This is a genomic window from Paenibacillus sp. (assembly GCF_035645195.1).
GTDB lineage: Bacteria > Bacillota > Bacilli > Paenibacillales > YIM-B00363 > Paenibacillus_AE.
Genome location: NZ_DASQNA010000013.1, coordinates 111,730 through 168,544 on the forward strand (window position 1 = coordinate 111,730; position 56,815 = coordinate 168,544).

Consider the following 56,815-nt stretch of genomic DNA (forward strand, 5'->3'; position numbering starts at 1 on the left):
ACGCGGCAGCCCGGCTCCTTCAGATGAAGGCAGCCGCGGAATTTGCACCCTTCGGCGAGGCGGACGAATTCCGGGAACGCCGCGGCCACATCTTCGGGCCCGATCTCCTCCGGAAATTCCAGCGACGAAAAGCCCGGCGTATCCGCGAGAAGACCGCTCTCCCCGACGCGGAACAGCTCGACGTGCCGCGTCGTATGCTTGCCTCGACCGAGCTTCTCGCTGATTTCGTTCGTCTCGAGCGACAGCCCCGGCGCGAGCCGGTTGAGCAGCGACGACTTCCCGACCCCGGACTGTCCGGCGACGACGGCGATGCGGCCCTGCAGCGCGACCCGCAGCTCGTCCGCTCCCGTCCCGGCCCGCGCGCTCGTGAAAAACACGCGGTAGCCGATCGCTTCGTACGTCTTCCGCAGCTCCTCGATGCGCCCGCGCAGCGCCGCGGCGTCCTCCCCGGCGCCGTCGAGCAGATCGGCCTTCGTCAGGCACAGGATCGACTCCAGACCGGCCAATTCGGCGAGCACCAGAAATTTATCGAGCAGCGTCCTGTTCAGCTCGGGCCGCGCTACGGCGAACACGATCAGCGCCGTGTCGCAGTTGGCGATCGGCGGCCGGACGAGCTCCGTCGAGCGCGGCATCAGTTCGATGACCGTGCCTTCGCCGGAGCCGTCGTCCTTCGCCTCGAACCGCACCCGGTCCCCGACGAGCGGCGATACGCCTTGTTTTTTGAACAGCCCGCGGGCCCGGCAGGCGACGACGTCGCCGCCGCCCTCCGGCTGCACGTAATAAAATCCGCTCAACGCTTTGACAATCAACCCGTCCTGCATGCGTTCCGTTCGGCCTCCTGATTCGTTGCGTTCCTGTACCTTCCCTCGACTACAATCCGTCTACCGCCTGCTCTTCCCCGTCCGCCTCGCCTTGCGGTTCGGACGAATCGCCGTCCGCGGGCACCGCCGGCTCTTCCTCGGCCGGCGGCTCCGGCTCTTCCGACGACCGCGCCGGCGCCGACGCCGATCCGCCGCTGTCCGACGCCTGCGCGTACGTCCACGTATACTGCTCGACTTTGCCGTCGTCCTGGAACACTTCGATGACGGCGTTCTTGCTCGGGCTCGTCACGACGTCGAACGTGAACGATTGGTCGGACGTCACCGTCTGGTTGACCGCTTCGACGCGGTCGCCCATCGCGTCGGTGACGACGATCCGAATCGCGCTCGAGCCCCCTTGCTCTTTCGGTCCGATCATGACCGTATATCTCGTGACGCGCGCTTCGTTCGGCAGCCCGTCGCTGACGTAAATTTGGATCCCTTCGCCCGGCGGCTTGACGCCTTCCCCGGGCTGATACGGAAATTGGTTAAACACGCGGCCTTTCTCGAAGTACGCTTTTTCGCGGATGACGTTCGCCTGCTTCAGTTCCAGCCCTGCCTTCTGCAGCAGCGCCTCCGCCTCCGCGACCGTCCGGCCGACCAAGTCCGGCATCGCGACGTCTTCGGGCCCTCGGCTCACGACGATCCGGATCGGCGTCTCCAGCGGATCGACCTGCTGCGCCGCCTGCGGGAACTGCTCGACGACGCTGCCAGCCTTCTTGGGGCTGTGCTCCCGGGCGATCGTCACGTTCTCCTTCGCCACGCCGGCTTCGGTCAGCGCCGCCAGCGCCTCCTCTTCCGTCATATCCGCGAGGTCCGGCATTTGGAGCAGCTCGATGCCTTTGCTGACGTACAGCCGAATCGGCGTTCCGGGCTTGACCTCTTCTTCTTTCTCCGTCTGCGAAATGACGTAATCGGCCGGCGTTTCGCGGCTGAATTCGAAGATCGGCTCCTCGACGACGAGCCCCGCCGCTTCGAGCTGGGCTTTCGCCATGTCGAGCCGGAGCCCCTCGACGTTCGGCACGACGACGGTCGGAATGACGAAAATTTCCTGCACCTTCTTCACCCCGTACCACGCGCCGCCGAGCAGCACGAGCAGCACGCCGAACCAAATGAGCGGCTTCACCCACGGATTACCTCCGCGCGCTTTCTCGTCCTCGTCCTCGTAATTGCCGTCCCGCCAAACCGGGGCGCCGTCCGCCCCTCCCGGCGAACCGTCCTTATCCTGCGCGTTCGATGCCGGACTCGGCACCATGTCGGGGCGAATAGCCGGCACGACCCGCGTCGCCTCCTCGTCCGGCTCGAAATCGCTCGCGTACGTCCACTTCTTCTCGTCGCGGCGTTCCGGGGACAGGCAGGTTTCTAAGTCTCTCAGCATTTCGCCGGCGGACGCATACCGCTCCTCCGGACGTTTGCGCAGCGATTTTAGGATGACGTTCTCGACGCTCTGCGGAATCATCGGATTGACGACCCGCGGCTCTTCGACGGGCTCCTGCAGATGCTTCAAGGCGACGCTGATCGGGCTTTCCCCGATGAACGGGAGCCGGGCGGTCAGCATTTGGTAAAGAACGATGCCAAGCGAATATAAATCCGATTTTTCCCCCGCCGAGACGCCTTTCGCGTGCTCGGGCGAAAAATAATGCACCGAGCCGATAACCGAGCCCGTCTGCGTAATGGTCGACGTCGTGATCGCCCGGGCGATGCCGAAGTCGGTCACCTTGACGCGGCCGTTCTTGCCGATCAAAATGTTGTGCGGTTTAATGTCGCGATGAATGATGCCGTTCGCGTGCGCATGCTCCAGCGCGTCGCAAATTTGCGTGGCGATATGTACCGCTTCCGCCGGCTGCAGCGGCGCCTGCGCTTTGATGATATCGTTCAAATTCGATCCTTCGATATACTCCATGACGATGAAATGCGTATCCCCGTCCTGCCCGACGTCGTAAATGCTGACGACGTTCGGATGCGACAACGAAGCGGCCGATTGGGCCTCCCTGCGGAAGCGACGGATGAACTCTTCGTCATGTACGTATTGCTGTCTCAGTACTTTTACGGCCACATGCCGGTGCAGCAGCGTATCTTTCGCTTTGTAAACCAGCGCCATGCCGCCGCCCCCGACGCGTTCGATCAGCTCGTAACGTCCCGATAAGGTTGTTCCGTTCACCCGAGGCTCCCCCCTTTCCGTTCGGCTCTATGGTACATTAGCGATCAGCACCACCGTAATATTGTCGTCCCCGCCGGCGTTCAATGCGTATTCCACGAGCCGGTCCACCTTCTCGCCGAGCGTCCCCTCGCCGCGAACCGTTCGCGTCAGCTCTTCCTCGGGCACGAGATTTGAGAGGCCGTCGCTGCACAGCAGCAGCATGTCGCCCGGCTTCCACTGCACGTACGACAGGTCGACGTCCACGTCGGCCTCGGTGCCGAGCGCCCTAGTGATGACGTTCCGCCGCGGATGCACCGCCGCCTCGTCCGGGGTCAACTGGCCGGTTTTGACCAATTCGTTGACGAGCGTATGGTCTTCGGTGATTTGCGCAAACTGCTCATGATTAATGTAATAGGCCCGCGAATCGCCGATGTGCCCGATCAGCACCCGGGATTCGTTCGCAAGCGCCACCGTCACCGTCGTCCCCATCCCCCGGTAATGCTCCTTGCCCGACGCGACCTCGAACACCTTCGCGTTCGCCTCGCGGATCGCTTCGACGAGCCGCGCTTCGCGCTCCGCCTCGTCCGGTTCGCCTTCGATGCGGCTTAACGCCTCCTCGACGAGCTCGATCGTAATTTGGCTCGCCGTGTCCCCGGCTTGATGCCCGCCCATGCCGTCGGCGACGATGGCGAGCGTGCAGCCCGCCACCCCGTCTCTTACGACGACCCGATCCTCGTTCACGGCGCGGACGCGGCCCACGTCGGATTTATATGCAGCTTTCAGCATGTCATTCACCTCGCGGTCGACTCCATATGTTTCGCGCGCAGCTGGCCGCAAGCCGCGGCGATGTCGTGGCCCTGCTCCCTGCGAATCGTCGTGTTCACTTGCTTCGATTCGAGGATGCGCTTGAAATCGAAAATGCGCTCCTTCGGCGTGCGCACGTAGTCGCGTTCCGGCACGTAGTTCACCGGAATGAGGTTGACGTGGCACAGCATCCCTTTCAGCAGCGTGCCGAGCTCCTCGGCGTGCTCGGGCTGGTCGTTGACCCCGTTGATCAGCGCGTACTCGAACGTGATGCGCCTTCCCGTTTTCTCGATATAATACCGGCAGGCGTCCATGACGTCCGCGAACGGGAAGCGCCGATTGACCGGCATCAGCTTCGAGCGGAGCGCGTCGTTCGGGGCGTGGATCGATATCGCCAGGTTGATCTGCGTGTTCCAATCCGCGAATTCGCGGATTTGCGGCACGATGCCGCTCGTCGACACGGTGATGTGGCGCTGGCCGATTTTCATTCCTTTGTCGTGCATCATGAGCGTCAGGAACGCTTTCGTAGCTTCATAGTTTTCGAAAGGCTCTCCGGAGCCCATGACGACGATGGAGCTGATCCGCTCGTTCGTCGCGTCCAAGAGGCGCTGCGCGTAGACGACCTGCGCCACGATTTCGCCGGCGTACAGGTTGCGCTTAAGACCGCCGAGCGTCGACGCGCAGAACGTGCAGCCGATGCGGCAGCCGACCTGCGTCGTGACGCAAATGCTGATGCCGTAATTGTGGCGCATGACGACCGTCTCGATCGCGTGGTTGTCGTAGAGGCCGAACAAAAACTTGATCGTGCCGTCCTTCGATTCCAGCTTCGTGATTTCGTTCAGCGTCACGAATTGATAATGCTCCGCGAGCTTGTCGCGCAGCCCCTTCGACAAATTCGTCATCTCCTCGAAAGAGACGACCCGTTTGGCGTACAGCCATTCGAAAATTTGGCCGGCGCGGAACGCGGGCTCCCCTTGTTCCTTCAGCCAGTCCTGCAGCGCCTCCAAAGTCAGATCGTATATGAACGGCTTCTCCGGAAGCTGAATGTCTTTCTTCATGCGTATGATCCCCGCCTTCTTAGGTCCCCCGGACTCGGAACGACATGCTCGTCCCGGACCGCCGAAACTCTTCTTTCTATTGTAAACGTTCGTCCGCTATTTTAACACAAGCTTCACGGCGCCGCATGGGGCGACCGAACGAGCCTCGCCATGAAAAAGCCGTCGGAGCCGAATTGCTCCGGCGTTACCCGCAGCATGCCGGGGCCGGCCGCGCACGCCTCCGCCACCTTCGGCGGAATGCCTGAGGGCAGCCGCGGATCCGGCGCGAATTCGGGATGCTCCGCGAGGAACGCGGCGATCTGCTCCTCGTTCTCCTTCGGCTCGAGCGTGCACGTGCTGTATACGAGCGCCCCGCCGGGCTTCACGAGCTTCGCGGCGGAGCGGAGAATCGCCTTCTGCGTCTCCGCGATGGCGTCGACGTCGCCCCTCGTCTTCGTCCATTTGATGTCCGGCTTGCGGCGGATGACGCCGAAGCCGGAGCACGGCGCGTCGAGCAGGACGCGGTCGAACGAGCCCGCCTCGAACCGCTCATGCAGCTTCGCGGCGTCGATGACGACCGTCTCGACGCTGCGAAGGCCGAGCCGTCGCGCCGCGGCGTCGATCAGCTCCCGCTTGTGCGGGTGGATGTCGCAGGCGATTATCTCGCCCTCGTCCTCCATCCGCTCCGCCAGGTGCGTCGATTTCCCGCCGGGCGCGGCGCAGCAGTCGAGCACGCGCATGCCCGGCTCCGGGTCGACGAGCGCGGCGACGAGCATCGAGCTTTCGTCCTGCACGGTGCACAGGCCTTGCGCGTACGCGTCGCCGTGCGCCGCGTTGCCGCCGCTCGTCACGACGACGCCGTCGTAGCTGACCGCGGACGGCTCCGCCGCGACGCCGCTCGCCGCGAGCCGCTCGATCAGCTCGGCGCGGGTCAGCTTCAGCCGGTTGACGCGGACGCTCGCCTTCGGCGGCTCGTTGTTCGCGGCGGCGATTCTCCCGGCGCGCTCCGCGCCGAACGCGCGCACCCATTCCCGGATCAGCCATTCCGGGTGGGATTCCTCGAACGCGATGCGCGCCGCGTCATCGAGACCGGCCGGCGCCGCAGGCCGCCCCGGATTCGCGGCGAGCTTCCGCAGCACCGCGTTCACGAGGCCGGAGACGCCGGCATGGCCGCGCCGCCTCGCGATCGACACCGCTTCGCTGACGGCGGCGTGCGCCGGCACCCTATCGAGGTACAGCAGCTGGTAGGCGCTGAGCCGCAGCAGGCTGCGCACCCACGGCTGGAGCTTCGATACGCCTTTGGCGAGATGCGCCCCCAGCACCGCGTCGATCGTCTGCAGCCGCTGGATCGTGCCGTACACGAGCTCCGTCGCGAGGCCCGCCTCCCGCGGCTCGGGCTTATGGCGCGTCAGGGCGGCGTTCAACGCTAGGTTGCTGTACGCGCCCTCCTGCTCGACGGCCGTCAGCGCTTCGAGCGCGATCTCCCGCGCGCCGAGCGGCTTCTTCGGCGGCCGCTGCCCCGGCTTGCCCGCGGGCTTGCCTCCGGGCTTGTTCGCAGCCGACTGATTCGGAGCGGACTTCTTCGGAGCGGGCTTCTTCGGCGGCTTTGGCGTCGGTCCGCTCATCGCGTCTCCTCCGCCGCCGCGCCGAGCGCGTCGCCTTTCTTCATTTGGCCGCCCTTCACGAATTCGGCGACGGGCAGCGCCTTCTTGCCGGCCGGCTGCACCTCGGTCGCGACGAACACGCCGTCGCCGGTCGCGACGGCGAGGCCTTCCGGTCCGATATCAAGCACGGTGCCCGGCGCCGCGGAGACGGCCCGTCCCGGCTCCGGCCGCTTCGCCTTCCATATTTTGAACACGTCGCCGTTCCAGAACGTGAACGCTCCCGGTCTCGGAGACAGACCGCGCAGCTGGTTGTAGATGTCCGCCGCGCTCCGCGACCAATCGATCCGCTCGTCGTCGCGCGTAAGGTTCGGCGAATACGTCGCTTCCGCCTCGTTCTGCGGCGTGCGCGGCGCCGTCCCGTCCAAAATAGACGGCACCGTCTCGAGCAGCAGCTTCGCCCCGACCTCGCTCAGCCGCTCGAACACGACGCCGGCGTCGTCGTCCGGGCCGATGGCGAGCTCCGCCTTCGCGATCATATCGCCGGTGTCTAACCCCTCGGCCATGTACATGATCGTCACGCCGGTGACCGATTCGCCGTTCATGATCGCCCGCTGGATCGGCGCGCCGCCGCGATATTTCGGCAGCAGCGAGCCGTGGACGTTAATGCAGCCGTATTTCGGCAGCTCGAGCACCGATTTCGGCAAAATTTGTCCGTACGCCGCCGTCACGATGAGATCCGGCTCATACGCCGCAAGCGCCGCGACCGCATCGCTCGCGCGCAGCTTCGGCGGCTGCAGCACCGGCAGCCCGAGCCGCAGCGCCTCCTCCTTCACGGGCGTCGGCGTGAGCGTCTTCTTGCGGCCGGTCGGGCGGTCCGGCTGCGTCACGACGGCCGTCACCCGGTAGCCGGCGTCCATCAACGCACGAAGGGACGGCACGGCAAAGTCCGGCGTCCCCATGAATACGATATTCGGTTCGTTCCTCATACGACGTCTTCATCCTCTTCGTCGCGGCTCGGCTCATAGACGCGGTCGGCGATGTCGATGAACAGGATGCCGTTCAAATGATCGATTTCGTGCTGGAACGCCCTGGCCAGGAAGCCCGATACGTCCATGACGACTTCTTGCCCGTTGCGGTCGAGCCCTTTGACCTTCAGCTTCTCCTTGCGGCGGACGTCGCCCTGCAGCCCGGGGATGCTCAGGCACCCCTCCGGCCCGAATTGCTCCCCGCTCGATTCCAAGATTTCCGGATTGACCATCTCGATCAAGCCGTGCTCGTCGCCGACGTCGATGACGATGACGCGCTTCGAGATGCCGATCTGCGGCGCGGCGAGCCCGACGCCCGGGGCGTCGTACATCGTCTCCGCCATATCGGTGAGCAGTTTTTGAATGTTCGGCGTAATTTTCGGCACCGGCTTCGCCACTTCCCGAAGCACCGGGTCCGGATGTTTGACGATCAAGCGAATCGCCATTGTCGGTAGCCCCTTTCGTTATCGAACGACCCCCTCCCTTCGCGGGAGGCGGGCAGATTGGATATATCATTTACATCAGCATTTGCGGATCCATATCGAGCTGAATGCTCAGCTTCGCCTTGCGGATGTCTTCGCCGAGCGCGTCCGCGGACGCGCGCAGCGCCTCCGCCACGCCGGCGTCTCCCCGATATTTTACCATGCATTGGAACCGATATCTATCTTTCAGTTTCGGGATCGGCGACGGCACGGGCCCGAGCAGCTCGGCGGCGAGGCCGTCCCCCCGGCGCTCGGCGAACCGCCGTTTCAGCTCGGTCGCGAACCGCTCGCTGCACGGCACGAGCCGCGAGATGTCCTCGTGCGACAGCGTCGCGAGCGCCAGGCGGCAGTACGGCGGGTAACCCAGCTCCCGGCGGGACAGCAGCTCGCGCCGGGCGAAGCCCCGGAAATCGTGCTTCGCCGCGAATTGGATGCTGTAATGCTCCGGCGTGTACGTCTGGACGACGACTTCGCCGGGCAGCTTGTGGCGGCCCGCGCGGCCGGCCACCTGGGTCAGCAGCTGGAACGTCCGCTCCGCCGCCCGGAAATCCGGAATGCGGAGCACCGTATCCGCGCTGATGACCCCGACGAGCGTCACGTCGGGAAAATCGAGCCCCTTCGCGACCATCTGCGTGCCCAGCAGCACGTCGGCTTGCTTATCGCGGAAGGCGGCGAGCAGCTTCTCGTGCGCCCCCTTCTGCGACGTCGTGTCGACGTCCATTCGGATGACGCGGATGCCCGGGAACAGCTTCGCGAGCTCCTCCTCGACGCGCTGCGTGCCTGCGCCGAAATGGCGGATATGCTCGCTTTGGCAGCTCGGGCACTGCGACGCTTCGCGCTCTGTGTAGCCGCAGTAGTGGCAGCGCGAGTGCCGGCTCGTCCGATGGTACGTCAGCGTAATGTCGCAGTGCGGACACTGCGCCGTATAACCGCATGAGCGGCACATGACGAACGTCGCGTAGCCGCGCCGGTTGAGCAGCAGCACCGTCTGCTCGCCGCGCTCGAGCCGCTCGCCGATCGCCTCTCGCAGCCGGTTGCTGAACATCGCCCGGTTGCCGTCGCGCAGCTCCTGCCGCATGTCGACGATCGTGACCTCGGGCAGCGGGCGTCCTTCGACGCGCTCCGTCATTTCGAGCAGCGTGAAAACGCCGCGGTGCGCGTCGAGGTACGTCTCGAGCGACGGCGTCGCCGAGCCGAGCACGACGGCGGCGCCGTGCTGCGCCCCGCGCTCGAGCGCGACGTCGCGGGCGTGATATTTCGGCGACTCTTCTTGTTTATAGGAAGATTCATGCTCTTCGTCGATAATGATAAGACCAATGTTCGTGAACGGCGCGAAAATCGCGGACCGGGCGCCGATCGCGATTTTCACCTGGCGGCGGGCGATTTTGCGCCATTCGTCGTACCGCTCGCCATGCGAGAGGCGGCTGTGCATGACGGCCACCTCGTCGCCGAACCGGCCCTTGAACGCGTTCACCGTTTGGGGCGTGAGCGAAATTTCGGGCACGAGCAGGATCGCTTCGCGCCCCGCGTCGAGGCACGCCTGCATCGCCTGCAGGTACACCTCGGTTTTGCCGCTGCCGGTCACCCCGTGCAGCAGGAACGGCGCGTAGGCGCGGCTGCGAATCGCTTCCTTCACCGGCGCGAGCGCGGCGGCCTGCGCCTCCGTCAGCGGCAGCGGCTGCGACGCGGCGAAGCGGCGGTTCGCGTACGGGTCGCGCGCCACCTCGCGCTCTTCGACGGCGACAAGCCCCTTCGCCTCGAGCGCCTTGACGGCGGACGGGCCGATGCCTTCGCGGGCGAGCTCCGCGAGCGCTTCGCCGTCGAAGCCGCCCGCGATGCCGCCCGCCTCCTCCGCCGACGCCATCCGCTCGAGCAGCTCCGCCTGCTTCGGCGCGCGCCGCCGGAGCGATTCGGCCGCTTCGCGCAGCGCTTCCGCGCCGGCGGCCGGCCGGACGAACAGCTGCGTCTTCGCGCCGAGCCGGTCCTTCACCTGCTTCGATTCGGTCAAGAGGCCGAGCCCGATCGCCAGATGCAGCTCTTCCGCCCGGTCGGCGAACGCCTGCATGAGCGCCTGCTCGGACACCGAGCCGCGCCGGGCGACGTATTCGAGCACGCCGCGCGCCGCCTCCGGCGTTCCCGGCGCGCCTGGCGGCACCGCCGCCTCGTACACCGTCTCCGTCTTCGTCTTGAGCGCGCTCGGCAGCAGCGCCGCGAGCGCCGTATATTGCGGGCACACGTATTTGCGGCTGAGCCACGAAGCGAGCTCGAGCAGCTCCGCGGTCACGACCGGAGCCGCGTCCAGCACGCCCTTCAGCGGCTTCAGCTTGGCCGGATCCATGTCGGTCGTCTCCGCCACGCCGACGACGAACCCTTGCAGCACGCGCGGGCCGAACGGCACCCCGACGCGCACGCCGGGCTTCACGAGCGGCCGAACGCGCTCCGGCACCAAATAATCGAACGGCCGGTCCGTGTCCCGGGCCGGCGCGTCGACGATCACTTTAGCGATCATGTAGAAGTCTCCCTTGCCTCGGACGCCGACGACGCTCCGGACGCCCCCGCAGACGCCCCTGTGGACGTCCCTGCGTTCGCCGCCGCGGCGCGCGCCGCGAACGCCTCGCGCCCGATCGTCAGCAGCCGATCGGCGACCGACCGCTTCGATTGCAGCGGCAGCTCCTCGACGAGCCCGTCCGCCGTAAAGACGGACACGGCGTTCGTATCGTGCCCGAAGCCGACGCCGGGCTGCGACACGTCATTCGCGACGATGAAGTCGGCGCGCTTCGAGGCCGCCTTCAGGACGGCGTATTGCGCCACATCGTGCGTCTCGGCCGCGAAGCCGATCAGCACTTGGTCCGGCCGCTTGCGCGCCCCGAGCTCCTTCAGGATGTCGGGCGTCCGTTCGAGCGTGAGCGTCATCTCGTCGGCGCTTTTCTTAAGTTTGCGGTCCGCTCGCGCGGCCGGACGGTAATCGGCGACCGCCGCCGCCTTCACGACGATGTCCGTCTCGGGAAAGCGCGCCAGCACGGCGTCGTACATGTCCTGCGCCGACTCCACGCGCACGAGCTCTACGCCGGCGGGCGGCTGGGCGTCGGCGCGCCCGGCGACGAGCGTCACCCTCGCGCCTCGCGCCCGCGCCGCCTCCGCGACGGCGAAGCCCATTTTGCCCGACGAATCGTTCGTTAAATACCGGACCGGATCGATCCGCTCCACGGTCGCGCCCGCCGTCACGAGCACGCGGACGCCGTCGAGATCGCGGGGCGCCGCGAGCAGCGCCGACAGCTTGTCCGCGATTTGCTCCGGCTCCGCCATCCGGCCTTTGCCCGTATAGCCGCAAGCGAGAAACCCTTCGCCCGGCTCGACGAAATGGACCCCGCGCCCGCGCAGCGTCTCCATATGCTGCTGCACGATCGGGTTCGCGTACATATGCACGTTCATCGCCGGCGCGATCAGCACCGGCGTCCGCCCGCGATGCGCGAGCAGCGTCGTCGACAGCATATCGTCGCCGAGGCCGAGCGCGAGCTTCGCGAGCGCGTTCGCCGTCGCCGGCGCGACGACGACGGCGTCGGCCCGGTCCGCGAGGTCGATATGCGAGATGACGGCCGCGTCCTCCTCGTCGAACGTGTCAACAACCACGCGATGCCGCGTGATCGCTTGGAACGTCAGCGGCGCCACGAACTTCGTCGCCGACGCCGTCATGACGACGCGCACGTCCGCTCCCGCCTGCGTCAGCTTGCTCGCGACGGCCGCCGCCTTATACGCGGCGATGCCGCCGGTGACGCCGAGGATCACCGTTTTCCCCTGAAGCATCCAGATCCCTCCTTCTTGCGAAAAAAATAACAACCACTAGGGTTGTTGAGGGGAAGAAGCTTCCGCTTCTTTGGTCGTTTTTTCGTACGTGATCAGGTCGCCGTGAATTTCCTCCAGCGCGACGCCTACCTGCTTGTGGGCCCGCGGGTTGCGCAAATCGGACTTCGCACCTTCGCGCAGCGCTCTCGCGCGCTTCGACGCCGCGACGACGAGCAAATATTTGCTGCCGGCCTTTTCGACCAGCTTGTCGATCGATGGATATAACATCCTTCTCCTACACCTCGTTCAGCCAATTTTGGATCGCCGGAAACACCCGTTCCCGCTTGCAGTGCTCCGCCGCGATAATGCATTGCACGCGGTTGCACGCCGTCTCGAGCACGTCGTTCACGACGGCGTAATCGTAGTGCTCCATCAATTTCAGTTCATCCGCCGCCGCGGCCATGCGGGACCGAATCGAGCTTTCGGTTTCGGTACCGCGTCCGACGATGCGGTTGCGCAGCTCCTCGAGCGACGGCGGCAGCACGAAGATGAAGATCGCGTCCGGAAACCGCTCTTTCACCTGCATCGCGCCCTGCACGTCGATTTCGAGAATGATGTCTTTGCCGTTGTCGATCGTCTGCTGCACGAACGACTTCGGCGTTCCGTAATAGTTGCCGACGTATTCCGCCCATTCGAGCAGTTCGCCGGCTTCGATCATCGAACGGAACTCTTCATGCGTTTTGAAAAAATAGTTGACGCCGTCGATCTCGCCCTCCCGCGGTTTCCGCGTCGTGGCCGAGACCGAATATACGAGCTCGGGAGACATCTTCCGCAGCAGGTTGCACAGCGTTCCCTTGCCTACGCCGGACGGGCCGGACAACACGAGCAGCAAACCTTTGGTCATGAACCGTTCCTCGACTTTGGTTAGGGTGGTTTGGACAGTAGGTATCGTCATGGCCGTCACTCGTCGTGATCCTCGTCTTTGTTGGAGAGCCGGTGCGCGACGGTTTCGGGCTGCACCGCGGACAAGATAACGTGATCGCTGTCCGTGATGATGACGGCCCGCGTTCTGCGGCCGTACGTCGCGTCGATCAGCATATGCCGGTCCCGCGCCTCTTGGATGATGCGCTTGATCGGCGCCGATTCGGGACTCACGATAGAGATGATCCGATTCGCGGATACGATGTTGCCGAATCCGATGTTGATGAGTTTGATAGCCATGCTGGTTTCCCCCTAGCGCCTCTTAGTAGGCATTGTAACCCGCGCCGCTGTCCCCCATACGGCACCGCCGCCGGGCGAAAAGAGTCGATTTTATCTATATCGCGGTTTTCCTAAAAAAAGTAGTGCGAATCACTCGATGTTTTGCGTTTGTTCCCGCAGCTTTTCGAGTTCGGCTTTCACTTCGACGACCAGGGCGGACACGCCCGCGTGGTTCGCTTTCGAACCGATCGTATTCGCTTCCCGGTTCATCTCTTGCAGGAGGAAGTCCAGCTTCCTGCCGACAGGCTCGTTCGCGTCGAGCAGCGCGGCGAACTGCTTCGCGTGGCTCGCAAGGCGCGTCAGCTCCTCGTCGATCGCGCTCCGCTCCGCGAAATACGCGACCTCCGCGGCGAGCCGCGCCTCGTCGACCGGCGCGTTCCCGCCGGTGAGCTGCTCGATCCGCTCGCGCAGACGCTCCCGTACTTCGGCGGCGACGTTCGGCGCGAGCTCGCGGATGCGCTCGACGCGCTCCTCGACGGCCGCGAGCTTCGCCCGCGCGTCCGCTTCGAGGAACCGTCCTTCGGCCTCGCGCATGGCGGCGAGCCGCTCCAACGCGCCCGCCGCGCAGGCGAGCAGCTCGTCGTCCGCGCTGTCCGGCAGTTCGTCCTCGCGGACGGAAAATACGCCGGGCGCCTTCAGCAGCTCCCACGCCGTGAGGCCGCTCTCCGCGAGGGCGAACCGCTCCTTGAGCCGGTTCGCCGCGTCCGCGTACGCCGCCGCGAGCGCCCAATCGACTTCCGCCTGCCGGGGCGTCTCCCCGGTCCGATCGACCGCGACGGTCACGTCGACGCGCCCGCGGCCGATGCGTGATGCCGCGAGCTTGCGGAGCCTGTCCTCCAAGTGGTTCCATTCCCGCGGAAGCCGGCATACGACTTCCGCATATCGATGGTTTACGGATTTCATCTCGACCGTAAACGTCAGTGGTCCAACGCTTCTGGAATCGCGTCCGTATCCGGTCATGCTTCGCAGCACAGCCTCGCACGCTCCGTTTCTCTATATTACTTCATTTCCCTAGTGGGTACAAGTGGAAAACGGGCCTGCGCCCGCTCCCGGACGTAACGGGTCAGCTCCACCGTCATCTCGTACGCCATGAACGGGGTGATGAGATAAATGCCGTTGAATCGCTCCATGGCGACGTCGAGCAGCTCTTTCGAGATGTCGAGCGACACCCTGCGTCCCGCTTCGCCCTCGAGCCCCGCCATGCGGCGGCGCACGTCGTCGGACAGCGTGATGCCGGGCACCTCGTTGTGCAAATATTCGGCGTTGCGGCCGCTCGTGAACGGCATGATGCCGACGAAAATCGGAATCGGCAAATGCTTCGTCGCCTCATGCAGCTTCACGATGAGCTCCGGATCGTATACCGGCTGCGTCATCGCGTAGTCGGCGCCGGCTTCGATTTTCTTCTCGAGCCGCTCGACCGCCTTATGCAAATGCTTGACGTTCGGATTGAGCGCCGTGCCGACGAGAAAGCTCGCCTTCTCCTTGAACGGCTTGCCCGAGAACGCCAGGCCTTCGTTCATCTGCTTGATCATGCGGATGATCTGGAAGCTCGTGACGTCGTACACCGAGCTCGCCCCCGGCAAATCGCCGAAACGGGCCGGATCGCCCGTGATCGCGAGCACATGGTCGATGCCGGTCGCGTGCAGCCCCATCAGATGCGACTGCGTGCCGATTAAGTTGCGGTCCCGGCAGGCGATATGCACGAGCGGCCGGGCGCCGATCCGCTCCTTAACGAGGAACGCGAGCGCGCTGTTGCTCATGCGCGTCATCGCGAGCGAATTGTCCGCCATCGTAATTGCGTCGGCGCCCGCTTCGTGCAGCGCTTTGGCGCCTTCCATGAATTTGTCGATAATGAGGTCGCGCGGCGGGTCGAGTTCGACGATGACCGTATGGCGCTCCTTCACGATGTCGACGATCGACGGCTCCCGGCTCTCCGGCGGCGCCGCCTCGCGCGCTTCGACGCGTTGCCTCGCGGCGGGCTCCCGCTCCGCCGCTTCCGCCGCTTCGGGACGGAACGCGTCGAGCGCCTTCGCCACCGCGGCGATATGCTCCGGCGTCGTGCCGCAGCAGCCGCCGACGATGCGCGCCCCGAGCCGGGCGAGCGTCAGCGCGCTCTCCGCGAAATAGTCGGGGCCCGCCGGGTACGAGAACGTGCCGTCGACGTACGCCGGCAGCCCCGCGTTCGGGAAAATCGACAGCGGATATTCGCCGCGGCCGCCGAGCTTCTCGAGCGCGCGGATAATGCCGTACGGCCCGCTGACGCAGTTGAGGCCGACGATGTCCGCGCCCGCATCTAACAGCAGCGCGAACGCTTCGTCGAGCGTCCGTCCGTCCGCCGTGCCGCCCCCCGCCTCGATGGCGAGCTGGCAGATGACGGCCTTGTCCGTGAGGCGGCGCGCCGCGCGCACGGCGTCCGCCGCGTCGCCCGCGTCGTGGAACGTCTCGAGCAGCAGCGCGTCGACGCCGGCTTCGAGCAGCGCCGACATCTGCTCCTCGTACGCGCGAATCGCGTCCGGCGCCTCGGCGGCGTCGCGCGGCTCCGCCCGCGCCGAGCCGACCGCTCCGGCGACGTACGCGTCCGCGCCGACGCTGGAGCGGGCCGCCCAGGCGGCGGCCCGGTTGATCGCGCCGACCTCGCGCTCGAGGCCGTAACGGGACAGCTTCGTCCGATTCGCCGCGAACGTGTTCGTCTCGATGAGCCGCGCCCCGGCTTCGTAATAGCGGCGGTGCACGTCGCGGATCAGCTCCGGACGGCTCAAGTTGAGCTCCTCGGAGCTTATGCCGATCGGAATGCCGAGCTGATACAAATACGTGCCCATCGCGCCGTCGCCGACGATGGCCTGATCTCTTATGCGAATGCGCAAATCGGGCTTTGCGCCCGTCTCGCGCGGTTGGAATTCATTCATCTTCGCAGCCCTCCGTAACGCCGAAAAAAAACGCCCCGCTTCGAGGCATGAAATGGTTAGCCATTATCATACCGCAAAACGGGGCGCTTCGCATGCGTTTTTTATCGAGCGGCGGCGCCGGCGCCGCCGTCGTAGCGGATCGTCCGCTTTTTCTTCGGCGCGGAGAGCAGGCTGCCGATGCCGAAGAACAGCGTCGGAATCGCGGCGAAGCCGAGCACCATGATCCAATCCGCGAGGCCGAGCGCCGTCGTTTTGAAAATCGGCTGCAGCGGCTCGATGTACAGCACGCCGAGCAGCAGCGCGATCGAGGAGACGACCGCCAGCACGAGCGCTTTGTTTTCGAACAGGTTCCGGTGGAAAATGGAGCGCGAGCTCCGGCAGTCGAATACGTGAATGAGCTGCGCCATGACGAGCGTCGCGAACGCCACCGTCTGCGCGTGCGTCAGCGTCGCGTCGCCCTCGCCCCGCTGCAGGACGAGCCAGAACGGGATAAGCGTGCAGACGCCGATCAAGAAGCCGCGGGAAATGATTTTCCATCCGAGACGCCTTGCGAAAATGTTCTCCTTCTTGCCGCGCGGCGCGTGCTCCATCAAATCGCGCTCCGGCTGATCGATGCCGAGCGCCATCGCCGGCAGGCCGTCGGTGACGAGGTTGACCCACAAAATCATGATCGGCACGAGCGGCAGCGGCATGCCGAGCATCATCGCGATGAACATGACGAGAATTTCCCCGACGTTCGAGGCGAGCAAGTAGCGGATGAATTTGCGAATGTTTTCGTAAATGCCCCGCCCCTCTTCGATCGCGGCGACGATCGTCGCAAAGTTGTCGTCGCTTAAGATCAGCGAAGACGCCTCTTTGGACACGTCGGTGCCGGTGATGCCCATCGCGATGCCGATGTCGGCCGCCTTGATCGCCGGCGCGTCGTTGACGCCGTCGCCCGTCATCGCGACGACGTGGCCTCTTTCCTGGAGCGCCTTGACGATGCGCAGCTTATGCTCCGGCGACACCCGGGCGTACACGTAAATTTCGTCGACGACTTTGGCGAGCTGCTCGTCGCTCATCGCCGCGAGCTGGCTTCCGCTCACCGTCCGGCCGCCCTTCGGAATCATGCCGAGCTGGACCGCGATCGCCTCCGCCGTCGTCAAATGGTCGCCCGTAATCATAACGGTTTTGATGCCGGCGCGGCGGCATTTTAAAATCGCTTCGCGCACCTCTTTGCGCGGCGGGTCGATCATGCCCGCGAGGCCGGCGAACACGAGCCCCCGCTCCGCCTGCTCCGCGCTTTCCACCGTCTCGCCCGCTTTGAGATCCCGGTACGCGAGGCCGAGCACGCGCAGCGCGTCGCCGGCGAACGCCTCGTTCGCCTCCATCACCTTCTGCTTCAGCGTGCCGGTGAACGGCACGAGCTTGCCGTCCCACAGCACATAGCTGCATCGTTCGATGAGCAGGTCCGGCGCGCCCTTCGCGCAAAGCAGGCGGCCGCCTTGATGCTCCACGACGACGGACATGCGCTTGCGGTCCGAGTCGAACGGGAACTCGGCCACGCGGCGGTACAGCGGCGCGAGATTCGAAGCAGTGAGGCCCGCCTTCGCGCCGAGCACGGTGAGCGCCCCTTCGGTCGGGTCGCCTTTGATCGTCCATACCGGCTCGAGCGCATCTTTGCCCCGCTTCTTTTTGCCCTGCGGCTCCGGCGTCTCCCGCACGAGCTCCGCGTCGTTGCACAAGACGCCAATCTGCAGCAGCCGGCGCAGCGCGAGATCGTCCTTCACGCCCGTTTTCCCGCCGCGGTCGAGAATGTCTCCTTCCGGCTCGTAGCCTTCGCCGGTGACGTCGAGCGTCCGGCCGCCGAGCCACAGCCGCGTCACCGTCATCTTGTTTTGCGTCAGCGTCCCCGTCTTGTCGGAGCAGATGACCGACGCGCAGCCGAGCGTCTCGACGGACGGGAGCTTGCGGACGATCGCCTTCCGCTTGATCATGCGCTGCACGCCGAGCGCGAGCGCGACCGTCACGATCGCCGGCAGCCCTTCGGGGATGGCGGCGACGGCGAGCGACACCCCGGCGAGGAACATGCCGTACGCCGGTTGACCGTGCATGATGCCGGCGACGACGACGAGCACCGTAAGGGCGAGCGCGACGCCGATCAAAATTTTGCCGAACTGCTCGAGGCGGCGCTGCAGCGGCGTCTCCGCCTCTTCCGTGCTGTTGATGAGATCGGCGATCTTGCCCATCTCGGTGCGCATGCCGGTGCGGACGACGACGGCGCGCGCGGTGCCCATCGTGATCATCGTGCCGAGGAAGCCCATGTTGCGCTGGTCGCCGATTCCCACGTCCGCCTCCGGAATCGATCCGACGCTTTTGGCGACCGGCACCGATTCGCCGGTGAGCGCCGATTCCTCGGCGTAGACGCTGTTCGCCTCGAGGAAGCGGACGTCCGCCGGGACGCGGTCGCCGCTCTCGAGCGCCACGATGTCGCCCGGCACGAGGTCCTTCGCCGCCACGACGCGGAACGTCCCGTCCCGCAGCACTTTGGCCGTCGGCGCGGACAATTCTTTCAGCGCGCGCAGCGACCGCTCCGCGCGGTATTCTTGGATGAAGCCGAGCAGACCGTTCATGACGATGATGGCGACGATCGTGATCGCGTCCAAATATTCGCCGAGCAGGCCCGAGATGAGCGTCGCGCCCATCAGCACCAGCACCATGAAATCCTTGAATTGATTCAAAAACAGCGTCAGCGGCGACAGCTTCGTCCCCTCGCTCAGCTCGTTGGGGCCCGACTCCGCCCGGCGCCGGTTCGCTTCGTCCTCGGTCAGCCCGCGCGCCGGATCGATGCCGTGAGCGGCGAGCAGTTCCTCCGTCTCCATCTGGTACCACGTCGGTTCGTTCATACCCCCGTGTTCCCTCCCTCGTTCGAATAACTTGTACTAGGAACAATGTATTCACGGAGGGACGAGAATATCCCACTTGTCCCCGGCCGCCTTGCCGCGGCGCGGGCGGAACGCATATAATCACTGTTGGAGCGCAAAACGCGATTCCATACGGCGGAAAACAAGTTGCCGCATCGAGGAGAAATGGCCCATGGCATTCGACGGTCTCGTCGTACGGGCGGTTGTGCATCAGCTGCAGCCGTACGTCGGCGGAAGAGTTCATAAAATTCAACAGCCGAACGAACATGATTTTCTATTTACGATTCGGGGCGCCGGCAAAACGTCCAAGCTGCTGCTGTCGTCGAATCCGACGTACCCCCGATTTCATTTCACGGAACGGTCGTACCAAAATCCGCTCGAGGCGCCGATGTTTTGCATGCTGCTGCGCAAGCATTGCGAGAACGGCGTCATCGAATCGATTCGCCAAGTCGGCATGGAGCGAATCGTGCACATGCATATCCGGCAGCGGGACGAGCTCGGCGACGTGAGCGTGAAGCGAATCGTGCTCGAGCTGATGGGCCGGCACAGCAATTTGATTCTGATGGATCCGGAATCCGGCACGGTGCTGGAAGCGGCGAAGCGCGTCACGCCGGCCATCAGCTCGCACCGCATCGTCGCGCCCGGCGTGCCGTACGCGCCGCCGCCGGAGCAGGCGAAGCGCGACCCGCTCGAAGCGACGGCGATTGAAGCGCGCGCCCTGCTCGCGGGCGCCGCGGACGCGTTCGACGCCGCCCGGCGGCTCGTCGACGCGTATACCGGCATCAGCCCGCTCGCCGCGCGGGCGATCGTCGCGGGCGCCACGGACGCCGGCGAAGCGTTCGCCGCTGCGATGGCCCGCATTCGCCGGCACGAGTACGAGCCGAACATCGTGACGGAGCCGAGCGGCAAAACGTCGTTCTCCGTCGTGCCGCTCGACCCGGCGGGGGCCAAACGCGAAACGTTCGACGACGTCAGCGTCTGCCTCGAACGGTACTACGGCGACAAGGCGGAGCGCGATCTCGTCAAGCAAAAAACGTCGGACCTTGCGAAGCTGCTGACGAACGAGCGGAACAAAAACGAAAAGAAGCTCGAGAAGCTGCGGGAAACGAAGCAGGAAGCGCTGGACGCGGACAAGCACCGCATTTACGGGGAGCTGCTTAACGCGTACATGCATACGTTCGCGAAGGGAGACGCCTCCGTCGAAGTGGAAAATTACTACGACGAGGAGCAGCGGACGATCGCCATTCCGCTCGACCCGCTGCTGACGCCGTCCGAAAACGCGCAGCGCTATTTCCGCAAGTACCAAAAGCTGCGCAACAGCCTCGCGATCGTCGAGGAACAGATGAAGGAAGCGGAAGCGGAAATCGAATATATGGATGCGCTGCTCCAGCAGCTTGAGGGGGCGACGCTCTCGGACATCGAGGAAATTCGCGAGGAGCTGGTGGAGGGCGGCTATTTGCGGAGCCGCGGCACGAAGCCGGGCCGCAAGGCGCGCAAGAACGACAAGCCGCAGCTGCACGCGTTCGTTTCGTCGGAGGGCGCGCCGATCTACGTCGGCCGCAACAACACCCAGAACGACTACATTACGAACCGCCTCGCCCGCCCGACGGATACGTGGCTGCACACGAAGGACATCCCGGGCTCGCACGTCGTCATCCGCGCCGACGCGTTCGGGGAAGCGACGCTCGCCGAGGCGGCCAATCTGGCTGCGTATTTCAGCAAAGCGAAGCAGTCCAGCCTCGTGCCCGTCGATTATACGCTCGTCCGCCACGTGAAAAAGCCGTCCGGCGCGAAGCCGGGCTTCGTCATCTACGACAAGCAAAAAACGCTCTTCGTCACGCCGGACGAGGAGGCGGTTCGGAAGCTCCGGCCGCTGAAATAACAAAAACTTTGTTCGATGTACATTCGGGGAAGCGGGTACTGCGAGATCAGGCAGCTCGTCCCTCGAAGCGTATCCTTTCTGATTTCTAAAGCAAGTCTCTAATAAAGCAAGGGCCGCTCCCGCTTCGCGTCGATTTCAGCGCGAAGCCGGGAAGCGGCCCTTGTTCGATTATGCCATGATCATCGATTTGATTTTCAGCGCGACCTCGCGCCCTTGCCCCGCCGACATGTACACGTTGCGAGTGCCCGGCACGACGGCGTCCTCCTTGATGAAGCCGCCGATGACGAACGCGCGCGTATCGGCATGCCGCGAAGCGATGTCCCGGTCGATCGCCGCTAGCAGCGGCAGCCATTCCAAGTGCGCTTGCTGAGTCGGCGAGCTGAGGACAAGCGCTTTCGGCCGCTGCAGCCGCAGACACTCGAGCAGCGCCTTCTCGGACGGCACGTGGCCGAGCCGCACGACCCGGAGCCCCGCTTGCATCGCGAAACATCCGAACAGCAGCGATTCGAGCTCGTGTCTGTCGTACGAGGAGACGGTCGTCACGACGCACGGCGCTCCCGGCTCGGGCTCGAACAGCTGCTGCGTCGACAGCAGCCGATCGCGCGCGAAGAGGATGCCGTACAGCTCGTGATAATCCGACGTCTCGCCCCTCTGGCGCATGTCCCCGAGCTCGGCGAGCGCCGGCAGCAGCACCTGCGTCAGGACGAACTCGAGCCGGTGCAGCCCCGCCAGCCGGTCGAACAGCCGGGCGGCGGCCGCATCGTCAAGTTCGAGCCACGCGGCGATGAGCCGGCGGCGGAACTCCTCCGCCTCCGTCATCGCCGCCGGCCGCCGGGCCGGCGCCGCGGCCGGTTCCGGCTCCCGCTGCTGCGACGGAATGCCCCCGGCCAGGAAGTCCTGCACGGCAAGTCCGATCGGCACGCCGGCGTCGACCCGGCTTTTCAGCCAGAGGAACGTTTCGACATGCTCCTTCGTATAGCCCCTGTATCCGTTCGGGAAACGCGAAGGGGAGACGACGCCGTACCTCTCCTCCCATTTGCGAAGGAGCTGCGTGGACAAGCCCGTGCGCAAGGACACTTCTTTGATTGTAAACAGCCGCTTGTTCATACGCTCCTCCGAAGTGAGAAGTCAACGCCCCGCAGCTTCCGCCCGCGGGAGAAGCCCGTCGGCGGTTGCGATTCGGTCGCCGAAACGCGGGGTTGCCGCCGATCGGCGTTTATTTGCCGACGGCGGAATAATAAAAGCCATGGGCTCGCATCTGTTCGGGATCGAACACGTTGCGGCCGTCGAACACGTACGGTCGGCGCAGCGCCTCTTTCGCCCGATCGAGATCGAGCGACTTCACCTGCGCCCATTCGGTCACGATGAGCATCGCGTCCGCGCCCTCGAGCGCCTCGTACGGATCGTCCGTAATCGGGACGTCCGGCAGCAGCGCCGCCGCCTTCGGGCCGCAGATCGGATCGTACGCCCGCACCGACGCGCCGTACTGGCGCAGCATGGCGATGATGTCGAGCGACGGCGCGTCCCGCAGATCGTCCGTATTCGGCTTGAAGCTAAGGCCCATGACGGCCAGCGTCTTATCCGCGAGATCGCCTTGGAAGGCCGCGCGCACTTTGCGGACGAACCGCTGCCGCTGCAGCTGGTTCACCTCGATGACGGCGCGCATGATTTTGAAGTCGTAGTCGACGTTCTCGGCGATGAACAGCTGCGCGCGCGTATCCTTCGGCAGGCAGAAGCCGCCGTAGCCGATGCCCGCGTTCAGGAACGCCGGGCCGATCCGCTTGTCCATCCCCATGCCCTTCGCGACCATGCCGATGTCGGCGCCGACCTTCTCGCACACGTTCGCCATTTCGTTGATGAACGAAATTTTCGTCGCGAGGAACGAATTGGACGCGTATTTGATCAACTCGGCGCTTTCCCGGTTCGTCATGAGCACGGGCGCGTCGAACGGCGCGAGCGCCGCGCGCACCCGCGCGCCGGCCGCCTCCGACGCCGCGCCGATGACGATTCGATCCATATGGAACGTATCGTGGACGGCCGTCCCTTCGCGGAGAAACTCCGGATTGCTGACGACGTCGAACCGGACGCCGCTGCGCGCGAGCGATCGCAGCAGCGTCTCCGCCATCGAGCCGGTGCCGACGGGCACCGTGCTCTTGATGACGACGATTTTGTCCTCGCGCGCCGCCTCCGCGATATGGCGGAGCGCCGTCTTCACCTGCGACATGTCGACGTCCCCGTTGTCGAGCGACGGGGTGCCGACGGCGACGAACACGATTTCCGACGCGTCGACGGCCGCCGCCGTCTCCGTCGCGAACGACAGCCGTCCCGACGCGACGTTGCGTTTCACGATTGTCTCGAGCCCCTCTTCGTAAATCGGCATGACGCCGGAACGAATCGACTCGATCTTCCGCTCGTCCCGATCGACGCAGACGACCGTATGGCCGACTTCGGCGAGGCACGCGCCGGTGACGAGTCCGACGTACCCGGTGCCGAGCACGCCGATCCGCATCCCTTCGAACATGCTTACGCCTCCTTCCACCCGCTCACGAGATCGATCAAATACGCCTTCACGTCGTCCGCAAGGTCGGGGCGGCGCAGCGCGAATTCGATCGTCGCTTCGATATACCCGAACTTGTCGCCGACGTCGTAGCGCTTTCCTTGCACCGTATAGGCGATCATCGGCTTGCGGCGGTTCAGCTCGCGCAGCGCGTCGGTCAGCTGAATTTCGCCGCCGCGCCCCGGCGTCTGCCGCTCCAAAATATCGAAGATGTCAGGCTCGATCACGTATCGGCCGATAACGGCCAAGTTGGACGGCGCCTGCCCGCGCTCCGGCTTTTCGACCAAATCGTCGATGCGGGCCGCGCACGGTTCGCCTTCCACCACGCCGTCCGGCGACACGATGCCGTACTTCTCCACTTCGTCCCACGGCACTTCTTGCACGGCCAAGAGCGACGTCTTCTGCTGCTCGTGCAGGCGCAGCATTTCGCGCAGCGCCATCGGATCCGATTCGATGATGTCGTCGCCGAGCAGCACGGCGAACGGCTCGTCGCCGACGAACGTGCGCGCGCAAAGCACCGCATGGCCGAGGCCGAGCGGCTCCTTCTGCCGAATATAATGAATGTCGACCATCTGCGATATGTCGCGAACCTGCCGCAGCATCTCTTCCTTGCCCTTCTCCTCGAGCATCAGCTCCAGCTCGACCGATTTATCGAAGTGATCCTCGATCGCCCGCTTGTTCCGGCCGGTAACGATAATGATATCTTCGATGCCCGCCTCGATCGCTTCCTCCACGATGTATTGAATCGCGGGCTTGTCGACGATCGGCAGCATCTCTTTCGGCTGCGCCTTCGTGGCCGGCAGAAAGCGGGTGCCTAACCCCGCCGCCGGAATGATTGCCTTGCGGATCATTCGCGTTTCCCTCTCTTCTCTCGTAGCTCTAGTAATGTGGCGACGACCCCGGCCTCCGTCTCGCGGCCCCCTAGCGCCGCATGGAACGGTACGCCGTCCCGGTATCCGTGAAAATCGGAACCGGCCGTCGCCGCAAGGCCGAACCGTTCGGCGAGCCGCCGAAATTCGCGCTCCTGCGCTTCGTCGTGATCGGCGTGCGCGGCTTCGACGCCGTGCAGCGCCGGGGCGAGCCGTTCGATCAAGGCGGCGCCGCCGCGGTACAAGCCGGGATGCGCCAGCACCGCGGCGCCTCCCGCTTCCCGAATCCAGCGGACCGCCTCCTCGGGCGCGATCCGGTCGACGGCGGCGTACGCGAGCGCGCCCTCGGCCAAATACCGGTCGAACGCCTCTCTGACGGATGCCGCGTACCCTTTGGCGACGAGCAGCTCCGCGATATGCGGCCGGCTGACCGCCGCGTCTTTGTTCGCCCGCCGCTCCGCCGCGATCGTTTCCGCTTCCGCGAGCGACACGTCGAAGCCGAGTCCGCGCAGCTTTTCGAAGATTGCCTCGTTCCGGCCTCGGCGCACGTCGCGGTTCGACGCGAGCCGCCGAACGAACGTCTCGTCGCCCGGATCGATCCACAGCCCCAGCACGTGCACGTCTTCCCCGTCCCAGCGGGTGCTGATTTCGACGCCGGGGACGACGTCGACGCCCAGCTCCCGGCCGGCGCGCGCCGCCTCTTCGACGCCCGCGACCGTATCGTGGTCCGTCACCGCCACGCCTCGCAGCCCCCGTTCGCGCGCCAACGCGACAAGCTCCCTCGGAGAGAGCAGACCGTCGGACGCCGTCGTGTGCGCATGCAGGTCGTACCCTCGCCCGATCATAACCATTGGCTCAAATCCTTTTCCCGCAAAAATGAAAGAAACGTCACCGCGGAGATCGGCAGCAGGTTCGTTTTCAAATAAGTGGCGTAAAATTGCCGTTCGAAGCGAACGCCTTCGATCGGCACGAGCTTCAGCACGCCGAGCGCCAGCTCGTGCTTCACCGACGTTTGCGACAAAAACGTAATGCCGAGGCCCGCCTCGACCGCCGATTTGACCGCGCCCGTGCTGCCGAGCTCCATGACGATTTTCATGTCCGCGGCGTTGAAACCTTTGCGCGACAGTTCCTCTTCCATGACCTGGCGCGTGCCGGAGCCTTGCTCCCGCAAAATGAACGGGTACTGGAGCACCTCCTCCATCGCGACGGGCGCTTTGTCCGCGAGCGGGTGGCCGCTCGGCACGATCAGCTTCAGCTCGTCGCTGAGCACCGGCTCCGTGTGGACGTCGGGATGCGCGACCTGCGCTTCGATCAGACCGAACGTCAGCTGGTGTTTGAGCATTTCCTCTAAAATTTGCGCCGTGTTCATCACCTTCATCTGAATGGCGATGTTCGGGTATTCCCGATTGAACGGCCCCAGCAGTCTCGGCAGTATGTATTCCCCGACGGTCAAGCTCGCCCCGAGCAGCAGCCGGCCTTGCAGCATGTGCGTAAACCGGGACATCGCCAAATCGGTTTCCTTTACTAAGTCTATGCTCCGTTTCGCATATACCATGAGCACCTTGCCCGCTTCCGTCAGCTCGATTTTTTTGGTCGAGCGATGAAAGAGCTTCGTGCCGAAGTATTCTTCGAGCGCCTGGATCTGCATCGTTACCGCCGGCTGCGTCATATGCAGCGCCTGCGCCGCCGCGGAGAAACTACCCCTTTCCGAAACTGTGTAAAAGATGTGCAATTGATGGAAGCTGAGCGCCATGGGTAACCGTTCCTCCGTGCCTTGCCGAATAGATGCAATTTCCATTATACACGAAAAAAGCGCGGCGTTGGTAAGCCGCGCTCGTTTGCAAACGATTAACGCCGTTTCCGGCTGTTTTTGATCAGCGTCATTCGCCGCGAATGGCGCAGCCACGAGTAATATGTCCGGAGGTCGCGAAGCTCCATCGTTTCGGACATGCGCCCGAGAAACGTCACGACGATCATTTTGTGCAGCGGGTTTCCCATCAGATCGCGGTGTTTGTCGGAAGGAGAAAATTCCGCGACGAACACGAGGTCGTCTTCTACGGTGTATACGTCCTGCTCGTTCCGATAATACGATTTGACCGTGCCGTTCTTAAGGTGTTCCCAAAGAAATGCGCAAATATCGTCGGTCCCCGTCTTCTCGGTTTCGACCCGGTCCATCCAACGCGATCTGGCATGGTTGGTGACGATGATGTCCGCGACTTTTTTATCGGCGAGCTGCACGTAAAATGATTCGTAGGTGCTGTATCGATCCATTTTTTTGTCTTTCATCCGTCATTCCCTCCATTCCATGAACCGCCGCGCAAATGTTAACGACGTTTATATCTTTATATTACAGTATCTTACGGGAATTTCCAGATAATTTGAAACGCACAAAAAAATGCCCCCGAATGCAAAGAGGGCATTGCAAAAAAGTCAAAAATATGTCTAGTAAGAGTAGAAGCGCGTTTTGTCCGGCATATTACTATTATATTCCGTGCGTATTTCGCCGCGGTACGAGCGCTCTACTTTCTTTACGTAGGGCAGCCGTTGTATACTTTTCATCGTCTCCTCCGCGCGGTCGCTGTTGACGTACAGCACCGCATAATTCATTTTGCGGGAGATGTAATGGAGCGACCCGTACTTTTCCAAATTCCGCCCCGGCTTGGCGTCGCTCAGCCAGACGATGAAGCCTGTGCGTTCTGCGAACATGGGATCCCTCTTTCTTAAGGAGAATGATGAATGACCAAAGTTTCGATTCCGCTCGTTACCTTAACCCGCGGCCCGCTCGCCGAGTGCGTGCACCGGGGGCATATCGCCGTCGTCGCGGCGGACGGCCGCGTCGCGTCCGCCGCGGGCGATCCGCATTACTTGACGTTCGCAAGGTCGGCGGCCAAACCGCTGCAGGCGGTGCCCGTCGTCGCCTCCGGCGCGGCGGATCGGTTCGGCCTCGCCGCGGACGAACTCGCGCTGCTGTGCGCGTCGCACAGCGGCGAAGCGCGCCACGTGGAGGCGGTCGCCCGCATTCTCGCGAAGCTCGGCCTCGACGAGGCGCATCTGCAGTGCGGGGCGCATCCGCCCTATCATAAGCCTTCCGCCTCGGCGCTGCGAGCGGCGGGCGATGCGCCGCGGGCGGCGCACAACAACTGCTCCGGCAAGCATGCCGGCATGCTGGCGCTCGCCTTGCAGCTCGGCGCGTCGACGGACGACTACAAGCGTCCGGACCATCCCGCGCAGCGGGCGATGCTGGATTCGTTCGCGTCGTTCGCCGGCGTGCCGGCGGAGTCGATCGCGCTCGGCGTCGACGGCTGCGGCGTGCCGGTGTACGGCGCGCCGCTGTCGGCGCTCGCGCTCGCGTACGCCCGGCTCGGCACGCCGCGCGGCGACGGAAGCGCGATGGATGCGGCGCGCCGCGTCGTGGCGGCCGTGCAAGCGCATCCGGAGATGCTCGCGGGCACGGACCGCTACGATACGCAGCTGATCCGCGCCTCCGGCGGCCGGGTCGTCGGGAAGATGGGCGCCGAGGGCGTGTTCGCCGCCGCACTCGTCGGGGAAGGGCTCGCGCTCGCCGTCAAAATCGAGGACGGCGCGCAGCGCGCCCTGTACCCCGCCGTAACGGAGGCGCTGCTCCAGCTCGGCTGGATCGATGATACGGCCGCCGACGAGCTGGCGGAATTCCATAAGCCGGCGGTGCGCAATTGGAGCGGAGAGGTCGTCGGGGAAACCGTGCCTTCGTTCCGGCTCGAGCCGGCTTGAAGACGTGCCGGCCCGCGGCCGATCCGAAAGCCCCAAGGGACTGCTGCGGTTAGGGTCTAGGTCTGGTCTTGGGGCAGAGTCTGGTCTTGGGGCAGAGTCTGGGCCCGAGTCAGCCCCCGCAGCCGCAGCTGCCGCCCGACCCGCAGCCCGCGCCGTGCTTCGGCAGCGGGTCGTTGCCCGGCACCTTCACCGACTCGGACACGGCGTGCGCGATCGTGACGGAGACGTCGTACAGCAGCTCGTCGAGCGCCTTCTCCGCGCGCTTGAATTCGCGCGCCGCCTCCACCGTTTCGAGCTCGGCCTCGAGCGCTTTGACCGCGTCGAGCGCCTCGTGGTAATTCGGATGGTAATGCCCGAACCGCTCGCATTCCTCGAACCGTTCTCTCGCCTTCGCCATCCTCATCCGAAACTTCAGGACGTCCGAATCCTGCTCCATTCGTCCCTTCCAATATAAATAATCGGCCATCTCCCGAGAGCGCAGCAGCGCTTCGGCGAGTTCGCCCGTTTTGTCCAGCAGCAAGGCAAAATCCAAGGCCTCGCGTTCCTTCACACTCATGGATTTTCACCTCGTCCTCAAGCTATAAGATCACGGTACTTATCATACCATGAATCGTTGTTGCGCACTAGGCTTGTTCGGGCACCAGCAGCTGCGCCTCGCCGCACGCCGCCGCCGTCACGCTCGCTTCTTCGCCGTCGATGTAGCCCTGCGCGACCCAATCGGCGCCCGACGGCGCGACCCGCTTCGGCACGAAGTCGACCTCGCGGCCGTCGACGACGAGGCGCACCTTCGTCCGGACGTCGATCGCCGCTTCCAGCAGCTCCCTCGTCGTGGACGCATGGTACTTGCGCAGCGAGCGCAGCCACGCCTGCGGCACGGCGGCGAGCTTGTCCCGCAGCGGCTTCGTCCCTTCGGGCGACGGATCGAGCGGGAACAACGCCGCGTTGCGCCGCGAGTAGACGATGCCGGACGGCGCGGACCGGCGCGCCGCCTCCTCCGGCTTCGCGGCGTCCTCGGACGGCTCCATCGCCGCCGGCGCCCGCTCCCCCGCTTGGCGGAGGGAAAAGCCTTGCCGCTGCAGCCGGTCGGCGAGCGCCTTCGCCTTGGAGCGGTCGACGATGAAATCGAGCTCGCCGAGCTGCGCCACGAGGCAGGCGGACAGCTCCTCGTCGCCGCGGATGTACGCCGCGTCCTTCGCGTCGCGGCAGCGCAGCAGCGTGACGTCTTCCAGCGTCACCGCGCCGTATGCGGCGCTCCACTGCCGCAGCGCCGTCTCGACCGGCTCCGGCACGCCGTAGAGCGCATGCGCTTTCAGCGCGGCGAGCAGCCGCTCCGGCTCCCGGCCGCGCGCGAGCGCTCGCTCCCAGCTCGCCTTCGTCAGCCGGTAGCGGTCGACCGTGTCGCCGCCCGCATATTCCGCGCACGCTTCGAGCTCCCAGCGCGCGGCGAACGGCGCCGTCGGCGGCACGATGACGTCGAAATCCGGCTGCACGTACCAGCCGTCGTCCTCGTCCGCGCGCTGCGGCTCCGGACGGCGCACCGCCGGCCCGTCCGCGCACGCGCCGAGCTCGAGCAGGCCGAACGCCGCCATCGGCCCCGCCCAATACGCGGCTATCGCCTCGCGCGCCTCCTCCTCCGTCCGGCCGTTCGTCGGCACGCCGGCCGCGAGCAGCGCGTCCGCGAGCCGCCGCAGCGAAAACCAGCGCCCCGCGGGCAAACCGCGAATCGCGGCCGCGGCGTGCTGCAGCCATACGTCGGCAGGCGTATATACGTCCCACCACAGCGCGGTCAGCTCTTCTTGAATGGCGCCGTTCGGCCGCGCGAGCCAAGCGGCGATGCGCTCCGGCGCCGGTTCGACCGCGCCGGGGCCGGGCCGCAGCAGGCCGAGCCGGAGCGCCGCGTCGAACAGCACGGCAAGCGGCTTGTCCAGCTTGTCGCGGTGTAAATAATCGACGGCAAGGCCCGCCAAATCCTCGTTCGCGACGTCGATGCGCGAAGCCAGCCGCTGCACGTCCTTCTTGTGGAACGTGCCCTTCTGCGTCAGCGTCAGCCCGTTCGTCGCCGCCTCCGCGACGAAAAACAGCAGCAGCTTCGCAAATCCCGCCTTCGGCTCGTACGACGGCTCGACCGCCTCCTCCGGCGTGGCCGCCTCCCGCAGCCCCGGCGCGAACACGGCCTGCCAATCGGCGAGCAGACCGGGCGCGAGCGTATGGATCGTCTCGCCCCACGCCTTCCGCCGCGTCTCGACGATGCCGCGCCCGCGCAGCCGCTCGATGCCGAGCTCCGCCTCGTATCCGGTCAGCCGGCCCCGGCTCGCGCGCTCGAGCGCGCCCGCGTCGAACGGCTCCTCGGCGAAGCGGAGCACGATCCACTCCAGCGTCCGGCGCTCCGCGTTCGTCAATTCGTTCATCCCGCCTGCTCCCCTTCCGTCGGCGCGGCTTCCGCCCGCCGTTCTTCTTCGAGAAACTGCTCCCACTCGACGCTCCGGTACCGGTACCCTTGCTCGACCAAAAACAGCTGCCGCTTCAGCGCGAAGTCGAGCTCCTTCGTCTCCGCCGACACAAGCGCGTAAAAATAGGCCGTATTATCGGTCGACTTCGGACGCAGCACGCGGCCGAGCCGCTGCGCCTCCTCCTGCCGCGAGCCGAAGCTGCCCGACACCTGAATGGCGACGGCGGCGTCCGGCAGGTCGATCGCGAAATTCGCCACCTTCGAGACGATGAGCACCTCGATCTCCTTGTTTCGGAACGCCGCGTACAGCCGCTCCCGCTCCGCGGAAGCCGTCTCTCCCGTAATGAGCGGCGCCCCGAGCTCCTGGGACAGCCGCTTCAGCTGGTCCAAATATTGCCCGATGATGAGCGCGGGCGCGCCTCGGTGCCTCGCGAGCAGACGCTTCGCCGCCGCCAGCTTGTCCGGATTTTCGCCCGCGATGCGATGCTGCTCCCGCGAGCCGCTCTTTCGATACGCCTCCATCGTCTCCGGCGCCATCGGCACCCGAATTTCCGCGCATTCGACCCGGGCGATCCACCCCTGCCGCTCGAGCCGCTTCCACGGCACCTCGAGCCGCTTCGGGCCGACGAGCGAGAACACGTCCTCTTCGTGGCCGTCCTCCCGCACGAGCGTCGCCGTCAGGCCGAGCCGGCGCGTCGCCTGAATGTCCGCCGTCGCCCGGAACACCGGAGCCGGCAGCAAATGCACCTCGTCGTAAATGACGAGCCCCCAAGGCCGCTCCCGGAACAGCTTCATATGCGAAAATTCGTCGCTCTTCGTTTTCCGGTGCGTCAGCATTTGGTAGGTGGCGATCGTCACCTGCCGCACCTCTTTGCGGTCGGCGCCGTATTCGCCGATCTCGTCTTCGGTGAGCGTCGTCTTGTCGAGCAGCTCCGCGCGCCATTGCTTCACCGACGTCGAGTTCGTCGTCAGAATGAGCGTCGCCCGGCCGAGCCGCGCCATCGCGCCGATGCCGATGACCGTCTTGCCCGCGCCGCACGGCAGCACGAGCACGCCGCTGCCGCCGGACGCGGCGCCGCCGCGGTAGAACGCCTCGACCGCCTCTTCCTGGTAATCGCGCAGCGCGAACGGTTTGCCCGATTCCCGAAGCGTCGCCCGCAAGGCGATCGGCACCGGCTCCCCCTCTTGATATCCGGCCAAGTCGACGACCGGGTAGCCGAGCCGCATCAGCTCCTGCTTCACCGCGCCGCGCTCGATGAGCCGAACGGCGATCGCGTTTTTCTCGGCCGCCGGGCTCGGCTCCCAGAACGAACGCAGCGCGTCGTAGGCCGCGATTCGCTTCAGCACGTCGGCGTCCTCGCACCGCAGCACCAGCTGCTTGCCCGCGCGCTCGATGCGGACGAGCCCGTACCGGTTGACGTACGTCCGAATATCGCGCACGACGCCGGCCGGCACGCCGAATTTCGCATACGCCGACAGCGCTTCGACGATATCGTCCGCCGTCAGCCCGGCCGACGCCGCGTTCCACAGCGACAGCGGCGTAATGCGGTACGTATGTAGACCGTCCGGACTTTTGCGCAGGTCCGCGAACGCGGCGAGCTTCTCGCGGGCCGCTTCCGCCAGCGGGTGCCTCGACTCCAGCAGAACGGTGAAATCGTTTTGCACGATCAACGGTTTTTCCTTCACCCTCGTGAGGCCTCCTTCCGCGCGGGATGAACATCCCGAAAGTTGTCGTTACGAAAAAATCCGTTTTCCCGAAGGAAAACGGAGCAGCGGGTTCGGCCGTTAGTTCGTGCCGATCGTATGCTTATGCTTCTCGGAAATTTCGCTGAGCGCCGCGCCCGCTTCCTCCTCGAGCGTGGAGCGCACCGCGAGGTCGCCGATCGCGACGACGCCGACGAGCTCGTTGCCTTCGACGACCGGCAGGCGGCGGATTTGGTTCTTCGCCATAATTTTCGCCGCTTCGTCGACCGACGTCGTCGGGGGAACGGAGACGACCTCTTGATCGCTCATGACTTCCTTGACCGCGGTTGAGCCGGAATGCTTCTCCGCGTAGCCGCGAACGACGAGGTCGCGGTCCGTCACGACGCCGATCAGCTGCTTGCCTTGAACGACCGGGATAAAGCCGATATCGTGCTGCTTCATCTTCAACGCGATTTCGTAAATGTTATCCTGCAACGTCACCGTGACGATGTCGGTTTGCATAATGTCTTTCACGGTGCGCACATTTCCGTTTGCATTCATGTCGTCAATCCCTCCTCCTTCTTAGCGTTCCCGGAGAAGGGGAATCCATTCACCGTTTCGTCGCGAGATCGAACAGCAAATCGACGCTCGTTTCGAGCGCGCGCTCGTCGATGTCGAACAGCGGGTGATGGTGCGGCGCTTTGACTTCGTCGTTGCCGGCGCCTACGAACAGGAAGCATCCCGGCACTCGTTCCAAGTAATACGCAAAATCCTCGCCGGCCATCAGCGGCTGGCAAACGTTCACGTTCGCGTCGCCGAACCGCTCCCGCGAGAGCGACAGCACCCGCTCCGTCGGTTCGGCGTGGTTGACGACCGGCGGGTAGCCGAACTGGTAGTCTAGCTCGTATTCGGCGCCGAACATGCCGCACGTCGCCTGCAGCACCTGCTCGAGCCGCGCCCTCGCATGCGTGCGGCTCTCCGGCGTCATCGTCCGAACCGTGCCTTCCATTCGGCACTCCGAAGCGATGACGTTGAACGTCGTGCCGGCGTGGAACGAGCCGATCGAGATGACGTTCGGCAAAATCGGGTCCGTGTTTCGGCTCACGATCGACTGGACGTTGACGACGAAATGCGAGCCGATCGCCACCGCGTCGATCGCTTGGTGCGGCAGCCCGCCGTGCCCGCCTTTGCCGACGATGCGCAGCGTGAACTCGTCGGACGCCGCCATGAGCGGACCCGGCGCCGTGTGCACCGTGCATGCCGGGAACTGCGACCATAGGTGAATGCCGTAAATCTCGTCGACGCCCTCGAGCGCCCCGTCTTCGATCATCGCCTGCGCGCCGCCGGGCGGCATTTCCTCGGCCGGCTGGAACAAGAGCCGCACCGAGCCCGACCACGCCGCGCGTTCGTCGGCGAGCCTTTCCGCCGCGCCCAGCAGCGCCGCCGTATGCCCGTCATGCCCGCAGGCGTGCATGACGCCTGGCACCGTGGACGCGTATTCCGCACGCTTCTGGTCCTGGATCGGCAGAGCGTCCATGTCCGCGCGAAGCGCGATGCGCTTGCCGCTTCCCCCGCCGCCGTCCAAATCCGCCACGACGCCGTGGCCGCCGACGCCGGTCCTCACGCGCCAACCCATCGCTTCGAGATGCCTGGCCACGAACGCGGACGTCTCTTTCTCCGCGTACGACAGCTCGGGATAGCGGTGCAAATGCCGCCTCCATTCGATCACCCGCTCCAGCGTTTCCTTGCGCGTACCGTTCAACTCGACCGACTCCTTCCGCGTTTCCGATAACGTATCTATGTACATATAGTAACAGATTTGTAACTTTCCATCCCGCAAATAGGTTGCGTTCCATGGTTTATTCATAATATCATGAGGTTGTCACTTCCCGCGAGTGTAACGCGGATCTGGTCCACAGGAGGAATGCAAGTTGATCATCGAGGACAGCGGCCTGAAAGGCCTGCAGGCGGAATTGGCCGACTTGGACGAATCGTCCGAAAAGCTCGGATTCGTGCGTTGGCAATGGGAATATTACCGGGCGACGTACGACTTGAAAATCGAAGATAACCCGAACCGCGAGGAATATTTCCTTCGGATCAACGCGAGAGCCGTCGAAGGCAAACTGGAGAACCCGTCCGCCGTATTGGCCGTCGAGGACGTGTACATCGGCAAAGCGTCGTTCCCGCACGGGCTCGACTACGAGTCGCCGGTGCCGGACGCGGTCATGAAAATCGCGAAGCAAAAGCTTGCCGCGCTGAAGCAGCTGCTTGCGTAACGGTAGGCGTTCATGATGGAGCGGAGAGGGACGCCGGACTTCTTCTTGCTGTTCATGACCATTCTGCTCGTCGGCTTCGGCATCGTCATGGTGTTCAGCGCCAGCGGGCCCGAAGCCGCCTACCAGCATGGCGACGCGCTCTTTTACACGAAGAAACAAATCGCGGCGGCGGGACTCGGCCTCGTGCTGATGCTGACGCTGATGAATATCCCCTATCTCAAGTGGAAGAAAGGGTACCTCCCTTTCTTTTTCGTCGTATTGGGACTGCTTCTCTTCGTGCTCGGACAAGACGCCGGGAACAAGCCTAAGAGCTGGATCGATCTCGGCTTTTTCTCGCTGCAGCCCGCGGAATTCGCGAAGCTGTCGATCATTTTGTATTTGGCTTCGCTTATTACGCGCAAGGGAGAGAAATTCGAGAGATTTCGCAGCGGCCTCTTGCCCGTCGCGCTCGTCGTCGGCTTCGTCGGCGGCCTCATACTGATGCAGCCCGACTTCGGCACGACGGTCGTGTTCCTTTCGTGCAGCGCGATCGTCATCGTCGCGGGCGGCGCCAATTTGCGCCACCTGCTGCTCGGGGTCGTCGCGCTGGCGGTGGCCGGCGCGCTTTTCTTCGGCGGTCAGCTGATCGGCGGCGGGGACGACGAACCCGGCTACAAGGCCAAACGGTTTGAATGCTATCTGAATCCGTGGGACGATCCCCAGGGCTGGTGCTGGCAGCACGTGCAGGCGGACATGGCGTTCGGACACGGCGGGCTGACGGGCGCGGGCTTCGGTCAGAGCGTGCAGAAGCTATTTTACTTGCCGGAGGCGCAGAACGACTTCATCTTCGCAATCATCGGGGAGGAATTCGGCTTTCTCGGCGTATCGGCGTTCTTGCTGCTGTACGTCGCTTTCCTTTGGCGAGGCATCATCGTCTCGCTGCGCTGCTCCGATCCGTTCGGGACGTTGGTCGGCATCGGCATTATCGGTATGTTCGGCATCCAAGCGTTCATCAACATCGGCGGGGTGACCCGCACGATTCCGATGACCGGCATCACGCTGCCGTTCATATCGGCCGGCGGTTCGTCGCTGCTCGTCAGTCTGATGAGCATGGGCATCCTGCTCAGCGTATCAAGGGACAACGGAACGACCCCAACGAAGCCGGCGCGCGGCGCCCGCTCTTCGAAAACGTCGCCCGTCTCCCGAGTGCCGGAGCATGTGCCCGCCATTCGATCGTAAACAAAAAAAAGAAAGCTGCCGTTCGCTCGGCAGCTTTCTTGTCATCTTGGGCCCAAGATGTTGGTTCGTTACCTGACCCGCGGGTTCGCCGCCGGCTCCTCCGGCTCTTCGTCGGGAAGTTGCACGCCCTCCACCTTCACATTCACCTCGACGACCGTAAGGCCGGTCATCGTCTGCACAGCCTCTCTTACGCGTTCCTGCAGCTGCCAGCAAACATCGTGAATGGCGACGCCGTAATGGACGATGACGCGTAAATCGATGGCCGCCTCGCGTTCGCCGACCTCGACCGATACGCCCTTCTGCGCGTTCTTCCCGGATAGGCGCTTCGCCCATCCTTCCGAGATGCCTCCCGACATCGCCGCGATCCCAGGCGTCTCGAGCGCAGCCAAGCCCGCAACCGTAGCGACCACATCGTCCGAAATGCGAATGATGCCGCTGCTCTCCGTCACTGCAACTCACCTCTTCCCGTTAGCTGTAGTTCCATTGTAAAGGGTTTCCCCGAAGCCTGCAACTGCGCTTCGAACAAAAACAAAGCGGCCCCGTCCCGGGACCGCGTCACGCGTTCAAGTTCTGATTGACGGCGAGCGCCTCGTACAGCTGCGCCAAATTCCGCTCCAGCTTGACGAGCAGCTGCTTGCCTTCGGCTTCCTGCAGCAACCCGGCCCGTACGGCGAAATCGATCTCCCGGGACAGCCCGTACATCTGCGTGTCCAGCACTTCCTCGTACAGCGGGCACTTGCGCGTCGCGAGGTTTTCCATCTGCACTTGGATCAAGTTTTCTATCTTGTTCGCATCCTCCTGCAGCAGCTGCAAAGCCTTCTGCGACAGTTGGGACATCCATTCCGAAGACGTCATGCCGCGTTCCCCCCACCCGATAAAACGATGATAGCTTTATATTAGTCGAAAACGCCCGTACATACAAGTTGGGAAGGGCTAGAAGGTTCATAGACGCCGAACGGCCGCCATGCGGGTCGCCCGCTGACGGCCGTTCGGGTATAGAGGTTCGACTATCGATCCGGCGTATCGTTACGCTTGCTTCACGCTCAAGCCATGCTTCGCGAACACTTCGGCCATCGCCTTCTTCGCTTCTTCTTCGTCCGGACCATGCACGTGAAGCTCGTAGTCGCTATCGGAAACCAGCGTCGTAAACAATCCGAGAATGCTCTTTACATCGATGTACTTATTATCGAATTGCAGGACGATGGAAGATTTGAATTTCCCCGCCGTTTGTGCGATATCCACAATTGCAGCATTCTTATTGGTCGTCATCGCAGTCGCCTCCATAACATTTTGTGACAGCTTTCCTTTATCATACTGCCGCGGTGGTCTGGAATCAAGAAGATTTATTTGAGGTTTTCCGGATTGAGCCCCTCTAACTCCGGAACGACGAAACGGCCGTCTTTCCGGATCAAGCGATCGTCGAACCAAATTTCGCCTCCGCCGTACTCCGGACGCTGAATGAGCACGAGGTCCCAATGGATGGAAGACCGGTTGCCGTTGTCCGCTTCCTCGTACGCTTGGCCCGGCGTAAAGTGCAAGCTGCCGTCGATTTTTTCGTCGAACAGCGTATCCTTCATCGGATGCTGGATGTACGGATTGAAGCCGATGCTGAATTCGCCGATATAGCGAGCGCCTTCGTCGTTGTCGAGAATTTCGTTCAGCTTCTTCGTGTCGTTGCTCGTCGCTTCGACGATTTTGCCGTTTTCGAACCGGAAGAAAATGTTCTCGAACGTAATGCCGGAATATACGCTCGGCGTGTTGTACCGGATCGTGCCGTTCACCGAGTCGCGAACCGGCGCGGTGTACAGCTCGCCGTCCGGCAAGTTTTTGTCGCCGACGCATTTGACGTTCGGAATGCCTTTGATCGAGAACGTCAGGTCGGTGTCAGGGGACACGATGCGCACTTTGTCCGTTTTGCTCATCAGCTGGGACAGCGGCTCCATCGCTTCCGCCATTTTGGCGTAGTCGAGCGTGCAGACGTCGAAATAAAAATCTTCGAACGCGTCGGTGTTCATGCCGGCGAGCTGCGCCATCGACGGGCTCGGGTACCGCATGACGACCCACCGCGTATGCCGCACCCGCTGGTCGAGATGCACGGGTTTGTAATACGTCTTTTCATATAATCCGAGCTGCCCGTCCGGCAAGCCCGACAGCTCGCTCGCGTTTTCTCCGGAGCGGACGGCGATGTAGACGTCCATGTCTTTCATGCGCTGCAAATCGAGCGACGCCCAATGCTCGAGATTCTCTTTCGTCATCGATTTGAGCAGCGTGCGCTGCACGGCGCGGTCCGTCAGCTGGACGTACGGATGTCCGCCCGCCTCGTGCACCTCGTCGATGATGCTTTTGAGCAATTCGCGCTCCGGGCCGATCATTTCGATAAGAACCCGCTCGCCCTTTTGCACCTTCGTCGAGTATTGGACGATCGTTTTCGCCAATTTTATGATCCTGGGATCTTTCAAGAGACGTTCCTCCTTCGGCCTCGGGCAGCCGTATGTATGAGCGTAGATACGCTCCTTATTGTAGCATAGCCGTTTTCGGCGGAACAACTAAGGGAGCCCCCGTCGAAGAGCTCCCCTTATCCGACCCAATATTGGTTTTTCCCGTTATGCTTGGCTGCATACAACGCCATGTCCGCTTTATAAAAAAGCGTCTCGACGCTCACCTTATCGTCGTTCTGGCTCCACTCCGCGATGCCGCACGATACGGTGACCTGCGGATCCGTTTCGCGCTCGACGCGGCTGCGGATGCGCTCGGCGACTCGCTTCGTCTGCTCGAGCGTCAGCTGCGGCAAATAGATCGCCAGCTCTTCCCCGCCCCATCGGGCCGCGATGTCGCTGTCGCGGATGCAGGAGCGGACGATGCCGCTCACTTGCCTCAAAATTTGGTCGCCGATCTGATGGCCGTACGTATCGTTGACCAGCTTGAAATTGTCGATGTCGACGACGATCAGCGATCCCCGCAAGTCTCTCGTCTGCAACGCGTGCACTTGTTCGTCCAAGTAGCGCCGCGCGTACAGCCCGGTCAAATTGTCCGTGATGACCATCCGGTTCAGCTCCGCGTGCAGCTGCGCTTTCATGATCGCGAGGCCGATGTGGCCGGCCAGCACGCCGAGCAACTTATAATTGTCGTATGTGAAGTAGTTCGGCTGCGCATGGGTCACGAGCACGGCGCCGACGACCTCGTCGTTGACGAGAATCGGCGAGGCGATCAGCGACCTCGATCCGGTCGCTTCCATCAAGCGCGACTCGATCCGCGCGCTCTTCTCGTAATCCGAAACGATGACGGGTTCCTTCGTCCGCTGCAACAGCCCGGCGAAGCCGTAATCGATGGGGAACGTCTCGCGCACCATGGAATCCAAATTCGTCGCTTGGACGACGAACGTGCGCTCCTTGCGATCCAGCTCCAAAATGCAGGCGAAATCGGCTTGGAACACGTCGATCAGCTCTTTGCAGGCATATTGGAACACTTCCGATTCCTGCAGGCTTTGGTTCAGCCGTTTCGTAATTTCGTTGATCAACCGAAGCTCCGTCACGAGCAGGTTCGACTGCTCATACAGCTTGGCGTTCTCGAACGCCGCGCCCGCCGTTTCGCCGAAGCCGCTCAAAAACTCGACGTTCTCTCTCGTCAGCGGCCGGCTTTCGGCAATTACCTCGATCACGCCGTAGACGCCTTGGTTTCCGATCAACGGCACGGCCGCCGAATAAGCCGAATCATCGCCGGCTCCCGCTGCCTCGGCCGATCCGCCGAGCACGAGCCTGCCTTCCATGAACGCTTGCGTGCTGATATCGTTGCCGTCGTTGCGAAAGACGAGGGGCAAAATCGGAGCGTCCGAGAAGGTCGTGTCCTGCGACATATAGACTTGGGAGACCGCGAACGGCAAATGCTCGCCGAGCAAGGAAACGATCTGTTTCAAGACGCCGTCTGTCGACTGCTGCAAAAACAATGCGCGGCTTACATAGTACAACGAACGATAAAAGCTTTCCGCGCCGTTCATTGCTTTCCCTCCATCCGCGACAGGACCGCTCCGTCCGTTTTTCGTACTCACAACATTGTACTATATTTTTTGGCGGACATGCACAACTATCGCCGAAAATTCGAACTTTCCCGATGCTGGAATTTGTCTTGACATCACACTGCTTTTTCAAGTAAAATGTGTAGTCGAGTACGTTAGTTGAGCTCTTCGTGTTACCCTCCTGTACCGCCTTGCCGGGCCAGCGGCTGAACTCGCCCGATAAGCGCATGCGTCGCATGCCTGCGGACAGGCGCAAGAAGTATCGACTTTCGGAATCCTATACAGAAACTACGGAACATACATTATTTCCATTTGACAAAGGAGCAACATGAACTATGGCACGTTATACAGGTCCGAAATTTAAATTGAGCCGCCGCCTCGGCATCTCCCTCAGCGGCACTGGCAAAGAATTGAAGCGCCCGTTCCCTCCGGGACAACACGGTCCGGGACAGCGCCGCAAAGTGAGCGGCTACGGCCTCCAATTGATGGAGAAGCAAAAGCTTCGCCACATGTACGGCTTGAACGAGAAGCAATTCGCGAACTTGTTCGATAAAGCTTCGAAGATGCAAGGCATCACGGGCGAGAACTTCATGATTCTGCTCGAGAGCCGCCTGGACAACCTCGTTTACCGTCTTGGCTTCGCGAACTCCCGCGCCGGCGCACGCCAGCTCGTATCGCACGGCCACGTAACGGTTAACGGCAAGAAGGTTGACATCGCATCCTACCTCGTGCAGCCGGGCGACGTGATCGGCCTGCGCGAAAGAAGCCGCGGTCTTTCCTCCGTGAAAGAAGCGATCGCGAACCGCAACTTCCTGCCGAACTACCTCGAGTTCAACGAAGCTGCGGTCGAAGGCAAGTACGCTCGCCTGCCGGAGCGCTCCGAGCTCCCGCAAGAGATCGACGAGAAGCAAATCGTCGAGTTCTACAGCCGCTAATCATTGCAAACCGGTTTCGCCTTCGGGCGGAGCCGGTTTTTTGCGTTGATGCGGCTGCCGGCGGCGGCTCGGGTCGGGCGCCCGCGCACCCGTTATGGGAAGCGTGTATGCATAAGAAGATAATACCCTTCCCTTCTTTTGCATACTCCCTTCCCATCTTGCCTGCCGCGGCGGCTCTCCCGAACGCCCGCGCACCCGTTATGGGAAGCTTGTATGCATAAGAAGATAATACCCTTCCCTTCTTTTGCGTACTCCCTTCCCATCTTGCCTGCCGCGGCGGCTCTCCCGAACGCCCGCGCACCCGTTATGGGAAGCGTGTATGCATAAGAAGATACTACCCTTCCCTTCTTTTGCGTACTCCCTTCCCATCATTCGCGCGACGACGACGGCATAAGCACGCGTGGTGGTGGGGCGGCACCTTCGTCCGCTCGCACCGACGCTTCCGCCGACCGAGGAGCGCAGGACATCGCGGCGCCCCCCACCTGCACCGCCAAGCACGCAAAAGAGCGGCCCGCCATCCGGCGAACCGCTCCACTCCCTCGCCAACGCACCGACGCCTCCGCCGACCGAGGAGCGCAGGCCATCGCCGCGTCCCCGCACCTGCACCGCCAAGCGCGCAAAAGAGCGGCCCGCCATCCGGCGAACCGCTCTTTACCTACCTATCCCGCTCAACGCTCCACGCGGAGCCGCAAAAACTTCCTCTTGCCGACCTGAATGATGTCGCCGTCGCTCACGACGAGCTCCGCGTTCGGGTCGGTCAGCTTCTCCTCGTTCAGCTTCACGCCGCCGCCTTGCACCGTCCGCCGCGCTTCCGAGCTGGACGGCTGCAGGCCGCTGACGACGAGCAGCTTCACGAGGCGGATCGCGCCGTTATCGAGCTCCGAAGCGGGCAGCGCGAACTCCTCGATCTCGTCCGGCAGCGCGCGCTGCTGGAACACCGTGACGAAGTGGCCTTCCGCCTCCTTCGCCGCCTCCTCGCCGTGATACATGCGCACGATCGTCGACGCGAGCCGCATCTTCGCGTCCCGCGGATGAACCGCACCGTCCGCGAGGCCCTGCTTCAGCGCTTCGATCTCCTCCGTCGGCACGTCGGTCACAAGCTCGTAGTATTTGATCATCAATTCGTCCGGGATGCTCATCGCCTTGCCGTACATCTCTTTCGGCGCCTCGCTGATCCCGATGTAATTGCCGAGGCTTTTGCTCATTTTCTGCACGCCGTCGAGCCCTTCGAGCAGCGGCATCATGATCGCCACCTGCGGCTCCTTGCCGTATTCCTTCTGCAGCGTGCGTCCCATCAGCAGGTTGAACTTCTGGTCCGTGCCGCCGAGCTCGATATCCGAATCGAGCGCGACCGAGTCGTAGCCCTGCATCAGCGGATAGAAAAACTCGTGGATCGAAATGGGCAGGCCGTTCGCGTACCGCTTCGTAAAGTCTTCCCGCTCCAGCATGCGCGCGACCGTATATTTCGCGGAGAGCTGTACGACGTCCGCGAACGTCATCGGCGCTAGCCATTCAGAGTTGTACACGACGTCGGTTTTGGCCGGGTCCAAAATTTTGCCCAGCTGCTCCTGGTACGTCGCCGCATTGCGTTTCACGTCTTCGTCCGTCAGCTGCTTACGCGTCTCGGATTTGCCCGTCGGGTCGCCGATCCGTCCGGTAAAGTCGCCGATCAACAGCTGCACGCGGTGCCCCAAGTCTTGGAATTGCCGCAGCTTTTGCATAACGACCGTATGACCGATATGGATATCCGGCGCCGTCGGATCGAGGCCGAGCTTCACCTTCAGCGGCTGACCGGTCCGAATCGAGCGGGCCAGCTTGGCGCGCAGCTCCTCTTCGGGCACGATTTCGGCGGTGCCGCGTTGAATGAGCCGCAGCTGGCGTTCCAGCTCGGCTTGCTGTTCGGCGGTTAATTCGATTGGCTTGTCCATGTGTGTCGATCACTCCTCATCAATCTCCAATATATAGCACAACCGCCGGTACGAGTCAACCGCGGGACTAGCGAACGATGTGCGAACGCCGCCCGCTATGTTATAATGTGGATGGAATTTAGGGAGGTACTGTCATGTCCGAAATGAATCAGAAGTTCCCCGACGAGCGCGAAGACGCGAAGCCCGCCAAGCGGACGAAGCGGATGCCGCTGTGGGCGAGGGCGACGCTGGGCGTCCTGAAATGGACCGTGCTCCTCGGCATCGTCGGCGGGGTAACCGCCGGAGCGGCCGTCACCGGCTACGTCTCGGCGCTCGTGCGGGACGACGAGGTGCGCAGCCGCGAAACGATCGTGGCGGCCATGCAGCAAAACACGGAAACCGGATTCGTGTATTTCCGGGACGGAACGGTCATCGGACAGCTGCGGACGGAAGAAGACCGCAGGCTGATCGAATACGAGGATATCCCTCGAATCGTGGAAGACGCCGTCCTGGCAACGGAAGACGAGGAATTTTACAATCACATCGGCGTCGATTTCACCAGCCTCATGCGCGCGGTGAAAGAGAAAGTCATGAACGAAAAGGTTCAAACGGGCGGCAGCACGATCACGCAGCAGGTCGCAAGGCGCGTGTTTCTGAACTTGGACCGAACCGACAGCCGCAAATTCAAGGAAATTTTTCTCGCGCTGCGGCTCGAACGGTTCATGACAAAAGAAGATATCCTTGCCGCGTACTTAAACAAAATTCCGTTCGGCAACGGCTCGTCCGGATACAATCTGTACGGCATTAAAGCGGCGGCCACCGGCATCTTCGACAAAGATTTGGACGAGCTGAACATCGCGCAAGCGGCTTACTTGGCCGGATTGCCGCAGCAGCCGTCGACGTTCTCCGCCTTCACGAGCAAGGGCGAGTTCGACGAAGAAGGCTTCTTGAAAGCGAAGGAACGCCAGGAACTCGTACTTTATCATATGAAGCGGACCGGCAAAATTACGGATGCTCAATACCAAGAAGCGCTCGCCTTCGACCTGAAAGCGAGCCTCGCGAAGCCGAAGCCGAAGGCGTACGCGACGTATCCGTACTTAATGCTGGAGGCGGAGCGCCAGGCCGCGGAAGTGTTGCTGAAGCTGAACAACCCGGAGCTGACCGACGCCGACCTTCGCAAGCCGGAAGCGAGGGAGTCGCTCGAGGAGGCGCGTCAGACGCTGCTTCGCGGCGGCTACAAGATTTACACGACGATCGACAAAAACGTGTACGAGGCGATGCACCGCGTCTCGGACAATCCGGATACGTTCTCGAAAGACCACGAGAAGAAAGGCGTCGAACAGGTCGGCGGCGTGTTGATCGACAACACCACGGGCGCCATTCTCGGCATGATCGAAGGCCGCGACTTCTATCTCGAGCAGATGAACCACGCAACGCAGATGCTGCGCCAGCCGGGCTCCGCGATGAAGCCGATCGCCGCGTATTTGCCGGCGCTCGAATCCGGCGCCATCCAGCCTGGCGACGTCATCGACGACGTGCCGCTGATTCTGCCGGACGGCACGAAAGGCGTACATATCCCGCGCAATCACGACGGGCGATACCACGGCTTGCTTACCGCGCGGGAAGCGCTCAACCAATCGTGGAACATTCCGGCGCTGAAGCTGTTCCTGCAAGACGTAGGCATCGAACAGGCGTGGGAGTTCTCGAAAAAGCTCGGCATCTCCTCCCTGACGGAGAGCGATTACCACGCGCAAACCGGCGTCATCGGCGGGCTCCAGTACGGCGTATCGGTCGAAGAGCTGACGAACGCGTACTCGACGATCGCCAACCAAGGCCTGTATCGCGAATCGTACATGATCGAAAAAATTACCGATTCGAACGACCGCATCATCTTCGAGCATAAACCGGAACCGGAGCGCGTCTTCTCCGAGCAGACCGCGTATCTGATGACCGACATGCTGCGAACCGTCATTACGAACGGCACGGCGAGAACGGTGAAAAACCGCTTCGAGCACGAGGACAAGGTGCCGATCGTCGGCAAAACGGGCACGACGTCCGACAATTTCGACCTTTGGTTCGTCGGCTACACGCCGGACGTGACGCTCGGCGTCTGGATCGGCTACGATCAGCCCGCCGAGCTGACGGATGCGAACCGGGCGAAATACGTGTGGTCCGACGTGATGAACGAGCTCGTCGCATCGAAGCCCGACCTGTTCGTGACCGAGGAATTCCCGAAGCCCGAAGGCATCGTGTCCAAAACCGTCTCCCGCGTGTCGGGACTGCTGCCGAACGAACTGGTGCTTCAGGAAAAGCTGACCGTCACCGACATCTTCAACCGGGAGTTCATTCCGACGCAGCAGGACGACGTATTCGGCCTCGCCGACGTCGTGCTGGTCGACGGCAAGGCGTATGCGCCGCAGCCGGGCACGCCGGCGGATATGATCCGCAAATCGCGCGTCGTCCGCCGCGAAGTGCCGATCGCCGACCTGATGAAGCAAATCGAAGAAGCGCTCGCGAAGCTTCCGGAGAAAAGCCGCCGGCCGCTCTCCTCCTACCGGCCGACGGACGGCTACGCCGATGCGCCGAGCGAGGTCGACCCGCGCGTCGAGAACGGGCAGCCGCCCGCCCCGCCGCCCTGGATCAAGCTGGAGAAGACGAGCGACGGCGTGCGGGTGCAGTTCGGCGCCAGCTACAACCAAGACGTCGCCGGCTATCGCGTCTACCGCTCCGTCGACGGCGGCCCGTTCGAGCAGCTCCCGAGCAAAACGGTGCTGAACGGCGACGAGCTCGCCTTCACGGACGCGGCGAACCCGGATCGGCTTTATGCCTACTACGTCGTCTCCGTCGATATCGCCGGGCACGTCTCCTCGCCAAGCCAAACGGTGTACAACGGGGAACCGTTCCCGCTCCTGCCGCTGCAAACGGACGGTACGGACGGCGGAGACAACGGGGACGGCGAAGACGGCCCGATCGGGGACGCCGGCGCGCCTTCCGCGCCCGCGCGGCCGGAAGCGTCCGCGCGCGACCTCGGCGTTCGACTGTCCTGGACGCCGAACGCGCCGGAAGAGAGCGTCGCCGAATATCGGGTCGCATATGCGCCGGAGCAAGCGGGACCGTACAGAACGATCGGCAAGACGAACGCGCCGGAATTCGAATATTTGACGTTGACGCCCGCAGGATGGTACCGCGTCATCGCCGTGAACGCGGCCGGCGAATCGTCTCCTTCCGAAGCGGTTCACTTTAATCCATAACCCCTTAGACGAACAAAGAGGCTGTCGAGCGAATCATCGCTTCGACAGCCTCTTTCGTTGCGCTTGTTTTGGTTACGCCTCGAGCATCCGCTCGACGATCGCCGCGGACCGCTCCGCGGCCAGCTTCGTGAACTCGGGGAAATTCACGTGCGCCGAGCCGTCCGCCTTATCCGACATCGATCGCAAAATGACGAACGGCGTGCCGTTCAACCGGCACACTTGGGCGACGGCCGCTCCCTCCATCTCGACGCAGACGCCCTCATGCTCGCGATGCAGCGCGGCGACCGTCTCCCGATTGGCGACGAACTGATCGCCCGACAACACGCGCCCGGAGCGCGTCAGCCCCGGGAATAAGCTCTCCCCGGCTTCGAGCGCCGCACGGATCAAATCTTCGGACGCCGGGAACACCGATTCGTCGGAAAACGGAATTTGCCCTTTCGCGAAGCCGAGCGGCGTCACGTCCATATCATGCTGCAGGCAGTCGGTCGACACGACGATGTCGCCGATGTTCAGCTCCGGATGCAGCGCGCCGGCAACCCCCGTAAACACGATCGCTTCGACGCCGAACGTATCGATCAAAATTTGCGTGCATACGGCCGCGTTCACCTTGCCGACGCCGCATTTGCAGACGATCACCCGTTTGCCGTTCCATTCGCCTTCGCGGAACCGAATGCCCGCTTTCACGGTTTCCTTCTCGCCTTCCATGCGCCCAAGAAACCGCTCCACCTCTTCGTCCATCGCTCCGATGAGCCCGATCGTTCGATATTGCAATTGTGCCACGTTCCTCTATATCCCCCTAGGCAAAAAAATAGGGCTCATTAAGCATGAGCCACAGATTTACGCATAATGGTTTCGTGCGGAAGCACGACGACCGGATTCGATACCGGCTCTTTCTTCATCAGCTTCGTCAGCAGACGCATCGAAACCGCGCCGATGTCATACATCGGCTGCGCGACCGTCGTCAGCTGCGGACGCACCATCGACGCCATGCGCGCATTGTCGACCGAGATGACCGCGATGTCTTCCGGCACTCGGAGGCCGGCGTCTTGAATCGCGTGAATCGCGCCGATCGCCATTTCGTCCGTCGCGGCGAACATCGCCGTCGGGCGGTCTTCGAGCTGCAGGAAATACTGCATCGTCTCGAGACCGGACTCGTACCGGTAGTTGCCTACGCGAACATGCGACTCGCGGAACGGAATGCCGGCTTCCTCGAGCGCGCGCTTATAGCCCTGGTAACGAGCGAACCCGTTGGACGGATCCTGCAGGTTGCCGCTGATCATGCCGATGCTGCGGTGACCGTTGTCGATCAAGAGCTTCACCGCGTCGTACGCCGCCGCTTCATGGTCGATGTCGACCGACGGCATAATTCGGTTCGCGTCGGTCGTCGCGCAAAGCACGATCGGCACCGACGTGCGGAACGCCTCGATGTGCTCGTCCGTTACGACGCCGCCCATGAAGAGGAGTCCGTCCACCTGCTTCTCCAGCAGCGTGTTGATTACGCGGATCTCTTTCTCCTTCTTCTTGTCGGAGTTGCACAAGATCATATTGTAATGGTACATATTCGCGATATCTTCGATCCCCCGGACGACTTCCGAATACATCGTGTTAGAGATGTCCGGGATGACGACGCCGACGGTCGTCGTCTTCTTGCTTGCCAATCCGCGGGCGACCGCATTCGGGCGGTATCCCAACCGTTCGATCGCTTCGAACACTTTCTTCCGGGTTTGCGGCTTGACGTTGGGGTTATTGTTCACCACCCGCGAAACTGTCGCCATCGATACTCCGGCTTCCCGAGCCACGTCGTAAATTGTCACTGTCACGAGCATTCTCTCCAATAATGATTATTTGTAGAAATGAACAACGGCAAGTAGACCAACGCCGGCTAACGGACTCCGGAACTACACCTGTTTCAAAACTGTTTCGTGTTTTATAATTATTTATGATACGACAAAAAAATACTTTTCGCAATGATTGCCATTTTCACGCATGTCGAACGACGCATACGCCGGAAACGATGCGCCCCGCAAGGGGCGTTCGCCGCCGGCTATATTTATGTAGCGATGCTGCCCTTCGCGATCTGGGACAGCCGCTCCCGAATTTCGTTCGACCATGGTTCGTCGCCAAGAGACTGCGCAAGCAGCAGCAAATCGAGCAGCTCGTTCACCCGATCTTTGACGATCTGTTCCACCGGCGTATGCGCCCGTTCCTTCTTCGTCGCCTCGAACAGCAAAAACGCAAGCTCGTTCGTTTCCTGGAAAGGGATATGCTGACTTTCCGGATTGCGGCCGAGCTGCCGAATGAGCTCGCTCAGCTCCTGTTTGACGTCCTGCAGCACTTCGCTGCGGTCGCAGCGGACGCAGGAATAAATCGGAACGTTATCAATTTTGACTTTGTTCGAGAAGATCACCGTACGAAGACGAATCGACATCGTATGCCCGCAAGAACAACGCTTTTCCAAACCGAGCCCTCCTAAGAGCCGTTACACGCGGCCCGCTCTTCGTGCCTCTCTATGTATTCGAGGCCCCTCGCGCATCTCCTGCCGTAAGGCTCATAGAAGTTCTTGGAATCGGAAGCGGTTTACCGCGCGGCCAGCGCGTCGCAGAACGCTTTCGCGTACGGCGGGAGATCCGGCGGACGGCGGCTCGAGACGAGGTGTCCGTCCACGACGACCGGCTCGTCGAGCCAAATCGCGCCGGCGTTTTCCATATCGTCGCGGATGCCGGGCGTCGATGTGACGCGCTTGCCTTGCAAAATTTTCGCGGAAATCAGCACCCAGCCCGCATGGCATATTTGGCCGATCGGCTTTCCTAGCTCGTCCATGCGGCGGACCATCGCCAGCACCTCGGGATAGCGGCGCAGTTTATCGGGCGCCCAGCCGCCGGGCACGAGCAGTCCGTCGTATGCGTCGATGTCGACCTCTTCGAACGAGAGATCGGCGGTCGCCGGCACGCCGTATTTGCCCGTATATTGAAACCCTTTTTTCGCTCCGGCGAGCACCACTTCGGCACCCTCCTCGCGAGCGCGGTACACCGGATACCAAAGCTCCAAATCCTCGAATTCTTCGTCGACGAGACTCAGCACCTTTTTCCCGTTCAAACGCATGCCGTTCACCGTTCCTTTCTCTTTCAAATCGTAAAATTGTATTATGTTACATCACGCCGCTCTCCATGCCGAATCGCTCGAGCGTCTCCCGAATTTCTTGGCTCGTGCGCAGCTTCGCGACGGATGACCACAACGATTTCGATCGTTCGCTTGACGCCTTCAGCAGTTCGCTCTTGAGCGGCAGCATGAGACCGCCCGCCATGCTGAGCTCCCGTACGCCGAGCGCGAGCCAAATCGGCAGCGCCAGCGGATCGCCGGCAAGCTCCCCGCAGACGCTCACGCCGATGCCCGCCTCCTGCGCGGCGGACGCCGTCATGCGCAGAAGGCGCAACACCGCCGGATGATACGGTTCGTACAAATGTGCGACATGCTCGTTCATTCGGTCGGCGGCCAGCACATACTGCGTCAAATCGTTCGTGCCGATGCTGAAAAAGTCGACCTCCGGCGCCAGCACGTCCGCCGCGATCGCCGCCGCCGGCACCTCGACCATAATGCCGACGGGCATATGCTCGTCGAACGGCAGCCGTTCCGCCCGCAGCTCCGCCTTCGCTTCCTCGAGCAGCCGCTTCGCTTCCCGCAGCTGTTCGACGGACTGAATCATCGGGAACATGACGCGCACCTTGCCGCAAGCGCCCGAACGAAGAATCGCCCGCAGCTGCGTCTTGAACGGCCCCGGCTGCACGAGCGACAGCCGAATCGAACGAAAGCCCAGCACCGGGTTTTCTTCCTCCGGCACTTCCATATAATCAAGATGCTTGTCCCCGCCGACGTCGAGCGTTCGGATCGTCAGCGGCCTGCCCTGCAGCAGCGACGCAGCTTTGCAGTAAATTTCGTACTGCTCCTGCTCGCTCGGGTACGTATCCCGGTCCATGTAAATGAACTCGGTCCGAAACAATCCGACGCCTTCCGCTCCGCCGTCCAGCGCCGCCTCCAGCTCTCGAAGCGACGTAATGTTCGCGTACAGCGACATGCGGATGCCGTCCGCCGTCACCGTCGGCAGCGACGCGATCGATTGAAGCCGTTCGAGCACGCGGACCTCCGACTCCCGCAGCTCCGTATACCGCTGGACTTGCGCGCTCGTCGGGTTGACGATCACCGTCCCCGACTTCCCGTCGATGATGAGCGTATCGCCCGTTTGGATCGGTTCCGCCGTTTTCCCCTCGAGTCCGAGCACGAGCGGAATGTTCATCGCCCGCGCCATGATCGCCGTATGGGACGTGCTGCCGCCTGCGAACGTGACGATGCCGAGCACATGGTTCGGATTCAAATGCACGAGCTGCGACGGGGATACTTCGCGCGCGACGAGAATGAACGGCTTGTTATCCGACGGCAGCTTCACGTCCGGCGTTCCGATCAAATGCTTCAGCAGCCGGTTGCCGACGTCGCGGATGTCGAGCGCCCGCTCCTTCATATATTGGTCGTCGAGCAAATCGAACATGTTAACGAATTTATCGATGACTTCCTTGACCGCGACCTCGGCGGCTTTGTACTGGCGCTGGATGATGCCCTGAATTTCGTTCATAAACACGGGATCGTCCAAAATGGCCAAATGCGCGTCGAAAATGTTCGACTCCTGCTCGCCGATGTAGCCAGAAATTTCTTTCTTGATCGTCGTGATTTCCTGCTTGGAGTGACGGATGCCTTCGTACAGGCGCTCGAATTCCGCCGCCAGATCGGTCACGTCCTTCTTGTTTTCGGGAACGTCCCACTCCCAATGGGGCAGGACGAACGCCTTCCCGATCGCGATGCCGGACGAGGCCCCGGTGCCTTGAACGCTACGAGTGGTTGCCATCCGACGGATCCTCCTTTATGGTGACTGACATGACCGAAGCTTGGCCCTTGCGAACGGCCTTGAACGGCGCGTAGCTGATCGCTTTGACGCGCGCCGCATTCGTGACGACCATAGGCGTCGCCGGCGATTTCGCGTGTTTGCGAAGCTTGGCCAAATCGAACGTGACGAGCAGCTGTCCGGGCTGGACGGCGTCGCCCTCCCGCACATGCGGCTCGAAGGGCTTACCGGCGATGCCGGACGAATCGATGCCGATGTGCAGCAGCACCTCGAGCCCTTCCGCCGTCGTAATGCCGAGCGCGTGCCCCGTCGGGAACAGATGCGTGATCTTCCCGGCGACGGGCGAGACGAGCTCGCCGCGCTCCGGCACGAAGGCGACGCCGTCGCCGACGATTTTGCCGGCAAACACCGGATCCGGCACATCCTCGAGCGGAATCATGCGGCCGGCGACCGGCGAGCGGAACAGAACGACGCGCGGGTCCTTGCGTATCGTCTTCATAATCTCTTCGCGAATCAGCTCGGAGAACGTGCCGAACACGACCTGGACGTTGCCTCCGCCCAGCGTCATGACGCCGGCGGCGCCCAAATGCTTCAGCGCGCCGATGTCCATCTCCCGGTCGTTCGCGAGCGTCAGCCGAAGGCGCGTGATGCACGCTTCGATGCGCACGATGTTTTCCTTGCCGCCGAGCGCCTGCAGAATGAGCGGAGCCCGGTACGGGATATCCCCGGCCCAATCGTCGAGCGCGGACCCTTCCTCGCGGCCCGGCGTCGGAATTTGGAACCTCCGAATCGCCCAGCGGAACAGGCCGTAATACAGCGCGAAATAGACGAGTCCGATCGGGATGAGCATCCATCCGTTTCGGGACAGGTGATAGTTGATGATAAAGTCGATCGCCCCCGCGGAAAACGCGAAGCCGTGATGAATGCCGAGCAGCGACGTCAGCCACATGGAGAGGCCGGACAAAATCGCGTGCACGACGAACAAATACGGCGCGACGAACAAAAAGGCGAACTCGATCGGCTCCGTCACGCCGGTGAGGAACGAGGAAAGCGCCGCGACGGCGAACGTCGCCCGCACCTTCGGCTTCAGATCCTCCCTCGCCTCGTGCACGATCGCTAGAGCGATCGCGGGCAGCGCGAACATCATCGTCGGATACAGCCCCGCCATGTACAACCCCGCCGTCGGATCGCCCGCGAAAAAGCGCGGCAAATCGCCGTTGACGATGCTGCCGTCATAACGCTCGTAGGCGCCCGTTTGGAACCAGACGACGTTGTTGAGCAAGTAGTGCAGTCCGGACGGCACGAGCAGCCGGTGGAGCATGCCGTACAAAAACGCGCCGAACCCGCCGAGGCCGAGCAGCAGGCCACTCAGCCCCTGCAGTCCCGATTGGACGTACGGGCCGATTTGCACGATCAGAATCGAGAAAGCGACGGACGCGAAACACATGATCAGCAGCACGAAGCGCGGCCCGCCGAAAAATTGTATATATTCCGGAAAGCGAATCTCTTTGAATCGATGAAATAGAAAAGCGGATAAAATGCCGATGACGATGCCGCTCGTCACGCCGAGCTCGAATCCTTGCGGAATGAAAAATTGCGTCACGCGGTCGTAGACGAAATAGCCGACCAAAGCCGACATCCCGGCGATGCCGGCGCTGTCCGCGAGGCCCAGCGCGACCCCTACGGCGAAGATATAAGGCAAATATGTAAACACGGTCATACCCGCGTAGGTCAGCATCGCTCCGATGCGTTCTCCGCCGATCGCCTCCCAAGGGAACGCGCCGAGGCGAAGAAGTATCGCGGCGGCGGGCAGCGCGATCATCGGCATCATCAGCGATCTGCCGAATTGCTGCAAATAGCCCATCCAATTCACGCCCGGTCCCCCTCTCGTCTATTGGTAATGGTAATGAAGCGCCGCGAGTTTGTCAAAGAAAAAACGGCGGACGATTACCTCGTCCGCCGTTCGTCCAACTATTTTAGAAGTTGCGGAACTGACCTTGCGTGAACTGGCTCGTCGGCGTGTTCACGTTGTACTGTCCACGAACGCTGTTCAGCGTGTTGATGCCTTGCGATTGGCCCATCGCGTACGTGCTCGCGCGGAGCGAATCCTCGCGCAGGTACGCGTCGTGGTCCGGACGGTTGCCGACATAGTTAGCCGTGTGGTAGCTGTTCACGCCTTGGAACCCGCCTTGATAGCCTTGCGTCATTTGGCTCGTAGGCGTGTTCACTTGGTACGTTCCTTGGACGTTGTTCAGCGTGCCCATCGTTTGGCCGCGGTTCATGGCGTACGTGCTCGGACCCATGCTGTCTTCGCGGAGGTACGCGTCATGATCTTGGCGGTTGCCAACATAGTTCGACGTGTGGTAGTTCGACGTCATTTGCTGCTGCGGTTGATAGAACGATTGGACGTTGCCCGTCGGTTGGAACGTCTTCTGCATGCCGCGGTACTGCGACTGAACCTGCTGACCGAAGCCTTGCTGTTGCCCGAAGGAAGGTTGGTACGAATTGTACACGATGAATGTTCCTCCTTAGATGTCGTCTGGTCTCCCCCGACGGCGTGCGAACGCCTTCGTTGAAGCCTCTTTTATTTTGTCTAAGGGGGACAAAAATTATTATCGCGCAAATTATGCCTGATTTCGGTTCGGGCGGAGAATGGCGTCTTCGACCTTAATGCATCGATCCATGATGACCGTCATGCCGCCTTCGGAGGCGATGCGCGCCGCTTCCTCGCTGGCGATGCCGAGCTGGAGCCAGAGCGTTTTCGCCTTGACGGCGACCGCATCGGCGGCGATGGGCGGCGTATGCTCGGCGCGGCGGAACACGTTCACGATGTCGATCGGCTCCGGAATGTCGGCCAGCGACGCGTAGCCCTTCTGCCCGAGCACGTCTTCGCCCTTCGGGTTGACCGGGATAATCCGGTACCCGCGGTGCAGCATCGCCTCGGATACTTCGTACGCGGGGCGGTCGGGATTGTTCGTCAGCCCGACGACGGCGATAACTCCCGCTTGCTCCAAAATCGATTTGATCTGTTCTCTGCTCGGATTTTCGAAAGGCATGCGCGTCTCCTCCTTCTACTCCAAACGAATATCGGCGCCGAGCGCCTTCAGGTGATCGAAAAATTGCGGATACGACTTAGCGACGTGGTGAGCGTCGCGGATGACGAGCCCTTCCTCGGAGCGGAGGCCGACGACGGACAGCGCCATGATGACGCGGTGATCGTAGTGCGCGTCGATGACGACGCCGCCTTTCACGCCCTCGGGTTTGCCGTGGACGATGATTTCGTCGCGCTTCTCCTCGACGTTCGCGCCCGCCTTGCGCAGCTCCGTTAAGTAGTCTGTGATGCGGTCGCATTCCTTATAACGCAAATTTTCCACGTTGTAGAACCGGGACGTGCCTTCCGCGAAGACGGACGCCGCCACGCAGGCGAGCACCGCGTCCGTAAATTCGTCGCCGTCGAACTCGACCGCCCGCAGCTTGCCGTTGCCCTGCACGCGCACGACGCCGTTCTCGTGCGTCAGCGGCGCGCCCATCGCGCGGATGACGTCGACCGCCTTGCGCTCGCCTTGTTTGCTGTGTTCAAGCAGCCGGTGCACCGTCACGTCCGAGTTCGTCACCGCCGCCGCGGCCAAAATCGCCGCCGACCCCGGATAATCGCCCTGCACCGAGTAGTCGCCGCTGCGGTATTTCTGATTGCCGGGCACGCGGTAAAACATCAGATCGTCGCTCGCTTCGACCTCGATGCCGGCGTCGCGCAGCACCTCGAGCGTTTGGCCGACGACGATTTTCGATTTCAAATCGTGCAGCACCCGAATTTCGCTGTCTTCCTTAAGCAGCGGCGTCAGGAACAGCAGCGAGCTGAGAAACTGCGACGAGACGCTGCCGGACACTTGGATCGCGCCGCCCTTCGGGTCGCCGCCGTACACCGTAATCGGCAGCCGGCCGCCGTTGTGGTCGATGCGCACGTTCATCGTTTCCAGCGCGCGGATCAAGTCGTCGTGCGGTCGTTTGCCGAGCGAATCCGGATACGAATTGACGAACGTCACTTCCGGCAGGAGCGACGCGATCGACAGCAGGAAGCGCAGCACCGCGCCGGCGTTGCCGACGTTCAGTTCTTTGACGGGCTTCGGGCTGCGGCCGAAGCCGTGCACCGTCAGCACGTCGTTCGACTCCTCCAGCGTCGCGCCCAAATCCCGCAGGCAGCGGCGCATCGCGTCGCTGTCCTCGCTGTGCGCGGGAAACCGAATGCGGCTTACGCCTTCGGCGAGCGCCGCGACGAGCATATAGCGGGTCGTGTAATTTTTCGAGGATAACGCCTGCAGTTCTCCCTGCAGCCGAGGGGTCGGTTTTACGATGGCATCCATGGATAAACTCCTCTCTTGAACTAGAGAAAAATGTCAGCGCGCGATCCAGACGCCGGCGCCCGCCGCGGCGATCGACGCCGCGATCGTGACGGCGGCGTAGACGGCGGCTCGGCGGCCGGCCTGGGCGAGCAGCGCGGTTTCGACCGCGAACGTCGAGTATGTCGTATAGCCGCCTAGAACTCCGGCCGTAAGGCCGGCTAAGACGGCGGGGCTGACCGGCAGATCGCCGCCCGCGAGCCAGCCGAGCGCGAACGAGCCGGTGACGTTGACGGCGAGCGTCGCGTACGGCACGCGGCCGGGCCGGTTCCAGCGGAGCGCGGCGGCTCGAAGCGCTGCGCCGAGCGCGCCGCCGGCCGCCACGAAGACAAGGGCGAGCCAGCTCACGGCGCCGCCTCCCCGCGCCGGAGGGCGCCGAGGCGCAAACCCGCGCGGGCGAGCGGCGGGCCGACGGCCGCCGTCAGCGCGATATACGCCGCGGCGAGGCCGTACCGTTCGCCTTCGAGCATCGTCCACGCTTCCAGCCCGAAGGCGGACATCGTCGTGAATGCGCCGAGGAACCCCGCCGCCGCCGCTTGATACGCCGGGGACCGCTTGTCCCGGTCCGAAGCGCGCGCGTACAACCAGCCGAGCGCGAACGCGCCCGCCCCGTTGACGAGCAGCGTCGCGAACGGCCAAGGCCCGCCTGCGCCGGCGAACGCCTGAGCGACGCCCCAACGCGCCGCGGAGCCGAGCGCACCGCCCGCGGCGATCCACACGAAGCGCATGCGGCACCTCCGATTTGACTTGAAAAAATGCACGACGTAAGATGGTGGCAGATGTACGATCAAGACCACCCGCCTACGTCCCGTAGGCGAATTCGAAAGGAGCGATCCGCTTGAGCGGCATGCGATCGATCGAACCCGCCGAGGTTCGCCGCCGGCTTGACGCCGGGGAACAGCTCGTCATCATCGACGTGCGGGAAGACGAAGAGGTGGCCGCCGGTATCATTCCAGGCGCCCGCCATATCCCGATGGGGACGATTCCGGAACGGATGAGCGACATTCCGAAAGAGGGCGAAGTCATCCTCGTCTGCCGCAGCGGCAACCGCAGCGGCCGCGTCTACGACTACCTCGAGGCGCACGGCTACGCCAACACGAAAAACATGACCGGCGGCATGCTGGCCTGGGAGACGCTGTAAGCGTCCGCCGGGCGACCCGTCAGCGGGCGCCCGCCTCCCGCAATATCGTCTCCACCGTCTCCGCCACGCCGAGCTTCGACGTGTCGACGGTAAGAGACGCGAAATCGTACGCGTTCTTCCGCTCCTTAAGGAGCAGACGGACGCGTTCTTCTTTGTCGCCGGCGAGCAGAGGGCGATTCGCGTCGCCCCGCAGCCGCTCGATCAGCGCGTCGGCCGGCGCCGTCAAGGCGACGACGAAGCCGCCCCGCAGCATCGTCTCGCGGTTGAGCGGCCGAAGCACGGAGCCGCCGCCGGTCGAGACGATTTGCCGCTCGCCCGCCAGCACCTCCTCTAGCACGGCGCTTTCCGCGTCGCGGAAATACGCCTCCCCCTCCTGCTCGAACAGCTCGGGGATCGATCGAGCTTCCCGCTCGACGATTCGCTGATCCGTGTCGACGAACGTCCAGCCGAGCTTCTCGGACAGCGCGAGACCGACGGTCGTTTTCCCCGTTCCCATAAATCCGATGAGTACAATGTTGCGAAGTTCAGCCGTCAATTTCGGTTCCCGTCCTCATTTTTTAACACATCATACCATACGCCGCGCAGGGCGAACACCCCGAAAAAAGCCCGCCGCCCGCAGGGCGCGGCGCGGCAGGCGTCTATGCCGAAGTTATTGCATCCACTCGAAGTGGAACGTGCCTTCCTTGTCGACGCGCTCGAACGTGTGCGCGCCGAAATAGTCGCGCTGCGCCTGCAGCAGGTTCGCCGGCAGCCGCTCCGTCCGGTACGAATCGTAGTACGCGAGCGCCGACGAGAA

General features: G+C 63.1%; 52 protein-coding genes and 1 pseudogene (1 of these 53 cut by a window edge). 7 read left to right on the forward strand and 46 right to left on the reverse strand.

Annotated elements, in window-relative coordinates; all coding sequences use genetic code 11:
• The 15 genes from rsgA to VE009_RS06105 form a co-directional block, all read right to left on the reverse strand.
• Positions 1–821, reverse strand: the 5' portion of a protein-coding gene (rsgA, locus tag VE009_RS06035; protein ID WP_325006492.1) for a ribosome small subunit-dependent GTPase A. Its footprint begins 97 nt before the window's first position; 821 of the gene's 918 nt are visible here — the first part of the coding sequence; its start codon is at positions 819–821; its stop codon lies off the left edge, out of view.
• A 49-nt stretch (positions 822–870) separates the two neighbouring features.
• Positions 871–3,018 carry a Stk1 family PASTA domain-containing Ser/Thr kinase gene (gene pknB, locus VE009_RS06040; protein ID WP_325006493.1) on the reverse strand — a complete coding sequence of 716 codons (2,148 nt, stop codon included), beginning with the start codon at positions 3,016–3,018 and terminating at the stop codon, positions 871–873.
• Positions 3,019–3,045: 27 nt separating this feature from the next.
• Positions 3,046–3,783 carry a Stp1/IreP family PP2C-type Ser/Thr phosphatase gene (locus tag VE009_RS06045; protein ID WP_325006494.1) on the reverse strand — a complete coding sequence of 246 codons (738 nt, stop codon included), beginning with the start codon at positions 3,781–3,783 and terminating at the stop codon, positions 3,046–3,048.
• A gap of 5 nt (positions 3,784–3,788) precedes the next feature.
• Complete coding sequence (gene rlmN, locus VE009_RS06050) at positions 3,789–4,859, reverse strand: 23S rRNA (adenine(2503)-C(2))-methyltransferase RlmN (RefSeq protein ID WP_325006495.1); 1,071 nt, start codon at positions 4,857–4,859, stop codon at positions 3,789–3,791.
• A 113-nt stretch (positions 4,860–4,972) separates the two neighbouring features.
• On the reverse strand, positions 4,973–6,463 hold the full coding sequence (gene rsmB, locus VE009_RS06055; protein ID WP_325006496.1) for a 16S rRNA (cytosine(967)-C(5))-methyltransferase RsmB: 1,491 nt from the start codon (positions 6,461–6,463) through the stop codon (positions 4,973–4,975).
• Positions 6,460–7,428, reverse strand: coding sequence for a methionyl-tRNA formyltransferase (gene fmt, locus VE009_RS06060; RefSeq protein ID WP_325006497.1), 969 nt, complete (start codon positions 7,426–7,428; stop codon positions 6,460–6,462). The genes rsmB and fmt overlap by 4 nt, the downstream gene beginning before the upstream one ends.
• Positions 7,425–7,913 carry a peptide deformylase gene (def, locus tag VE009_RS06065; protein ID WP_325006498.1) on the reverse strand — a complete coding sequence of 163 codons (489 nt, stop codon included), beginning with the start codon at positions 7,911–7,913 and terminating at the stop codon, positions 7,425–7,427. The genes fmt and def overlap by 4 nt, the downstream gene beginning before the upstream one ends.
• A gap of 70 nt (positions 7,914–7,983) precedes the next feature.
• Positions 7,984–10,458: a primosomal protein N' gene (priA, locus tag VE009_RS06070; protein ID WP_325006499.1), complete on the reverse strand. Its 2,475-nt coding sequence runs from the start codon at positions 10,456–10,458 to the stop codon at positions 7,984–7,986.
• Positions 10,455–11,753, reverse strand: a complete 1,299-nt coding sequence (gene coaBC / locus VE009_RS06075; protein WP_325006500.1) for a bifunctional phosphopantothenoylcysteine decarboxylase/phosphopantothenate--cysteine ligase CoaBC — start codon at positions 11,751–11,753, stop codon at positions 10,455–10,457. Before coaBC ends, priA begins: the two co-directional genes overlap by 4 nt.
• A gap of 36 nt (positions 11,754–11,789) precedes the next feature.
• Positions 11,790–12,020, reverse strand: a complete 231-nt coding sequence (gene rpoZ / locus VE009_RS06080; RefSeq protein ID WP_325006501.1) for a DNA-directed RNA polymerase subunit omega — start codon at positions 12,018–12,020, stop codon at positions 11,790–11,792.
• Positions 12,021–12,027: 7 nt separating this feature from the next.
• Entirely contained in the window at positions 12,028–12,636 is a 609-nt protein-coding gene (gene gmk, locus VE009_RS06085) for a guanylate kinase (RefSeq protein WP_325006502.1), read from the reverse strand.
• Between the two features lie 56 nt (positions 12,637–12,692).
• Positions 12,693–12,953: an extracellular matrix/biofilm regulator RemA gene (gene remA / locus VE009_RS06090; protein ID WP_199617827.1), complete on the reverse strand. Its 261-nt coding sequence runs from the start codon at positions 12,951–12,953 to the stop codon at positions 12,693–12,695.
• Positions 12,954–13,082: 129 nt separating this feature from the next.
• On the reverse strand, positions 13,083–13,964 hold the full coding sequence (locus VE009_RS06095) for a YicC/YloC family endoribonuclease (protein WP_325006503.1): 882 nt from the start codon (positions 13,962–13,964) through the stop codon (positions 13,083–13,085).
• 26 nt (positions 13,965–13,990) lie between these two features.
• Positions 13,991–15,898, reverse strand: coding sequence for a bifunctional homocysteine S-methyltransferase/methylenetetrahydrofolate reductase (locus tag VE009_RS06100; protein ID WP_325006504.1), 1,908 nt, complete (start codon positions 15,896–15,898; stop codon positions 13,991–13,993).
• A 101-nt stretch (positions 15,899–15,999) separates the two neighbouring features.
• Positions 16,000–18,783, reverse strand: a complete 2,784-nt coding sequence (locus VE009_RS06105; RefSeq protein ID WP_325006505.1) for a calcium-translocating P-type ATPase, SERCA-type — start codon at positions 18,781–18,783, stop codon at positions 16,000–16,002.
• A 190-nt stretch (positions 18,784–18,973) separates the two neighbouring features.
• On the opposite strand from VE009_RS06105, the gene VE009_RS06110 reads away from it, so the two are divergent.
• Positions 18,974–20,683, forward strand: a complete 1,710-nt coding sequence (locus tag VE009_RS06110; protein ID WP_325006506.1) for an Rqc2 family fibronectin-binding protein — start codon at positions 18,974–18,976, stop codon at positions 20,681–20,683.
• 168 nt (positions 20,684–20,851) lie between these two features.
• On the opposite strand, the gene VE009_RS06115 is transcribed toward VE009_RS06110, so the two are convergent.
• The 7 genes from VE009_RS06115 to VE009_RS06145 all read right to left on the reverse strand — a co-directional run bounded on the left by VE009_RS06115 (position 20,852) and on the right by VE009_RS06145 (position 26,815).
• The gene (locus VE009_RS06115) at positions 20,852–21,790 is read right to left on the reverse strand and encodes a MerR family transcriptional regulator (RefSeq protein WP_325006507.1); all 939 of its coding nucleotides are present in this window, start codon (positions 21,788–21,790) and stop codon (positions 20,852–20,854) included.
• Between the two features lie 109 nt (positions 21,791–21,899).
• Positions 21,900–23,204 carry a UDP-glucose/GDP-mannose dehydrogenase family protein gene (locus VE009_RS06120; protein ID WP_325006508.1) on the reverse strand — a complete coding sequence of 435 codons (1,305 nt, stop codon included), beginning with the start codon at positions 23,202–23,204 and terminating at the stop codon, positions 21,900–21,902.
• 2 nt (positions 23,205–23,206) lie between these two features.
• Positions 23,207–24,091 carry a UTP--glucose-1-phosphate uridylyltransferase GalU gene (gene galU / locus VE009_RS06125; RefSeq protein ID WP_325006509.1) on the reverse strand — a complete coding sequence of 295 codons (885 nt, stop codon included), beginning with the start codon at positions 24,089–24,091 and terminating at the stop codon, positions 23,207–23,209.
• Positions 24,088–24,960 (reverse strand): PHP domain-containing protein, encoded by an 873-nt coding sequence (locus VE009_RS06130; protein WP_325006510.1) that lies wholly within the window; start codon positions 24,958–24,960, stop codon positions 24,088–24,090. Before VE009_RS06130 ends, galU begins: the two co-directional genes overlap by 4 nt.
• Entirely contained in the window at positions 24,951–25,862 is a 912-nt protein-coding gene (locus tag VE009_RS06135; RefSeq protein ID WP_325006511.1) for a selenium metabolism-associated LysR family transcriptional regulator, read from the reverse strand. The genes VE009_RS06130 and VE009_RS06135 overlap by 10 nt, the downstream gene beginning before the upstream one ends.
• 95 nt (positions 25,863–25,957) lie before the next feature.
• Positions 25,958–26,395 carry a hypothetical protein gene (locus VE009_RS06140; RefSeq protein WP_325006512.1) on the reverse strand — a complete coding sequence of 146 codons (438 nt, stop codon included), beginning with the start codon at positions 26,393–26,395 and terminating at the stop codon, positions 25,958–25,960.
• Positions 26,396–26,551: 156 nt separating this feature from the next.
• Entirely contained in the window at positions 26,552–26,815 is a 264-nt protein-coding gene (locus tag VE009_RS06145) for a YlbG family protein (RefSeq protein ID WP_325006513.1), read from the reverse strand.
• Between the two features lie 30 nt (positions 26,816–26,845).
• Between VE009_RS06145 and VE009_RS06150 the strand changes: the two genes are divergently transcribed.
• Complete coding sequence (locus VE009_RS06150; RefSeq protein WP_325006514.1) at positions 26,846–27,859, forward strand: asparaginase; 1,014 nt, start codon at positions 26,846–26,848, stop codon at positions 27,857–27,859.
• Positions 27,860–27,968: 109 nt separating this feature from the next.
• Here the strand turns inward: VE009_RS06150 and VE009_RS06155 are convergent, their stop codons facing one another.
• The 5 genes from VE009_RS06155 to VE009_RS06175 form a co-directional block, all read right to left on the reverse strand.
• Positions 27,969–28,415: a YlbF family regulator gene (locus tag VE009_RS06155; protein ID WP_325006515.1), complete on the reverse strand. Its 447-nt coding sequence runs from the start codon at positions 28,413–28,415 to the stop codon at positions 27,969–27,971.
• A gap of 67 nt (positions 28,416–28,482) precedes the next feature.
• Positions 28,483–30,267 carry a helicase-associated domain-containing protein gene (locus VE009_RS06160; RefSeq protein WP_325006516.1) on the reverse strand — a complete coding sequence of 595 codons (1,785 nt, stop codon included), beginning with the start codon at positions 30,265–30,267 and terminating at the stop codon, positions 28,483–28,485.
• A complete protein-coding gene (locus tag VE009_RS06165) occupies positions 30,264–31,994 on the reverse strand; it encodes a DNA repair helicase XPB (RefSeq protein ID WP_325006517.1) in 1,731 nt (576 codons plus the stop codon). The genes VE009_RS06160 and VE009_RS06165 overlap by 4 nt, the downstream gene beginning before the upstream one ends.
• 99 nt (positions 31,995–32,093) lie before the next feature.
• A complete protein-coding gene (locus VE009_RS06170) occupies positions 32,094–32,552 on the reverse strand; it encodes a CBS domain-containing protein (RefSeq protein WP_325006518.1) in 459 nt (152 codons plus the stop codon).
• Between the two features lie 49 nt (positions 32,553–32,601).
• Positions 32,602–33,753, reverse strand: coding sequence for an amidohydrolase (locus VE009_RS06175; RefSeq protein WP_325006519.1), 1,152 nt, complete (start codon positions 33,751–33,753; stop codon positions 32,602–32,604).
• A 169-nt stretch (positions 33,754–33,922) separates the two neighbouring features.
• On the opposite strand from VE009_RS06175, the gene VE009_RS06180 reads away from it, so the two are divergent.
• Positions 33,923–34,267, forward strand: coding sequence for a YugN family protein (locus VE009_RS06180; protein WP_325006520.1), 345 nt, complete (start codon positions 33,923–33,925; stop codon positions 34,265–34,267).
• A gap of 12 nt (positions 34,268–34,279) precedes the next feature.
• Positions 34,280–35,485 carry a putative lipid II flippase FtsW gene (gene ftsW, locus VE009_RS06185; RefSeq protein WP_325006521.1) on the forward strand — a complete coding sequence of 402 codons (1,206 nt, stop codon included), beginning with the start codon at positions 34,280–34,282 and terminating at the stop codon, positions 35,483–35,485.
• A gap of 68 nt (positions 35,486–35,553) precedes the next feature.
• On the opposite strand, the gene VE009_RS06190 is transcribed toward ftsW, so the two are convergent.
• The 5 genes from VE009_RS06190 to VE009_RS06210 all read right to left on the reverse strand — a co-directional run bounded on the left by VE009_RS06190 (position 35,554) and on the right by VE009_RS06210 (position 39,479).
• On the reverse strand, positions 35,554–35,934 hold the full coding sequence (locus VE009_RS06190; RefSeq protein WP_325006522.1) for an Asp23/Gls24 family envelope stress response protein: 381 nt from the start codon (positions 35,932–35,934) through the stop codon (positions 35,554–35,556).
• Between the two features lie 106 nt (positions 35,935–36,040).
• Complete coding sequence (locus VE009_RS06195) at positions 36,041–36,340, reverse strand: YlaN family protein (protein WP_325006523.1); 300 nt, start codon at positions 36,338–36,340, stop codon at positions 36,041–36,043.
• A 171-nt stretch (positions 36,341–36,511) separates the two neighbouring features.
• Positions 36,512–36,754 carry an HPr family phosphocarrier protein gene (locus VE009_RS06200; RefSeq protein ID WP_325006524.1) on the reverse strand — a complete coding sequence of 81 codons (243 nt, stop codon included), beginning with the start codon at positions 36,752–36,754 and terminating at the stop codon, positions 36,512–36,514.
• Positions 36,755–36,828: 74 nt separating this feature from the next.
• Positions 36,829–37,944 carry an aminopeptidase gene (locus tag VE009_RS06205; protein ID WP_325006525.1) on the reverse strand — a complete coding sequence of 372 codons (1,116 nt, stop codon included), beginning with the start codon at positions 37,942–37,944 and terminating at the stop codon, positions 36,829–36,831.
• 116 nt (positions 37,945–38,060) lie between these two features.
• Complete coding sequence (locus tag VE009_RS06210) at positions 38,061–39,479, reverse strand: sensor domain-containing diguanylate cyclase (RefSeq protein WP_325006526.1); 1,419 nt, start codon at positions 39,477–39,479, stop codon at positions 38,061–38,063.
• 353 nt (positions 39,480–39,832) lie between these two features.
• On the opposite strand from VE009_RS06210, the gene rpsD reads away from it, so the two are divergent.
• A complete protein-coding gene (gene rpsD, locus VE009_RS06215; RefSeq protein WP_325006527.1) occupies positions 39,833–40,432 on the forward strand; it encodes a 30S ribosomal protein S4 in 600 nt (199 codons plus the stop codon).
• 668 nt (positions 40,433–41,100) lie between these two features.
• Here rpsD and tyrS read toward each other — a convergent pair.
• Complete coding sequence (gene tyrS / locus VE009_RS06220) at positions 41,101–42,360, reverse strand: tyrosine--tRNA ligase (RefSeq protein WP_325006528.1); 1,260 nt, start codon at positions 42,358–42,360, stop codon at positions 41,101–41,103.
• Between the two features lie 134 nt (positions 42,361–42,494).
• Here tyrS and VE009_RS06225 point away from each other — a divergent pair, with 134 nt between their 5' ends.
• Positions 42,495–45,590, forward strand: a complete 3,096-nt coding sequence (locus VE009_RS06225; RefSeq protein ID WP_325006529.1) for a transglycosylase domain-containing protein — start codon at positions 42,495–42,497, stop codon at positions 45,588–45,590.
• A 72-nt stretch (positions 45,591–45,662) separates the two neighbouring features.
• Here VE009_RS06225 and VE009_RS06230 read toward each other — a convergent pair whose 3' ends face one another.
• The 11 genes from VE009_RS06230 to VE009_RS06280 all read right to left on the reverse strand — a co-directional run bounded on the left by VE009_RS06230 (position 45,663) and on the right by VE009_RS06280 (position 55,606).
• Positions 45,663–46,361 (reverse strand): 5'-methylthioadenosine/adenosylhomocysteine nucleosidase, encoded by a 699-nt coding sequence (locus VE009_RS06230; RefSeq protein WP_325006547.1) that lies wholly within the window; start codon positions 46,359–46,361, stop codon positions 45,663–45,665.
• Between the two features lie 47 nt (positions 46,362–46,408).
• Positions 46,409–47,410 carry a catabolite control protein A gene (ccpA, locus tag VE009_RS06235; protein ID WP_325006530.1) on the reverse strand — a complete coding sequence of 334 codons (1,002 nt, stop codon included), beginning with the start codon at positions 47,408–47,410 and terminating at the stop codon, positions 46,409–46,411.
• Between the two features lie 230 nt (positions 47,411–47,640).
• Entirely contained in the window at positions 47,641–48,048 is a 408-nt protein-coding gene (locus VE009_RS06240) for a hypothetical protein (protein ID WP_325006531.1), read from the reverse strand.
• Positions 48,049–48,167: 119 nt separating this feature from the next.
• Positions 48,168–48,692 (reverse strand): type 1 glutamine amidotransferase domain-containing protein, encoded by a 525-nt coding sequence (locus VE009_RS06245; RefSeq protein ID WP_325006548.1) that lies wholly within the window; start codon positions 48,690–48,692, stop codon positions 48,168–48,170.
• 46 nt (positions 48,693–48,738) lie between these two features.
• The gene (gene ptsP / locus VE009_RS06250; RefSeq protein WP_325006532.1) at positions 48,739–50,484 is read right to left on the reverse strand and encodes a phosphoenolpyruvate--protein phosphotransferase; all 1,746 of its coding nucleotides are present in this window, start codon (positions 50,482–50,484) and stop codon (positions 48,739–48,741) included.
• Complete coding sequence (locus VE009_RS06255; protein ID WP_325006533.1) at positions 50,468–52,354, reverse strand: glucose PTS transporter subunit IIA; 1,887 nt, start codon at positions 52,352–52,354, stop codon at positions 50,468–50,470. The genes ptsP and VE009_RS06255 overlap by 17 nt, the downstream gene beginning before the upstream one ends.
• 103 nt (positions 52,355–52,457) lie before the next feature.
• Positions 52,458–52,994, reverse strand: a complete 537-nt coding sequence (locus VE009_RS06260) for a hypothetical protein (RefSeq protein WP_325006534.1) — start codon at positions 52,992–52,994, stop codon at positions 52,458–52,460.
• Positions 52,995–53,105: 111 nt separating this feature from the next.
• On the reverse strand, positions 53,106–53,537 hold the full coding sequence (locus tag VE009_RS06265) for a CoA-binding protein (protein WP_325006535.1): 432 nt from the start codon (positions 53,535–53,537) through the stop codon (positions 53,106–53,108).
• Between the two features lie 15 nt (positions 53,538–53,552).
• Entirely contained in the window at positions 53,553–54,842 is a 1,290-nt protein-coding gene (aroA, locus tag VE009_RS06270; RefSeq protein WP_325006536.1) for a 3-phosphoshikimate 1-carboxyvinyltransferase, read from the reverse strand.
• A gap of 33 nt (positions 54,843–54,875) precedes the next feature.
• Positions 54,876–55,226, reverse strand: a complete 351-nt coding sequence (locus VE009_RS06275) for a CrcB family protein (protein WP_325006537.1) — start codon at positions 55,224–55,226, stop codon at positions 54,876–54,878.
• Positions 55,223–55,606: a CrcB family protein gene (locus VE009_RS06280; protein ID WP_325006538.1), complete on the reverse strand. Its 384-nt coding sequence runs from the start codon at positions 55,604–55,606 to the stop codon at positions 55,223–55,225. Before VE009_RS06280 ends, VE009_RS06275 begins: the two co-directional genes overlap by 4 nt.
• Positions 55,607–55,725: 119 nt before the next feature.
• On the opposite strand from VE009_RS06280, the gene VE009_RS06285 reads away from it, so the two are divergent.
• Positions 55,726–56,019 carry a rhodanese-like domain-containing protein gene (locus VE009_RS06285; protein WP_325006549.1) on the forward strand — a complete coding sequence of 98 codons (294 nt, stop codon included), beginning with the start codon at positions 55,726–55,728 and terminating at the stop codon, positions 56,017–56,019.
• A 19-nt stretch (positions 56,020–56,038) separates the two neighbouring features.
• On the opposite strand, the gene VE009_RS06290 is transcribed toward VE009_RS06285, so the two are convergent.
• On the reverse strand, positions 56,039–56,554 hold the full coding sequence (locus VE009_RS06290) for a shikimate kinase (RefSeq protein WP_325006539.1): 516 nt from the start codon (positions 56,552–56,554) through the stop codon (positions 56,039–56,041).
• Positions 56,555–56,668: 114 nt separating this feature from the next.
• Positions 56,669–56,815: pseudogene (locus VE009_RS06295) on the reverse strand (NADP-dependent phosphogluconate dehydrogenase); the annotation flags it as partial.

Excerpts from the sequence above, each read along its gene's own strand:
- VE009_RS06245 (WP_325006548.1), bottom strand. The coding sequence starts at position 48,692 with ATGCGTTTGAACGGGAAAAAGGTGCTGAGTCTCGTCGACGAAGAATTC.
- rlmN (WP_325006495.1), bottom strand. The coding sequence starts at position 4,859 with ATGAAGAAAGACATTCAGCTTCCGGAGAAGCCGTTCATATACGATCTG.
- remA (WP_199617827.1), bottom strand. The coding sequence starts at position 12,953 with ATGGCTATCAAACTCATCAACATCGGATTCGGCAACATCGTATCCGCG.
- ftsW (WP_325006521.1), top strand. The coding sequence starts at position 34,280 with ATGATGGAGCGGAGAGGGACGCCGGACTTCTTCTTGCTGTTCATGACC.
- tyrS (WP_325006528.1), bottom strand. The coding sequence starts at position 42,360 with ATGGACAAGCCAATCGAATTAACCGCCGAACAGCAAGCCGAGCTGGAA.
- VE009_RS06285 (WP_325006549.1), top strand. The coding sequence starts at position 55,726 with ATGCGATCGATCGAACCCGCCGAGGTTCGCCGCCGGCTTGACGCCGGG.
- VE009_RS06045 (WP_325006494.1), bottom strand. The coding sequence starts at position 3,783 with ATGCTGAAAGCTGCATATAAATCCGACGTGGGCCGCGTCCGCGCCGTG.
- VE009_RS06210 (WP_325006526.1), bottom strand. The coding sequence starts at position 39,479 with ATGAACGGCGCGGAAAGCTTTTATCGTTCGTTGTACTATGTAAGCCGC.
- rpsD (WP_325006527.1), top strand. The coding sequence starts at position 39,833 with ATGGCACGTTATACAGGTCCGAAATTTAAATTGAGCCGCCGCCTCGGC.
- VE009_RS06140 (WP_325006512.1), bottom strand. The coding sequence starts at position 26,395 with ATGAAAGACAAAAAAATGGATCGATACAGCACCTACGAATCATTTTAC.
- VE009_RS06115 (WP_325006507.1), bottom strand. The coding sequence starts at position 21,790 with ATGAACAAGCGGCTGTTTACAATCAAAGAAGTGTCCTTGCGCACGGGC.
- rpoZ (WP_325006501.1), bottom strand. The coding sequence starts at position 12,020 with ATGTTATATCCATCGATCGACAAGCTGGTCGAAAAGGCCGGCAGCAAA.
- ptsP (WP_325006532.1), bottom strand. The coding sequence starts at position 50,484 with ATGGCAACCACTCGTAGCGTTCAAGGCACCGGGGCCTCGTCCGGCATC.
- VE009_RS06150 (WP_325006514.1), top strand. The coding sequence starts at position 26,846 with ATGACCAAAGTTTCGATTCCGCTCGTTACCTTAACCCGCGGCCCGCTC.
- VE009_RS06200 (WP_325006524.1), bottom strand. The coding sequence starts at position 36,754 with ATGACGACCAATAAGAATGCTGCAATTGTGGATATCGCACAAACGGCG.
- VE009_RS06130 (WP_325006510.1), bottom strand. The coding sequence starts at position 24,960 with ATGGTTATGATCGGGCGAGGGTACGACCTGCATGCGCACACGACGGCG.
- VE009_RS06265 (WP_325006535.1), bottom strand. The coding sequence starts at position 53,537 with ATGCCTTTCGAAAATCCGAGCAGAGAACAGATCAAATCGATTTTGGAG.
- gmk (WP_325006502.1), bottom strand. The coding sequence starts at position 12,636 with ATGACCAAAGGTTTGCTGCTCGTGTTGTCCGGCCCGTCCGGCGTAGGC.
- VE009_RS06120 (WP_325006508.1), bottom strand. The coding sequence starts at position 23,204 with ATGTTCGAAGGGATGCGGATCGGCGTGCTCGGCACCGGGTACGTCGGA.
- aroA (WP_325006536.1), bottom strand. The coding sequence starts at position 54,842 with ATGGATGCCATCGTAAAACCGACCCCTCGGCTGCAGGGAGAACTGCAG.
- def (WP_325006498.1), bottom strand. The coding sequence starts at position 7,913 with ATGGCGATTCGCTTGATCGTCAAACATCCGGACCCGGTGCTTCGGGAA.
- VE009_RS06155 (WP_325006515.1), bottom strand. The coding sequence starts at position 28,415 with ATGAGTGTGAAGGAACGCGAGGCCTTGGATTTTGCCTTGCTGCTGGAC.
- VE009_RS06225 (WP_325006529.1), top strand. The coding sequence starts at position 42,495 with ATGTCCGAAATGAATCAGAAGTTCCCCGACGAGCGCGAAGACGCGAAG.
- VE009_RS06160 (WP_325006516.1), bottom strand. The coding sequence starts at position 30,267 with ATGAACGAATTGACGAACGCGGAGCGCCGGACGCTGGAGTGGATCGTG.
- VE009_RS06195 (WP_325006523.1), bottom strand. The coding sequence starts at position 36,340 with ATGACGTCTTCGGAATGGATGTCCCAACTGTCGCAGAAGGCTTTGCAG.
- VE009_RS06110 (WP_325006506.1), top strand. The coding sequence starts at position 18,974 with ATGGCATTCGACGGTCTCGTCGTACGGGCGGTTGTGCATCAGCTGCAG.
- rsmB (WP_325006496.1), bottom strand. The coding sequence starts at position 6,463 with ATGAGCGGACCGACGCCAAAGCCGCCGAAGAAGCCCGCTCCGAAGAAG.
- fmt (WP_325006497.1), bottom strand. The coding sequence starts at position 7,428 with ATGAGGAACGAACCGAATATCGTATTCATGGGGACGCCGGACTTTGCC.
- galU (WP_325006509.1), bottom strand. The coding sequence starts at position 24,091 with ATGATCCGCAAGGCAATCATTCCGGCGGCGGGGTTAGGCACCCGCTTT.
- coaBC (WP_325006500.1), bottom strand. The coding sequence starts at position 11,753 with ATGCTTCAGGGGAAAACGGTGATCCTCGGCGTCACCGGCGGCATCGCC.
- VE009_RS06135 (WP_325006511.1), bottom strand. The coding sequence starts at position 25,862 with ATGGCGCTCAGCTTCCATCAATTGCACATCTTTTACACAGTTTCGGAA.
- VE009_RS06100 (WP_325006504.1), bottom strand. The coding sequence starts at position 15,898 with ATGAATGAATTCCAACCGCGCGAGACGGGCGCAAAGCCCGATTTGCGC.
- VE009_RS06280 (WP_325006538.1), bottom strand. The coding sequence starts at position 55,606 with ATGCGCTTCGTGTGGATCGCCGCGGGCGGTGCGCTCGGCTCCGCGGCG.
- VE009_RS06105 (WP_325006505.1), bottom strand. The coding sequence starts at position 18,783 with ATGAACGAACCGACGTGGTACCAGATGGAGACGGAGGAACTGCTCGCC.
- VE009_RS06145 (WP_325006513.1), bottom strand. The coding sequence starts at position 26,815 with ATGTTCGCAGAACGCACAGGCTTCATCGTCTGGCTGAGCGACGCCAAG.
- VE009_RS06170 (WP_325006518.1), bottom strand. The coding sequence starts at position 32,552 with ATGAATGCAAACGGAAATGTGCGCACCGTGAAAGACATTATGCAAACC.
- priA (WP_325006499.1), bottom strand. The coding sequence starts at position 10,458 with ATGATCGCTAAAGTGATCGTCGACGCGCCGGCCCGGGACACGGACCGG.